Below are 57,671 nucleotides of genomic sequence, written 5' to 3' on the forward strand. Positions count from 1 at the left end.
TAAAGACGTTAGGAGCGGAAACACCGATCAAAACGTCAGCGCCTTTGGCGATATCCGCCAAAGTGCCTTTTTTATGTTCTTTATTAGTGACTGTCGCTAGATAAGACTGGATGCGGTCAAGATTAGCGTCAATGCCTTCATACAAAGCGCCGAAACGATCAACCATGGTTACATTTTCAGCACCCATGCTGATAAGCAGACGGCCGATAGCAGAGCCTGCTGCGCCGCAGCCGTTAACAACAAATTTAGCTGTTTTCATATCTTTTTTCACGAAGCGCAAAGCACCGATAACTGCTGCCAGACAGGCAATTGCAGTACCGTGCTGATCGTCATGGAAAACAGGGATATCGCAGATTTTCTTCAATTCGCATTCGATATCATAGCATTTAGGAGAGGAAATATCTTCCAAATTGATACCGGCAAAGCTGGGCTGCAGGAAACGTACAGTTTCAATAATTTTAGCAGGATCTTTAGTATCGATACAGATAGGTACAGCATCTACATCGCCAAAGGTTTTAAATAGTGCTGCCTTGCCTTCCATTACCGGCATTGCTGCTTCCGGTCCGATATCTCCCAGGCCGAGTACACGGGTACCGTCGCTGACTATAGCGACCATGTTGCCGCGGCAGGTATATTCAAAGGACAAGTCTTTATTTTCTTTGATTTCTTTACATGGTTCAGCAACACCAGGGGTGTATGCCAAGGCCAAATCTTCGCGGGTTTTAATGGGAACCTTGCTCACAACAGCAAGCTTGCCATGGTTTTCTAAGTGGAGTTTCAAAGCATCGTCACGTAATGTCATACATTATTACCCCCGTAATTTCAATTTAGTATATACTAAATATTGTAAATGAATTATACTGCTTTTTCAAGTAGCAAGCGTCAGAATTTTAAGTTTTTTTACAAATTAAAAGCTTACCTGACACGACGGCACTATAATTTGTAAAGCTCAGCTTCCGGGCGTTCTCCTTCTTTAACAGTTAATACAGCAAACGTAGCTCCCATTTCGCTGCGCGGTAAAACAGGGCTGCCGGGATTAACAAGCAGTACATCACCGAACCATTTTACCAAAGGTACGTGTGTATGTCCGAAAACCACAATATCAGCTTCCAGCTTACGTGCCCACCAGGCCAGTTCGGATACCTGATACCCATGCAGATAACGATGTCCATGCGTCAGCCAGATACGCTGCCCCGCCAACGTAATAAATTCGTCTACATTTGCTTTCCCTTCGCCGGGATCTGTATTGCCGCATACTGCCAGTAACGGCAGCTTGGTTTCGGCAACTAAAAAACGTCCATCCTGACTGTAATCTCCGGTATGAAACCAATATTCAACAGGCGGCACAGCATGCAGAACCTGCCTGATGGCTTGTTTGCTGCCGTGAGTATCGCCGGTAATACCGATTTTCACTTCATTTTCCCCCAATTCGCAACAAGTTTTTTAATAGCTTTGCCGCGATGGCTGATTTTATTTTTCTCCTGCATCGTAGCTTCGCCCATACCCTTATGCAGTTCTGTTGACCAAAACAGAGGATCATAACCAAATCCCTCTGTCCCTAACGGCTCATGCAGCAGCATACCGTCACAAATGCCGTCGCTTTCCAATAAAATTTTTCCGTTAGGAGCTGCCACGGCTAATGCACAACGGAAACGGCAAGTACGTTTTACCTGAAATTTCATCGTCTGCAGCAGCAGTTTGTTGTTTTCTTCGTCCGTAGCTTCCTCGCCGGCATAACGCGCACTGCGCACGCCTGGAGCCCCCTCCAGCGCCAGTACTTCTAATCCTGAATCATCGGCGATACATGGCAGCCCTGTTTCTTTAGCATAATAAACAGCCTTCAGTCGGGCATTGGCCATAAAAGTTTTCCCTGTTTCTTCTGGTTCAGGTACATTCGGCCATTCTTCCAATGAACGTAATTCCACCTCCAAATCTTTCATCAATACTTTGAATTCTTCAAGTTTACCGGGATTACGTGTTGCAATAACAATTTCTTTCATTAGTTTTCTTTACTCCGTTTCCTAATCTTTGAAGGCATCAGCCTATTTTAATTACAAACTTTCTATTTCACCATCAGCTATGTGCTGCACTAAAACATACTGCCATTTGCCATTACGTTTTTCCAGCTGTGCTTCGTCATAAGCAGTTTGCCGGCATTCACTGCAGGTATCGCGTTTCAACGAAATGATAAACGCGCTCTGATCTCCGAAGCGTGTTCCCGCAGCCGCAGTCCTGATCGTAAGATAACCGCTGCATTGCCTGCAATAATGAGCGGTCTCGATCTGTTCTTCTCTGATCCCTTCTTCATCATAATAAATGCTTTTCTTCCTGCTCCAGCTATTACCGCATTTTGCCAGCAGCTCTTTTCTGGTGCTAAACCGACTGCGCCACAATTCACCTGTTTCAGCAATCAGCTGATCGACACGTTTATTACAGCGCTCATCCTGCTGCCGCAAATCGCTTTGGTCAGGCTCTACCACTTTGCTGTAGTCCATATCCGCCATTGCCAAAATGATACCTGTATTAACATAGGGCAGCGCAGCCTCTACAGAATAGCCGCCCTCCAGTACTGCAATATCAGCCTGCAATTTATCGGCTAATTTGGCATATCCCTGCGCTGTTACAGCCATTGAAGCCAGAGGATCACTGAAATGATTATCCTGACCTGCTGAATTAATGATCAGCTCCGGCTCAAAATCATCAAGAATATGCTGGATCAGACCATCATATAATCTGTGCAGTCCCTCATCACCTGTGCCCGGCAGCAACGGCAGGTTGATATTTGTACCCCAGGCTGCCGGACTGCCGGCTTCATCAGGAAAACCCGTACCGGGATACAAGGTCCTGCCGTCCTGATGAAAAGAAATATATAAAGTATCAGGATCATGATAAAAAATATCCTGCGAACCATCACCATGATGTACGTCAGTATCGACAACAGCGATTTTTTTGATTCCATAAACACTGCGCAGATACTCCACCATCACCGCTTCGATATTAACAGTGCAAAAACCGCGGATTCCGTGAACTACGCGCATTGCATGATGCCCAGGCGGCCTGACTAAAGCAAAAGCCCGCTTTACTTCACCTGACATTACTGCATCAGCTGCGGCTAAACAACCGCCTGCAGAAGTAAGGTGCGCCGGTGTGATAAGACGTGCAATGGACGGCACACCGATATGTGCACGCTGCAAATCATTGATTTCTGCCAAACGGGGGCGGTATTCTCTGATCTGCGGCAAATCAAAAAGCCCCTCTTCCAGCAGTTGATCACGCGTATATAACAAACGCTCCTGCCGCTCCGGGTGTGTAGGCGATATCATCCAGTCAAAAGCCGGAAAAAATATCAAGCCAAGCTTCGATTTCAAAATGCCACCTCCCTGCCAATGACAGTTTGCAGGATACCAGGCTTCAACTGCATCCTCAGTGAAATAATTTCACCACTGTCGTAATAGCCATGGATAGTTCTGAAAAACTCTTTACTGATCACTTCAGCTTCCTGCCCCGGCAGCTGCCAGGCTTTAGCCTGCTCATGCAGCCATGCTGCCAAAAGTTCTTCCGCCATTTTCATACTGAAGCCACTGGGCAGCCGTTCACGCTGTCCGCTCTCCGGGATCAGATAATATCCTTCCGTAGTATCGGCCCGCAGACTGGCAGCTAAAGTCGGCCGGGCCAGTGCCGCTCCGACTGCATTAGCAACAGTTGCGCCAGCCGGTATTTCCACAGGCAGTCCCATCCGTTCTCCCAAAGCCATAATCAAACCTGCTGCGCCACCGCCGACGCCTACAAGCAGCTCCGGCTCAAATTCAGTCCCTTTAATAACATCGTTGACAGTGTAAACAGGCTGAATACTCCATTCATGCAGCATTTCGTTAATCGTAGCTTCAATAACAGACACTGCCGCTTCGACAACCTGCCTGGCAACCTCAGCCGCTGTCTCACCCATCAGGCACAGCTGCTGCATCCCCCTATGAGCCGCCGCCTTATCACCAAAACCAACCCGCCCAGCTACTATCAAAGCATCTGACAAAGTCGGTTCACAGCCTCCCACTGCCATCGCCGGACCAATACGTTCAGGGCCAACCTCAAAACCGGTTTCTGTCCGACGGATACGGCTATCACCGCCAATGCCAACGCTTCGCATATGGAACGAACGTACAGCTGTCGGATAGCCGGCAACTTTAGCTCCATGTCTGGCTAGCAAAGGCAGTCCATTTTCCCAAAAAGCAATATCAGTAGTCGTCCCACCTACATCCAGCGAAATACTTTTCACCTGCGGTGCGCCCAGGGCCTCTATACCCAAAACGCTGGCTGCCGGTCCTGTAAAAATAGTTTCCACAGGCTGTTTCAGCGCTATATCTAACGGCAAAGTTCCCCCGTCAGCCTTTAACACATGTACCGGTGCAGTAATATTGCGTTCCTTCAGGCTGTCTTGTACCTGACGGCAAAAATTTTTAAAAGTTTTATAAACAGCAGCTGCAAAATAAGCAGAATTAGTACGCCGCACAAAATTCAATTCGCCTGATAACTCCGAACCGAGAAAAATTTTCTCATAACCGCAATCTTTCAGTTCTCCTGCAAGTGCATATTCATTTTCAGGATTACGTACCGAAAATTTTCCGGACACAGCCGCCATTTTGTTTTTTGCCTTAGACAGTAAGCCCTGATGCTTCTGCCAGTCAATACGAGCTGTTATTTTACCGCGATGATCGACATAGCCGCTCACATAATAAGGCTCTACAGGAAAGCTCTTACTAACATTCATTCCCGGTCCTGTCATCACAGCCAAAAATACCGGATCAGTTCGGCCTTCTGTTAAAGCGTTAGTTACGATTGTGCTGGAAATCACTACCCGTTCAATATTATAAACTTCCTGCTCCTGCAAAACCTCATCCAGAGCTTCTAAAATACCTTGCAATACTGCTTCATGTGTTGTTCTGCGTTTAGCCTGCGCTATTATTGTACCTCTCCCTATCAGCACGGCATCTGTAAATGTCCCGCCGACGTCAATTCCCAGTAGCATATCCTCACCCCGCTTTTCCGTACATTCATTAACATTTTATAATTCCATATCCATACTGAAAAAACCTGCCAAAAAGAAAAATTATTCCAAAAAGAAAAACCGCCTTCCGGCGGTTTTAATTGAATTTTTATATTATGCCAGCAAAGCCTGCAGCTCATCTTTATGCAAAGTAATAATTTTTTTGACAGTGTAGAGCGCAGTTCGTCCACGGCAATCAAGAAACAGCGCAATGTCCACATCCGGCATGCCTTCGACAGCCTGCTTCAAAGTAACGCCATGTTCCGGCACCAGCTCAAATTTTACAACCATCGTCTTCTTTACACCAGGTCCAAGCAGCATTGCTTCGAAATAGTCATCTTCACGCGGCGCTTCTTTTAAATTGACGCGTCCGCGCAGCTGGGCATCAGCATATTGTTCCTGCGGCAGATACACACGGATAAATGCATCCAAGATAATGCCTTCTTCTTTGCCATCGTTATGCATCGGCAGCTCAACTTCAAACTCCAGCTTATTTTCGCTGCGTTTAATCAGTCTGGCTTTAGTACGCTGAGTAACTTCAAAAAACATTTTTTCCTTGCCCTGAAGCAAGATATATATTCCGATTACAACAACTGCCAATAAAATCAGTGCTGCAATAACTTTTAAAATGAAAAGCATTTTTTAGCCTCCTTAGCGTGCCCTGCGATAGTTTTTTATAACAACGACCGGTGTTTTCTGACTGCCATTACCAAAAGGATTATCAATCAAAATCTGTGCTACTTCATCAGCATTAACACCCTTGGAAACCCCCAGAACACAGGAACGCTTCAAATCGTTAACATCCGCTACTGCCGCTCCAAAAGCACCTGTGCCGCTGGTAATTTCCTCGGCTACTTTACTGGGGTTATGCGGTCCGTAAACAATATGCTTGTCATATGGAGGCATCGTACCCGTAACGTCATCGATCAAACGTGCCTGTTCTCCTGCCATACGATAAAATACACCGGAAACACCCACGCATTTTGCCGCAAAGCCACAGATAACAGCAATCAAAACCCTCATTCCGCCTTCAGCATCGATCAGAGCCTGCATACTATGCCAGCCAGAGATACTGCCCTTGGACGGAAATAAACGGCACAAAACCTTTGCCAGCAAACCTGGCTTAAAATCCTCACTGCGTTTGGCCCCGCCCTGTGTAATAGCCACAACGCTTTCAGCAACACAAACTACATCATCAGGTCCAATCTTGTCTCCGCCATATTCAACAATGGCTTCTACGATATCGTCGTGATGGGTCAGGATACGTGTCGGAACCGGCACGATTTCAAATTTTGTTTCCATCTTCTCACTCCTTGGCTGTTTCCTGCTGAAACAGCGCATTGATTTTATCAAAATAACAGGCATCTAAACGAATAATCTTTCCCTGTTGGTTGGTAAATAAATTACGGGTCCTGCCTTCAACCAGCACCACGCCATCAGCAAGCCGTATCACCTTGTAAGCAAAATCCATTTTAGCCCGGCTGAATTCAGTCATTATCGTCTGTACTTCAAACTCATCATCAAAAGTACAGGAATTTTTATATTTCACATGCACTTCTGTAATCGGAAAAATAACACCGTGTGCCATTAAATCCAGTAATTCAACACCTGCGGCACGCAGATAAGCCACACGACCCATTTCAAACCAGCGCAGATAATTGGCATGATGCACCACGCCCATCATATCTGTTTCTACAAAACGCACCCGGTCACGGATAGCAATCATTTCGGCTTTCTCCTTTACTTACTTTCTTCAAACAAAACTAATTTATATTATACCACTTTTTACCATCAGGCTTCAACCAAAGTCAAAATTCTGCTTACAGCCTCTTTCACTAACGAAGCCAGTGACTTAGGCTCCACGCCAACTATTTCAAAATGATTTTGGCTCACGGGCAAAAGAACTTTTTTAGCAGCAGCGCTGCCGACTGCTTCCGCAATACGTGGAGTGATCTCACCCATCATAGCATTGGGTATGATGATGCCGATAGGGCCGACGATCAAATCTGCTGCTGCCGCTGAAATACAAATCGCATTTTCTCCTGTGGCTCCGCGCTTGACTCCTGCTTTGAGCATTGCTGCCGTTGCCAAAGCATTAGTGCCCAACCCGATAAGCTCAACCTGTTCCGGAAGCTTGCCGGTCAGTTGGCTTACGACCTGTGCGGCAAGTCCGCCGCCCATTCCATCTATCACAGCGATACGCATAATCTTCTCCTCACTTACGTCTTATATTTGCTTAATATTATAACAAAATATCTCTTTAATGAAAAATTTTCATAAATTTTACTTTGAAACACGAATTTCATCAGCTGAAAACATTGAAATTATTGCTTTAATAGTCGATAATTATAATATAAGATTAAATTTTTCATTATTAAGGAAGTGAACATCATAGATACTTTACAGGAACTTTATGCTAAAAAGGGCTTTATCTGCGATATGGACGGCGTCATCTATCACGGGAACCGTTTACTGCCCGGAGTAAAAGAATTTGTCGACTGGCTTTATAAAGAAGAAAAAGAATTCCTATTCCTGACGAACTCCAGTGAGCGTTCTCCAAAAGAACTGCAGCAAAAATTAGCGCGAATGGGACTTGACGTTGATGAAAGCCATTTTTATACCAGCGCTTTGGCTACTGCTAAATTTCTGGCAAGCCAGTCTCCAAAATGCAGTGTTTATGTTATTGGCGCACCAGGACTTGTCAATGCTCTTTATGATGCCGGTATCACGATGAACGATACTAATCCTGACTACGTAGTTGTCGGCGAAACCCGCGCTTATAATTATGATATGATTTTAAAAGCTGTAAGCCTCCTACAAAAAGGTGCACGTTTAGTAGCTACAAACTCTGATCTGACGGGTCCCACTGAGACCGGTATCATTCCCGCCTGCCGTGCTTTGGTTGCTCCTATCGAACTTGCTACAGGAAAACAGGCGTACTTTGTAGGCAAGCCCAATCCTCTGATGATGCGTACCGGTCTGAGAATGCTTGGCGTCCATTCAGACGAAGCTGCCATGATAGGCGATCGTATGGACACAGATATAGTTGCAGGAATGGAAAGCGGCCTGACTACGGTCCTGGTACTTTCAGGTGTTACTGATCTTGAAAATATGCAGGTTTTTGCTTATCGTCCCCGTTATATTTTAAATGGTGTTGGTGATATCGTCCCCAAATAATATAGTAAAAGAAAAAGCTCCTGCAAAGCAGGAGCTTTTTTTATTGATTGACACGCTTTTGAAAATTACCAACAACAAAAACATTTTCTTCTATAATTATAAAAACTTCAGGATCGGCAGCCAAAAGCAGACGCCGCAGCTGCAGAAATTCACTTTTGGAAACTACGGTCATCAGAATTTCTCTTTCTTCATTTCTATATGCACCATAAGCATTCCATTTTGTAACGCCACGATTGACTTTTTCGAAGATTATCTTTTCCAATCCTTGCTTTTTCGTAATGATCAGCATCGTCAGCATTATATTCTGGAAATGTACCTTATCCAGCACATAATAAACGATACCCGTAAACAAAACTGAATAAATTGCCTGGGAAATACTGAAAATTACCGCACATGTCCCAAAAATAAAAATATTCAGCATCGCTGAAACCTTACCGACACTCAAATTTGAATGCTTCTGCATCAGTAAAAGTCCCAAAATTTCTTCACCGCCGCCGCTGCCACCAGAAAGCAAAGTCATCCCGGCACCAATACCGCAGATCACACCGCCTGCTACACAGGCCGTCAAATGTTCGTCGACCAGTAAATGATCTGCAATCGGCACTACAGTCAAAAACAAGCTGTACCAGCAAACACAGTAAATGGTTTTAGCAAGAAATTCCTTCCCAAAACGTTTCACGGAAACCGCCAGCAACGGTATATTCAAAATAAAATATAAAATACCGGCGATATTGGTATTGCCAAAACTGATACCGAACCAGCTTTCCATGAAGTGTCGTATGAGCTGGGCAATACCTAAAAATCCCCCATTATACAGACCAACAGGCACTATAAACTGGTTCAAACCCACAGAATAGATCAAAGAACCGATAACAATCAATAACGTCATTCGCGGCGTCAATAACAATCTGCAGTAGCTCATAAAGCTTTCCTCCGCCAATATTATCTAATGATTTGATTATATATAAAACGCAGAACTAAGTAAATCCCTTAGAAAAAATTTAATATTTATTTTACTGCACTTCCTGCTTCTTTATTATATTTTTTATTTCATCAACCCAGTATAAAACTTGCAAGAAGCTTGCCGTTATGCTATAATTCGCTATGGTGCATTGTGCACCAAACACTATGCGCCCGTAGCTCAGTGGATAGAGCATCGGCCTCCGGAGCCGTGTGCGGTGGTTCGATTCCACTCGGGCGTACCAATGGAAAAGACAGACGCAGACTTGTTCTGCGTCTTTTTTATTTTGCATAAATCATAAAGAACGAAATATAATACTTCGTTTATTCTGGTCATATAAAACCCTGCTGCAAATTACAGCAGGGTTTATTTTCAAACGTTATATTCATATTTTTGAATCGAACCGACAGAAAAATGCACCAAATAATCAGGATAACCATCGACAGGGATCCAAAAAGAAACTACGTCACCTAATTTACCGACTTTTTTACGATAACTGGCTTCACCATTCTTCCACGCTTCTTCTGCCCTGCAGCCCTTGTGCTGTTCTAACGGCTCAACTAAAGCACACTTGTTGCCCTCTATGCGTCCTGTACTGGGTGCGACTTTATTGGCAGCAATAATATTACGCTTTTTATCAATAAGCATTGCCGACTCCGGATAATTATCCCACATCAAATGAAACGCTTTAATTACCTCTGCCTTTTCCATACCTCCAGCTCCTTTACCTTGTCTTTCTCTGCTTTCATATTACCACAAAAAAATGACTTCTGCCAGAAGTCAAAAAATATCCCACAGCTTAAGCTGCGGGATATTTTTTATTCACTATATTCAGGTTCACCAATAATATCAATTCTTTTTTTCCGGGAACGCACTTTTTCCCAATATGTGAAATAAGCTTTTGTTTCTGCCACAACTACTCCACTCAATCCCAGCAAAGCAATCAGATTCGGAATCGCCATTAAACCGTTAACGATATCAGCCAAAACCCAAATCGTTTCCAGCTTTAAAAAAGCACCGGACGCCACGAGACCAATGAAGACTAAACGATAAGGCATGATACTTTTCGTGCCAAAAAGGTATTCAATGCAGCGTTCACCGTAATAATTCCAACCCAAAATAGTAGTAAAAGCAAATAACACTAAACCTATCATCAATAAATATTTTGCCATTGCAGGGAAAGCCATTGCAAAAGCAGATTGAGTCATAGCCGCACCATTCAAATCGCCTGTCCAAACTCCGGAAACCACCAGAACCAAACCTGTCATTGTGCAAATAATGATCGTATCGATAAAAGTTCCCGTCATTGATACCAGCCCCTGCTCAGCAGGCCATTTTGTTTTCGCCGCCGCTGCCACGATCGGAGCACTGCCTAAACCGGCTTCGTTAGAAAAAATACCGCGCGCAATACCACTGCGCATCGCCAGCATAACAGTAGCACCCAAAAATCCACCAGCTGCCGCCGTAGGATTAAAAGCACTTTCAATGATAAGAGCAAATGCTGCAGGTACCTGATCTGCAAATACGATCAGTACTGCCGCTGTAGTAAGCATATAAACTAAAGCCATAAATGGCACTATTTTTCCTGCTACCATCGCGATAGATTTCAAGCCGCCGATAGTTACGATTGCCACCAAAACAGTCAGAATAGCTGCCGTATACATGACCGGGATCCCTATGGAAAGATTAGTGATCTCAACGATAGCATTGACCTGTGTAAAAGTACCGCTGCCTAAACAGGCAACCATCACCCCGAATACCGAAAACATAACTGCCAGAGGTTTATATTTTTTACCAAGTCCCTGTTCAATATAATGCATCGGTCCGCCGGAAATATTGCCGTTGGCATCAACCGTTCTGTATTTCACTGCTAAAACACCTTCGGCATATTTAGTTGCCATACCGAAAAAAGCCGCCATCCACATCCAGAACAACGCTCCGGGACCACCTGCCTTGATCGCTGTAGCAACACCTACGATATTACCTGTACCAACAGTAGCTGCCAACGCCGTACACAAGGCTTTAAAGCTATTGATATCGCCGTTGCCTGTATTTCTTGCAGTAAAAATCAATTTCAATGCGGTTGGCAGCTTTATGACCTGTAATAAACCTAATCTTACAGTCAGTAAAATACCTGTGCCAATAAGCAAAACCATTAACGGCGGTCCCCACACAAAACTATTGATAGTGTTTAAAATATCCATCATTATCCTAGCTCAACCCCTCAAATAAATTAATTTTATTTCGTTGGTATTCCACGAAAATATTAACTAACAATATCCAACAACGTTTTCTATTGTAACACAATCGGAACTTTTTTCAAGCATTTAGGCAATTGTATACAAGTATTCTTCTTATTTCACCCGCATTTGTGTATACAGTATGCAATTAGTATTAAAAATAAAGAACAAAAAAGCGCACTTTTAGTGCGCTTTTTTGTTCTTTAGGAGTTATTTGAAAAATGTAAAGCAAAACTCACTTTTCCAATCAGTGGAAGCCAATATACAAAGCATCTGAGTTGCATCTTAAAAGCTTCACTTCAATCTAGATTTTAAATAACCTGTTTTTTCAGTACTTTCAGAATATCCAATAATTCTTCTGCGGTATATTTGTCTTCTACCTCTTGAGGTTTAACCTCAGTATTCAAAGTTAAGCCTAAAAGTGCATCAACGCCACAGCTGAAATAATGTGAAAGTCTTAACAAAACTTTCAAATTAACACTCACACGCCCATGTTCCAGATTACTCATATGTGTTTGAGAAATACCAAGTTTTTTCGCAAGCTCTGATTGGGTAACACCTTTACGGATACGCATGATCTTGATGTTTTGTCCGATTTTTACAAAATTGGGTTCTACGCTCATAACTGCCATCTCCTCCCTGAACTGTATAAAATATAATCCCAGAAAATTTTAGAACTATATTTTTATAAAAGCTAAACATCAGGATAAAACCATTTGTTTGCTAGCTTTTCAAAATTAAACCGGTATGCAGATAAACATACCAGAAAATTATTCTGATCTTACTTAAATATCCTTATCTGTCAGCAAAATACCTGCATCAACATTCAGGACTTGCGCAATCTGCAGCAAAACTGGTACGCTGCACTGCGCTTTCCCTGTTTCTATTTTCGACAGATACGAGCGTGAGATTCCTGCCTCATCAGCTAATTCTACCTGACTTATATTTTTCATTTGTCTGTAATATTGAATTTTTAACCCTAATTGTTTAAATTTTGTCGAAAACATTTAAATCTCCATTTCCATACTAATCCAAGATGTTAATTATTTATCCCTTCTTTGCTATTCTTTATACTTTATTAATATTATTATCACATTTTATTAATATTTAGGTGTTCAGAAATAGTTAACATATGTGTTCTTTAGTGCACAGAAATAAATAAATTATATCTTTTTTATTTTATGTGTTAATTTTTTCAACTTCCATTAATTTATATCAATAAACATTTTACATTATTTAAATGCTATTCAAAAAATTACTTCATATTATGTCTTCAATATTGCATTTATAATTATCAGAATAATCTGCAATAATTTTTTTGATATTTTACATACACTATACAATTCATTATATTTAAATTTATTTCTAACAAAAGTATTCTTGTTGCATTGGTTATATATTATCATAATGGATATGTTTTTGTCTTAAGTTTAAGTTTCAAAATTACTTTTTATATTATTTTTATTTCTTTTTATTATTTATTTTATTTTTACATTCAATACTATCTTTTGAAATATTATATCTTTATTTACATAAAAAAGAAAAACCTCCATTTTTTTATGGAGGTTCAGTAATATATACATATTATATAGACAATAAGTCAAAAGTTTTTATTCTACTGCTTTTACTGAGCATTTAACTTTTACCACTGTTTTTAAGTATCTTAAACGGTTAGCAAATCATCTAAACTACACTTAAAAAAACCGGTAAGCTTATACAACATTTTCAGGCTTATTTTAACTTTACCATTTTCTATATTACACAAATGAGCTGCGGATACTCCTAAAAGCTTAGCCAATTTAGCCTGACTGATACCTTGACGTATCCTTTTAATTTTTATATTAATACCTATCGTTTTATAATCAGGTTCTTCCACTTTCTTACACCTCTTTACTTTTTCTTAACTTAATAACTGCTCCCATCTGTCAACAGTTCCCCTGGATCAATATCGAGTACTTTTGCGATCTGTATCAAAACAGCCAGACTGTAACGCACTTTTCCTGTTTCAATTTTAGAAAGATATGAACAGGAGATACCAGCCTTTTCCGCTACTTCCATCTGTTTCAATGCCTTTCTTTTTCTGTAATAGGCTATTTTCAATCCTATTTTTTTGAATTTCTTGCTAAACATAATTTCACCAACCACACTTTTATTCTTCTGTAATATTAATTACATCAATTTTATTATATCCAGCTATTCATTTTTATGTTTTCAATAATAGTTCAAATATGTGCACTATAATACATAATCGCGTTAACATTATTTGAAAAATCCCTGTCATTTATGTCATAAAAGTATTTCGCTTGATCAGACAATAAAAAAAGCCCTGCTTCAGCAGGGCTAAAATATCAGTCTTTTATTCTAATTTAAAATTAAAAATATCTGCAACCTGGCTAACAGGAATGATAAACTCGATCGTTCCGGCAGCATACGGAGCAACAGCATAAGGCGGATATACTATAACAAGATCAGCATTATCCGTAATATAAAAATTTTCTGTTCCGTTCACTTCTACTTTTTTATCAAAAAATCCCTTTAACTGCTGTTCGTCTGCCACCTGTTTTGCAACAATGGCATTCAAACGCGGCAGATAATTGCTGCCAGCTTTAAACATATCGCCTAAACTCAGTAATTTACCGTTTTTTAAATTTACGTTGATCGTATCCAAATATGTATTCGGATGGGCACCACCCAAATAATCCATATAAGTTTGTTCTAAAGAAAGTAACTCTTCACTGTTAAAACGCACTTGATATCTGCCGTCAAACGTATACTGTTTGACATGAGAACCGGCTTTATGAGCTGCCTGCGCCTGATTTTGCAGTTGACGATTGATAAAGCCTGCTATATCAGTCACAAACTCACGGCTCGCCTTCGCACCACCGTAACCGTCAAACTCAGGATAGTAATTTTCCTGTAAACTCAGTCCATTACTTCCTCCGGGCAAATAAGCATACAACTTTTTCACAATATTAAAATCAATTGCCATATTCACTTTGTCATCAACTTCTGCACCGCCTACGGCTCCTTTCACAACAGGGATATTAACTGTTACTCCGCCAGAACGTATTTTTTGATCAGTAATCTGAGGTTCTGCAGCCCATGCTGAAACAGCTATCCCCAAAGCCATGACTCCTGCCACACCAGCAGTTATAAATTTCCGCGACATCTTCATCTGTTGCACCTCCAAGAATAGTTATATTATTAGTATAACATTATTAAATGTCAAAAGAATGTCTTTTCAAAAAAATCCCCCGTTTAATCGGGGGCTTTTCATCTTTTATTCTAAGATACGCATTCTATCCGAACCGGATATAACTTCTTTTTCATCAGGCTCAGCTGTTTTAGCGCCAAACGGCATTTGCGCAATCAAACGATACTGATCTGGGATATTGAATACTTCTTTTACTTCCGCATCAATAATTGGGTTATAATGCTGCAGATTGGCACCTAACCCCTCCTCTTCTAAAGCTGTCCAGATAGCAAACTGCAGCATGCCGTTAGCCTGATCTGCCCAAGTTTTAAAATTTGCCGCATAAGTAGGAAAATTACTGGCAAAAGTTTCTGTAATGCCTTCATCATCAAAATACAAAATAGTACCATACCCTGTTGCAAAACTATTGATTTTAGCTTCAGTAGGCGCAAATTTTTCAGCCGGTACACGTTCACGCAAAGTTCTCATAACAATATCCCAAAAATTTTTATGAGCCTGCTCAAACAATACTACAACACGGGCGCTCTGACAATTAAAGGCCGAAGGAACATCCTCCAACAGCATTTCTATCAGTGCTACAATTTTATTTTTGGGAATCGGAGAAGTGTTGGTAATACTGTAAACGCTGCGGCGTTCATGAATACTGGAAAGAAAAGTTTTTTTCATAATTATGCCTCCTTACTATAAATACTCTTTTATTGCTAATTTGACTTTACTACAAAGCCAGGAGAAATGCAAATTATCAAAAAACCCTCTTTAAGGGCTTCCCTGCTGGTTTGTTACTTTTGTAAAACATTATGAAAGCAATTATTCCTAAAAATCAAATAAAAAAAGCATATCCAAGTTTCTTGGATATGCCTGATTTCTGGTGGGCGCTGACGGGATCGAACCGCCGACATTCTGCTTGTAAGGCAGACGCTCTCCCAGCTGAGCTAAGCGCCCGAATGGTGACCGGTGGGGGAATCGAACCCCCGATACCGCCGTGAAAGGGCGGTGTCTTAACCGCTTGACCAACCGGCCAGTTGGCTCCCCGAGTAGGACTCGAACCTACAACAACTCGGTTAACAGCCGAGTGCTCTACCGATTGAGCTATCGGGGAAGGTCACTGACGTTTCTCAACGTCACAAGTGGTATTATATGGCAATTTTGTAATCTTGTCAACACTTTTTTTGAAATTTTTACTGATTTTTATGTTTAATCTTAACAACTATTTTTTGCACTTCTTGCATTCCATTCTTGGTACTGCAGCCAGGCCGATGTAATTCCCACGGAAAAAATACAGCAAAATCACCAGTCTGCAAAACTACGTGATCCTTCTCCTCTATTTCTTCGTAAAAAAGCAGATCACTTTCATCTGCATGATCTTCCACAACAATATGTTCAGCTCTTCTGGGTGTAAAATAAATTATTTCCTCCCCTGCACCTAAATACTGGACATCAATATACTGATTATGAGCTTCGGGCTTTTTATTTATTTTATCTTCTGTCGCATAGGTATTAATTCTTACAAATACATCCCTGCCATCTATTTCATATTCACCGTTCTTTACTTCGGCAAAGTTTGTTTCTTTTATATATTGTAAAGCTTTCTGTAAACCCTCTGATACATATGGCAGTATTTTTTCTATATCTTGCTTATTTCCGCAGATCATTATAAAAGCCTCCTTATTAAATTCAGTATTGCTTTATTCGACATTTCCATGTAAAATCCTGTTTTCTGCTTTGACAAACTACTATTAGTTACGTTAAAATTGTAACATATATTTTGATGAAAGAGGTTTAGTATGAGCTATTTGAATGTTACTAATGTTTCCCATACTTTTGGCGGCCGCCAGATCTTGGAAAATGTTTCTTTTAAATTACTGCGCGGCGAGCATGTCGGTCTCGTCGGTGCCAACGGCGAAGGTAAATCGACCTTCCTTAATATCGTTACCGGCCATTTACTGCCGGATGAAGGCAAGGTAGAATGGCCCGGACGCGTTACTGTTGGTTACTTAGACCAGCAAAGTACACTAGAGGCTGGTAAAACTATCCGCGAGGTCCTGCGCACTGCTTTCAATTATATGTACGAAGCAGAAAAACAGATGCTGGAACTTTACGACAAGATGGCTGAAGCTGCACCTGAAGAAATAGATAAAATGATGAATACTGTAGGCGAGATACAGACAGAACTCGAACACAGTGGTTTCTATTCATTAGATACTAAAATCGAAGAAGTGGCTAACGGTCTCGGCTTAGGCAGTATCGGGCTTGACAGAGATGTCAGCGAACTTTCCGGCGGTCAGCGCAGTAAGGTTTTGCTTACCAAGCTGCTTTTGCAGAACTCTTCCATTTTGTTATTAGATGAACCTACCAACTATTTAGACGTTGAGCATATCGAATGGCTGACAAGGTTTTTACAAAACTATGAGCATGCCTTCATTCTTATTTCTCACGACATAGTCTTCCTCAATCAGGTAGTCAACGTTATCTACCATTTGGAAAACTGTGAACTGACCCGCTATACCGGCAACTATGACAAATTCCAGGAAATGTACGCTATTTATAAAGCCCAGCGTGAAAGTGCTTATGAACGTCAGCAGCAGGAAATTGCCAAACTGGAAGATTTTGTCGCCCGCAATAAAGCACGCGTCGCTACTACTAATATGGCTAAAAGCCGGCAGCGCAAGCTTGATAAAATGGAAATCATTGAAAAACCACGTGAAAAACTTAAACCAACCTTTAAATTTACAGAAGCAAGGACTCCAAGCCGTTTCATAGTTGAAGCTAAAAACTTAGTTTTAGGCTATGATACACCGCTTACTCGTCCTGTAAGCTTCAATCTTGAACGCGGTCAGAAAATAGCTCTCCGCGGTGTAAACGGACTAGGCAAAACGACCCTTTTAAAAACTATTTTAGGACTGATACCGCCAGTGTCAGGCTCTGTAGAACTGGGTGAATTTTTAGAACCTGGTTATTTTGAGCAGGAAGAACGCACTAAAAACGAAAATACAGCTTTAGAAGACGTATGGAACGAATATCCCGGTCTTACCAATTATGAAGTCCGAGCCGCTTTAGCGGGCTGTGGTTTAACTAACGAACATATTACCAGCAAAGTTTTTGTTTTGAGCGGCGGCGAAGCAGCTAAGGTCCGTTTATGCAAGCTGATGCTTCGTGATATCAATTGGCTTGTTTTAGACGAACCAACAAACCATCTGGACGTTGACGCAAAGGAAGAACTTAAACGCGCGCTGATCTCATTTAAAGGAAGTATCCTTCTGGTTTCGCATGAACCTGAATTTTATGAAGATTGGGTAACTTCAGTTTGGAACATCGAAGATTGGACTACAAAAATAATTTAAAAACAAAAAATCCTCAACCAAAATTGGTTGAGGATTTTTATTTTTGATTAACCAAGCAGTGACGCCACATCTTTTTCAAGCTGCATCGGCGCCGCTACTAACGGCATATTTTCATTATGCCACTTCAAGCTTGCCATCGCAGAGACATTTTTGCCGCGTTTACATAAAATACGTTTACCACGTTTTTTACCCTCATGATAAAGAAACCGCACTTCAGGCGAATCCTTAAAAAGATTTTCTTTTATCCAGCGTTCACCTTCATAAGCTCCACCGAACGGTGCAGCAAAAAACAGTATCCAGGGACGATCGCCGCTGTTCCAGTTATGAGGTGTTAACGCCAGGTTATAGTTTGTTAAATACTCCGCTTCAGCAGCATCATCAAAATTGGCCCATGCCATATAAAACAACGGGCTGCCTTTTTCTGACATTCCCAGTACATACTGCTTATTAGCGATCGCCGGAAAGATTTGCGAAGCCATCATATGCAGCGGCATCGTCTCATGTTGTTTAGAATGCATCATCAGCCAGGTAATATTACCTAAAATATATGCTGTGCTATAATGTTCATCCTGTAAAGACGGTGCTATAAATTTAATTTTTCCTTGAATTTTATCCATGATCCGAGTTCTCCTTTGGTCGTCTTTCCTCCACCAAATCCCCTATACAATATTCTGCATCATCTAAACAGTTTTAGAATTCCCATCTAATACCTGTATTTACCTGCCATTCCTTTTTCGTGTCGCCACCAAAGCTGCGTTCAATATCACCATAGAAATGGGTATTACGGCTTAACTGAACCTGCGCGCCCATACCGAATTCATACCAGGTATCGCCATTGTCATAGCGTTTACGCAGATTTTCGCCGTTAGCAGCAACCATCGATACATCACGGTCACCGTCAAATTCATGGAACGCTCCCAGTTTAAAATAATAGCTGCTTTCCGGGCTAATCTTCCGTCCAACTTCAAAACCGATACGGCCAATAGCACTGGTTAAACCATCTACATCGATCTTGGTTCCGCGTTCGGTCGTAAAATCAACACTATTCATTCTGCCTAAAGTAATTTGTGCCTGCGGTGTAAAGAACCAGCCTTTTTCGTAATTCTTCTGCCTGCCATACTCAAAGCTGATACTGTAAGCAGCATTGTCATAATCACTGCGTTCAGCATATTCGCCATAAGTATTCATCTTGTGATCCAAGTGTCCAGCACGCAGCACTATATCTGTATAATGGCCTTTATTGCCAAACCATGTCGTATATAAACCGAGAGCAGTCAGGCCTGTTTCACCCTTGCCTGCCGTATAGCTTAATTTACCTTCGCTGCGTTCCAATACGATACCATTAGTACGCTGACCATTTTTCTCGTCATATCTGGTCTTATCATAACCCAACTGATAGGTATGGTATTTATCGGTGTAGCTCTGACCTTTCAATTTACCATGATACATACGAGCCCAAACACCGTCTGTTACATGTTCACCACTGCGAATATCGCCTAAACGTTTACGTAAAGTGTCATTAGTAGCTCTCCACAAGCTGTAATCACTGGCAAAACCATCGTTGATGGTTTCAGTATTGCCATTTTCCTTCTTTTCAATTTTTGTCAGATACCACTCATTCGCACTTTCACCTAAAGTATCCCCGCGCTCAACAGTCGGCAGTACATCCCATAATCCACCGGTATCCATATATTCTCCAACGAAAGAAGCATTACTGCTGTTATCTGTGATCAAATGCAGTTTCTTTTCACCTGAAACCTCGCCATTGATCAAACTCAGGTCATTAACATGCACATAATGTGTGCTGCCGGTTTCCGAAGAATTGATTACCAGTTTATCGCCATTGGCTTCACTGTCCAGTTCAGTATTGAATTTGAACACACCGCCGCTGCCGCTCAGATCATCAACAGTCACAACGGTATTCATACCAGCTTCATGACTGAGATTAACCATACTGCCGCCGCTGACATGTAAACTGCTCACTTCAGAACTGCTGGTAACATGCCAGTAACTGTTATTTTTCAAATTCAAATTAATCGTTCCGCTGTTTGCAAGTGCGGTACTGCCAGTAAACACAGAATTATTATCCATGTCCAAATCAATGGAACCGCTGTTATCAGCATACATATTGCCGGTAATATTAAAAGTAGAATTACCAGCCGTACCTGTTATAGTTCCCTTATCGGCATAAATAGCGTAGCCATCATTGTCATTATTATCTATAGTAGCGCCGCCTAAAAATTCTATGCTGCCGGTTGCAGCATTTACATATGCACCATGAGATCCGCTGCCTTCAACAGAAATATTCAAACCGTCGCCTGCTTCAATAATACCTCTTTGTGCCAGTAAGCCATGTGAAGCATCACCTTCAGTTGTAATACCAACATTATCATCTAAAGATAAAACCGAACCTGTCATGTTTGCAAATACACCATGGGAGCCATCACCAGCTGTAGCAATAGTAGAACCGGCGCCAATTTCAACAGCACCGTTTGCGACACTTCCTTTTGCCGAAGTATCAGCATAAGCAGCAACACCATGAGAACCATCACCCAGCGTAGTCATCTCCGCGCCTTCTTCAATAACGATCTTGCCATTATTGGAAGCCATCATTACGGTATGCGAACCATCACCTGCCGTAGACAAAACCGCGCCTTTACCAATATTGATTTTAGACCCGCCTGTCGGATTAGTTGTAGACCTGCCCTGTGCCGCATAAACCGCATGCGAACTTTCACCCAGGGTTCCGGCCGTTAACCCATCACCAATATTTATTGTAGCATGGAAATTTGCACGCACAGCATGGGCTCCGTCAGAAGTATCACCATTGGAATACTTCAATTCCCCATTATACAAAGTATTGATCGTAGCATTATCCCCAATGTTGAGGACTGTAGAACCGTTGATGTTCAAACCATCGGCACTGTTACCGCTGACAGTTATTGTCAAATCGTTACCAATATTAATCGTACCAGTAGCATTCTGCCAGTCAGAATTACCGCTCGGATTTGAACGGATTCCGTCACCAGCTTCACCTGTAGTAGTAATTGTCAAACGATTTCCCGCCGAAGTAACTGTTGCTGAATTGGTAACATTCGTATAAATACCAAAAGCATGTCCTACTAAACTCGGATACGCATTAGCAGAAGCTTCAATCGTAACATCATCACCGACAGATTCTCCACCATACATCGAACCTCTAGCTGCCTCTGCAACACCGAATAAAGGCATTGAACTTATAGCTAAAGCTATAGCCAAATGCAAAGTCTTCTTATTTTTCATTGCAACCCTCTCCTTTATTGAGTTTTAAAATTTATAATTTTTATATATTAAAATCGCTCCCCAACGACTTTAAATATATTAAAAATCACTTTACTAAAATTTATTTATTTCCTTTTAAAGCATCTGCCTTCTTTAAGTTTATAAAATTATATTCCAGCAATGTAATATTAATTGTTAAAAACTGATTTGTCAATATTTTTAGGAATATTTTTGCATTTTAGTTACATTTTATTCACATTATAATGATTTTCTCTTATTATTATTTTTTAACTTTTAGTTATTTCATCTGGTATTTATTTAATAATAATCAATCTTTTACAGATAATGCAACTATCGTTAACTACCCGCTTAACAAGCCGCATTTCCTTAAACAGCCAATTTAATTCACCATTTAAATCTTATTTTAAATAAAAAAAGCAGCCTATTTTACAGAACAAAATATTTATCTTGTAAAATAAGCTGCCGAAGTATATTAATCTTTAAAATTATTAATTTTTATTCACTATTGTCCGTTTTTATATTTTTGTATAATTTTACATTTTTCTTTCTTTAACAGGCTCTATTCTTTATCGAATGATTATTTAGTATTATTTTTTATCCAGTTAATAACTATGTATTTTTATTATAACAAAGCATCTTCCCATAAAATGCTTAATCATTATAATTTCCCAGATATCTATCAACAGAAAAATAACTGCTGTTACTACAAATGCTCTCCCGTGTATTCATACAAACATCTACTATCCAAATATATATATATTTGGATTTCTAAAACACCAAATAAAAACCGCAGTTCATAAAAATGGACTGCGGTTTTATTTAGTATCTTTTTATTCCCACTCAATCGTTGCAGGCGGTTTAGATGTAATATCGTAAACAATGCGGTTAACGCCTTGCACTTCATTGACAATACGTCTGGAAATAATATCCAGAACACTGAAAGGAATATGCGCCCAATCAGAGGTCATACCATCACTGCTGGTTACAGCACGCAGTGCAACGGTATGCGAATATGTCCGTCCATCCCCCATAACGCCTACAGAACGGATATTGGGCAGACACGCAAAATACTGCCATATTTTGCGCTCTAAACCAGCTTTAGCAATTTCTGCTCGAAAGATAGCATCAGCTTCACGAGTTATTTCTAATTTCTCCTGAGTAACTTCCCCTAGCACACGGATAGCTAAACCAGGTCCAGGAAATGGCTGACGCCAGACTAAGGCAGAAGGTATTCCCAATTCTTCTCCGACAGCACGAACTTCGTCTTTAAACAGTTCGCGCAGCGGTTCAATCAAAGCCAACCGCATATCCTCCGGCAAGCCGCCAACATTATGGTGGCTTTTGATTGTCGCTGAAGTACTGGTACCGCTTTCGACAACATCAGGATAAATAGTTCCCTGCACCAGAAAATCTACCTTGCCCAGTTTATTAGATTCTTCTTCAAAAACACGAATAAATTCTTCACCGATAATCTTGCGCTTCGTTTCAGGATCAGACACACCTGCCAACCGGCCAAGAAAGCGCTCCGCTGCATTGACGCGGATCAGATTCATATCAAATTGTTCTTTAAAAACCGTTTCGACCTGATCGCCTTCATCTTTACGCAGCAGGCCGTGATCTACAAAAACACAGGTCAGCTGCTTACCCACTGCTTTATGTACTAATACTGCCGCAACGGAAGAATCAACCCCGCCGGACAATGCACAGAGAACTTTTTTATCGCCAACGGCCTCTTTAATCTCGGCAATTTTACGCTGTGCAAAACTGCTCATAGTCCAGTCACCTTTAACTCCGCAGACGTCAAACAGGAAATTAGAAATCATCTTACGTCCAAATGGTGTATGCTCCACTTCAGGATGGAACTGCACTCCATATAATTTACGCAAATCATTAGCCATTCCGGCTACAGGGCATTCACTTGTATCAGCAGTTACTACAAATCCCTCCGGGACCTCTGACACATAATCAGTGTGGCTCATCCAGGAAATATTGTGCTCTTCGATATCCTTAAAAAGAATATTATTTTTATTGAGTTTTACAGCCGTTTTCCCGTACTCACGCACATCAGCGCTTTCAACTCTGCCTCCTAGCGTCTGAGTCATCAGCTGATGTCCATAGCAAATACCAAGTACAGGTACGCCTAGTTCAAATACGCCAGGATCGATCTTAGGAGTATCATCACCATAAACACTATTAGGCCCGCCTGTAAAGATGATCCCTTTAGGGTTTTTAGCTTTGATTTGTTCTAAAGTGTAGGTATAGGGAACTATTTCACAGTAAACGCCGCATTCCCTTACACGCCTGGCGATCAATTGGTTATACTGACCGCCGAAATCGATAACTAAGATCATTTCATGGTTACCTGTTTGCATATTGCTGTAAGCCTCCTCAAAATAATTTAACTAATAATGTATAATATAATATCATACAATAATCACGCTGAAATTGCAATGCAAAAGGCCCCGTACAATAAGTACGGGGCCTTGGACTTTCAATGTACAGATGTAAATTTATTACATCATACCCGGCATTCCGCCACCCATCGGCATACCACCCATAGGAGCAGCGCCTTCTTTTGCAGGCTTATCAGCAACAACAGATTCAGTAGTCAAAACCATAGCTGCGATGCTGGCTGCATTTTGCAGAGCACTGCGGGTAACCTTAGTAGGATCAACGATACCAGCTTCGATCATATCAACGTATTCCTCGGTCAAAGCGTTAAAACCAAAACCTCTGCGGGAACGTTTAATCGTATCAACGATAACTGCGCCTTCCAATCCGGCATTATAAGCTATTTGACGTACCGGTTCTTCAATAGCGCGTTTAACGATTTCTACGCCGGTTTTTTCGTCGCCTGTTACTTTGATTTTGCTTAAAGCAGTTTGCACCTGCAGCAGAGCAGTACCGCCGCCTGCAACAATACCCTCAGCAACTGCTGCACGAGTAGCGTTCAAAGCATCTTCAATACGCAGTTTTTTATCTTTAAGCTCAACTTCAGTAGCAGCACCAACTTTAATAACAGCTACGCCGCCTGCAAGTTTAGCCAAACGCTCTTGTAATTTTTCTTTGTCAAATTCAGAAGTAGTTTCAGGGATCTGAGCACGGATTTGAGCAACGCGTGCTGCAATTTCTTCTTTGTTACCGCCGCCATCAACGATAGTAGTCAATTCCTTGGTTACGCGGACCTGGCTGGCGCTACCCAAATCTTCCATGCTGGCGCTGTCAAGCTTACGTCCAACTTCTTCGCTGATAACTGTTGCTCCGGTAAGAATAGCAATATCCTGCAGCATAGCTTTACGGCGATCACCGAAACCAGGAGCTTTAACAGCTACAGCCTTGAAGGTACCGCGAAGTTTATTCACAACCAAAGTTGCCAAAGCTTCGCCTTCAATATCTTCAGCGATAATAAGTAATTCCCGGCCGCCTTGGACGACTTTTTCAAGTACAGGCATAATATCCTGAATCATAGTAATTTTACGGTCTGTGATGAGTACGAGCGGGTTGTTAAGAACTGCTTCCATTTTATCAGGATCTGTTGCCATATAAGGAGAAATATAACCGCGGTCAAATTGCATACCTTCAACAGTCTCCAGACAGGTTTCCATAGTTTTGGATTCTTCAACAGTAATAACACCGTCGTCGCCGACCTTTTCCATAGCGTCAGCAATCAGACCGCCGATTTCTTCATCAGCTGCAGAAATAGATGCAACCTGAGCTTTAGCTTCTTTAGTCTCAACCTTTTTAGAAACAGCCTGCAGTTCTTCTACCAAAACGTCAACAGCTTTTTGAATACCTTTTTTCAGCACCATTGGATTAGCGCCGGCAGCAACATTGCGCATGCCCTCACGAACCATAGCCTGTGCCAAAACAGTAGCAGTGGTAGTACCGTCACCGGCAACATCGTTAGTTTTTGTAGCAACTTCTTTTACAAGCTGCGCACCCATATTTTCAAACGGATCTTCAAGTTCAATATCACGGGCAATAGTTACGCCATCGTTAGTAATAGTTGGCGCGCCAAATTTCTTTTCGAGCACTACATTACGTCCTTTAGGACCAAGGGTTACCTTTACTGCATCTGCTAATGCATTGACACCGCGTTCTAAACTACGGCGAGCTTCTTCGTTAAATTTTATTTCCTTTGCCATTTCAAATACACTCCTTTATATTTCACTTTTTTAGTAAAAATCATTACTTAGAGAACAGCAAGCACATCGCGTTCGCTGAGGATCAAATAATCTTTACCGTCATATTTAAATTCAGTTCCGGAATATTTTGCAAATACAACCTCATCGCCAGCTTTAACTTCAGGAGCGACACGAGTACCGTTATCCAGCACTTTACCTGCGCCTACGGCAACGACCTTACCAGTTTGCGGTTTCTCTTTAGACGCCGTATCCGGCAAATAAATACCGCTGGAAGTTTTTTCCTCTTTTACTGTAAGTTCTACAACGATGTGATCTGCTAATGGTTTCAACATTTTCAAGTCCCCTTTCAGATGCCTATATAAATTTTTTATTTTTCTTTTGTTAGCACTCATTATTGTCGAGTGCTAATTACATTTATTATTATATCCGTTTCCTAAAAAAATGCAAGACAATTCCTGTAAAAATTTTTGACAAAAAAGTGAAAAATTCACGCAGCCTTTAAATTCCTCCTGCGTGAATTTTTTATATTTATTTATTTTTTAATGCTGATGCAATTACCGCTTCAGCCAACTCCTTAATGGAAATACGCCTGTTCATACTGTACTGCTGCATTTTTCGATATGCTTCCTGTTCCGTAAATCCATGTGCTGACATTAAAATTCCTTTAGCCCGATCAAGCAGTTTTCTTGTTTCCAAACTTTCTTTTAATAATCCCAGCTCAGCACCCAGGGCTTTGATTTCTTCAAAACGAGAAATTGCTATCTCCATTGCCGGAAATAACTGTTCTTCACGAACCGGCTTCACTAAATATCCCAATACACCCGAACTTTTTGCCTGCGATACAATCTCCTGTTGACTGTAGGCTGTCAGCAAAAGTACTGGAGCCAGATGCTCGTCGGTAATGATTTTAGAAGCTGTAAGTCCATCCATTTGCGGCATTTTCACATCCATGATCACAAGGTCAGGCTGCAGAGCTCTCGTCATGGCAACTGCATCTTCACCGTTATTGGCTTCACCTGCAACTTCATGTCCTGCCTCTGTCAGCATTTCTCTGATATCAAGACGAATAAGCGCCTCATCATCAGCTAAAACAACTTTCAAAGTATTTTTCATTCTGACCCCTCCAACTCTGACGGTATGGTAACTACAGCACAAGTCCCCTGTTTCAGGGCTTCTATTGTAAAAGTACCGCGAAGATCTGCTTCCACCATAGTTTTTATTATTTTCAAGCCTAAACTGGTTTGCTCATCTAAAACAAAACCCGGCGGCAAACCATTACCGTCATCACAGATTTTTAAGCAATAACTTCCGGGGATTTTATAAAACTCAACATCAATCCGGCCGCAGCAGCGGCCTGCAAAAGCATGGTCCAGTGAATTTTGCAGAAGCTCGTTCAGAACCAAAGCAATGCTTGTTGCTTTATCGGAAGGCAGCAAAACATTATCCGCTTTAAAGCTTGTCTGCAATTTAAGATTAGGGTCTGCCATACTGGCAATAATGGCTTCATAAATTCCCTGCGCTGCCACAGCTACATCAATTTTACCGCTATCCTGCTGTGAAAGAAATTCATGTACAACAGCGATACTGGTAACCCTGTTAATACAGTCACGCAATACCAGTTTTGTTTCGTCTGTATGAGCCCTGCGTGCCTGCAGCCTCAGCAGGCTGGCGATAGTCTGCAAATTGTTTTTAACGCGATGATGTATTTCCCGAATAACTACAGATTTGATAAGCAGCTCTGTATCTTTCTTTTTCAGCTCTGTTATATCCTGTAGAATAACAATAGCGGCCGCTGTATCAGGCCTGTTCGTAACAGGGATCACCCTCATTGCAAGCAGCAGTCCCTGCATGTCTATTTCCTTTCCTTCAGCGACACCCGTCTTCAGCACCATACCAACCAAAGGCCAGTTGATCTGCAAACTGTTTGTCCTTCGTCCAACTAAATTAGATAAGCCCTGCACTTTAAAAAGATGTCTGGCCGTCCTGTTCGCGGCTATAATGACCTTGTCCTTATCAACAATCATCAACCCGTCGCCAGGCAGCAATCTGCCGTAATAATTACTGCTCAAAATCTGTCGGCCGGTATTTTTTAAAAACTCCACTGCCGTCATAATGAAAAGTTCTTCCGGTTCATTGGTATCAAAAGCAACTACGGCAAAACATTTTCCTTTACTATCTTGAATAGGATAAACACGCAAATCGACGAAAAGCCCCAGCGACAGCTCACGTTTCCCTGACAAAGGCACACCTCTCTGCAGTGCCCGCTGCACTAAAGGCTCCTCATTACCGCGCAGTTCGCGACCTGTTTTATCAGGCAGTTCACCAAAAAATTGCGTTCTTGGCAGTTCCTGATGATAAATATACAGAAATTTGGGGTTATCATCCCAAACATACATCGTTATGCATGCATGAGCAACATCGGCAGCAAAAGCTGCGCCGACTTTCATAGAGGATAAAATATTTTTTTGTTCTACAGTCAAATTCTTGGGCATATCATTCATTCCCCTGTTTCTTATTACCTTGTTTATCCCCATCAATCCACAGTTTTTTCCACATTATCCACAGACTTATGCACAGCAAGAACTGTTTTTTAGCTATATTTCAGCATTTTATCCACAAAATCCACAAGTTCTTTTACTTCAGTGGACACTGTTCAACCTAATTTTAACGATGGAACAGCGTTCAAATCCAGAGGACTATATTCACCGTTCTGATACATAAAATAACCACGGCAAGCTATCATTACAGCATTATCAGTGCATAAAATCGGAGTTGGATGTACCAAACTTGCTCCAATCCCGCCTACAGCATCAGCTAACGCTGTTTGTAAATGTTTATTAGCCGAAACACCACCGGCCAGAACTATTTTTTTCAAACCGGTTTCCTGCAGCGCATGCACACTTTTCTGCACCAGCACATCTACAATCGCTTCCTGAAATGAAGCGGCCACATCGGCTTTATTTAATTCACGGCCTGCCTGCTGTTCGTTATGCAGATAATTGATTACAGCTGACTTTAAGCCGCTGAAACTAAACTGATAATCTTCCTTCAAAAGTGCCCGCGGAAAATCGATCGCCTGCGGATTCCCCGCTGCCGCCAATTTTTCTATTTCCGGTCCTCCTGGATATTGCAGACCCATCACACGTGCAATTTTATCAAAAGCTTCACCTGCAGCATCGTCACGAGTTTGTCCCAGTAATTCAAAGCTGTTATAATCAGTTACCTTTAGCAGCGCCGTATGCCCGCCGCTTACTACTAAAGCCATAAAAGGAGGTTCCAGATCTTTATCATTCAAAAAATTGGCAAAAACATGTCCCTCCAAATGATTGACACCAATCAGCGGCTTGTCATTAGCCCAAGCCAGCGCTTTGGCAGCCGATACACCAACTAGAAGCGCCCCTACAAGCCCTGGTCCATAAGTTACTGCGACAGCGTCTATTTCTTCCAGCTTCACATTAGCCTGACGCAGTGCTTCGTCAATAACCGGCAAAATATTTTCAATATGTTTACGCGAAGCTATCTCCGGTACAACACCGCCAAATTTTCGATGGATAACAATCTGTGAGGAAATAATATTCGAAAGCACTTCACGTCCATTTTTGACTACGGCAGCCGCAGTTTCATCACAACTGCTTTCAATGCCCAAAATATACACGTCTTTAGACATCAGGCTTACCCTCCTTATATAACCACATGATTATTGCATTTTCATGATTATCTTCATAATAATTTGGTCTTATCCCCTCGCTGGCAAAACCGCAGGTCAAATAAACCTTTTGCGCTGCAATATTGCTCTCACGCACTTCCAAAGTCACCGCCACAGCGCCAAGTTCCCATGCCTTATTGATCAGGGCTGCTGTCAAGCGTGTTCCCAAGCCGTGTTCACGTTCTTCAGCAGCAACCGCGACTCTGGTTATCTGCGCTTCCCCTGCCACCAGCCAAAACCCGGCATAACCAAGAATACGCCCAGCATCTTCTAAAACAAGATATGTTGTTAAGCTGTTATTCAACTCATCCAGCCACATACTTGGGCTCCAAACATCAAAAAAAGACTTTTCATCTATGCTGCTGACAGCAGTCAAATCTGCCGCTGTCAAAGTCCTTATCATTATTCCTGCTGGCGTTTTTCCCATAATTCTTCAGCCTCTGATCTTCTAATGTAATAAGGTTCTAAACCAAAAATATCACCGGTATTATCAGGATCATACTCGGCTCCCGCCAAAAGCGCTACTGAGGCAGCCTGCGGCCAACATAAATGTGCTGGAGCCTTTCGGCACCACGAAGGCAAATCGGCAAGGTCAATTTTCTGGCATTCTCCCAATAATAAAGCAGGCATACCCAAAACAGCTATATTTTCCAAAAGCTGCTTGCGATCTACAACTTTGATCTCCTGATGCTCTATGAGTGTCCCCTGCTGCCATTCATAAATCGCCTGATAAAAATTGCCTTTTTGTGCGTCTAAAACAGGTGATAATACATAACCGTCTATCGGCAGATTATAGGCAAGCGCTTTCAGCGTATTGACCCCGCAGATAGGTTTATGCCAGCTATAAGCCATTGCTTCTGCCGATGCCAGGCCAATCCTCAAACCGGTAAAAGACCCCGGCCCCATACTGACTGCTAAAAGATCAATCTCATTTTTAGTGATCTTAGTCCGTGTTAAAAGCTGCTCAAGCTGCGGCATAAGCCCCTCAGAGTGAGTCATGCCCATATTGATCCTATATTCTGCCAAAATTTGTCCATCACGACACAAACCCACGGCACAGACTTTAGTTGCCGTATCAATGGCTAAAGTCAGCATTTTTTTCCACTTCCTCACATAATTCCAGATACCTTTCACCATTAGGGAGCAATTGTATCAAACGGCCTTCCGGAACAATTTTTATGTAGATATCAAGACTTTCTTCAGGCATTTCCTCTAAAAAATTATCCGCCCATTCGATAAGAGTCAGCCCTTCGCCGCCAACATATTCCCCATAGCCGATATTTTCCAATTCTTCAACAGTATTCAGCCTGTATAAATCAAAATGCCTGATCTCCATTTTACCATGATACACATTCATAATCGAAAACGTTGGACTGTTTATTTCACTGGCATCAACCCCCTGTGCCATAGCTATTTCACGACACAACAAAGTTTTACCGGCACCTAACTCCCCACAAAGACAAAAAACATCCCCGTTTTTAGCAAGCCTTCCCAAAAGTTTTCCTAACGCTTCCATCGTTTCAATATTACCACAAAAATACTCCATCAACAGCACTCCCATTTCAAAAAAGCAGTACCGACTTTTGCCGATACTGCTCCCGTTTATTTTTTCAATAAAGTAGTATTACGTTCCAAAGGATCTAAAATATCAGTATGTCCTTTCAAGGACGCAATTTTTTTACCATCAACTAAAATCTGTACTTTTTTTATCTCCGGAAACTCTGTCAGAGTGTTGACAATAGCAGTTGTCAGCATCAGCTCAGTATAGGATCCCTGCGGTACATTGGTTATTTCCTTGGAAAAATCAACATAAGCAGTCCCATCTTCTATCTTCATTGTTCTGATTTTTGTCCCTTTAGGAAACAGACTGACCATTTTCGCAGTATCCTGCGGACTGCTGTTTACCAAAATATCCAACGCAATCTCCGGAGCAGTCATCGCGCCGGCTTTGCGGGTTACCTTTTCCGGCAACAGATATTCCTCTCCGTTGACAGGTGCACGATACACCGTTACCGTAATTTCTTGATTCTTATTATTCTGCGTTTGTTTAGTTTCAGGCTGCGGGATAACCGTAGCAGTTTGATCATCACTGCAGCCTGCAACTAACACGCAGAGCATCAAAGTGCAGATTACTGCAAATTTCTTTAACATATTGGCCTCCCACATCATTTAAAATAGTCCTCGATACCATCAGCAATCGCCTTAGCCAGCTTACTTTGAAACCAGTTGCTGTTCAGCAGTTTTTCTTCTTTGGCATTAGTTATAAATGCCATTTCGATTAATGCCGACGGCATACTACTGCGTTTATTGACGTAGAAGTTTGCCTGACGTATACCTAAATCATCCAAACCAAAATTATTAGTCATCCGTTTTTGAATGGCCGTAGCTACACGTGCATCATGGCTTGTTTTAGGATAATAATAGGACGAGAAGCCGCCTACGTTTTTATTGACAGAAGCATTGATATGCAGACTGATAAAGAGATCAGCAGCACTGTTTTCAGCTACATCGACACGCGCCTGAAGCTCCTGCGCGTCCGTAGCATTTACGCCATAAACGTCAACATCTTTAACACGTGTCATTGTAACTTTAGCGCCTTTTTTCTTCAGCAGTTCTTCAACTTTCTGCGTTATTTTTAAAGTAATATCTTTTTCTTTAGTGCCTTTTGCCCCAACTGCTCCCGGATCACTGCCTCCATGTCCTGCGTCCAGCGTAATTCGTTTATCCTTCAGCCCGCCACTGGTACGATAGGCAGTTTTACTAACAGCAGGTGTCGGTGTTTTATCTGTAGTAGTTTTACCGCCTGCAGGTGTTGTTTTGGCAGGTTCAGATGCCTGACGTTTATTAGCCATAACATCAATAACGATTCTGTCCGGTCTTTTGGTAACAGGATCTTTTTTTAAGGTAAACCCCTTATAATCTTTACTGCCAATGGCCTTTTGCAGAGGCACCTTCAGCACGGTTTTACCTTCCGACGTATCTAAACGCATTTCATTGGCAATATCGCTCTTTATCTTATGAGCACGGCCAACTTTGCTATTTAAATCTGCATCCATAGTTATCAGCATCGTATTGCCGTCAAAAGTTATTTTATAACCTGTCGGTTTATCACAGTCCACCACAAAACGCAGCACATTGGTTTTATCTACTCCCCAACGAACATCTGTTATTTCTGAGGCAAAAGCCGTTAAACTAAACATCAAACAGCTTACAAGTGCAAAAACAAAAACTAATTTCTTCTGCAAACGGCATCTCCCTTTCTTTCATCTCTAATACTTAATTTTATCATTTAAGCGTAAGTATTGTAAACATACCCTAACTTTTATCTGCAAAATTTAAGTGAAATCTTTTATTCTCCCTGCTCAATAATTCTGCGGGCCTGTGGCAAGTACTGGCTGATTTCTCCTGCTGCCATACCAATAATCCCTTTACTGGCCAAATCGCCAGCCAGCCCGTGCATATATACACCAGCTAACGCCGCTTCCTGTACAGAAATCCCCTGCGCAGCCAACCCGGCAATAATTCCTGTGAGCACATCACCGCTGCCGCCTGTAGCCATAGCACTGTTGCCGGTAGTATTGATATAAACATTGCCGTCAGGACAGCCTATAACAGTAGGAGCGCCTTTCAAAACGAGGACAGCATCCCACTCAGCAGCATATTTGCCTGCCAATTCCAGGCGTCTTGCGTCAACTTCAGCCGCTTCCAAATCCAACAGCCTTCCCAACTCTCCCGGATGCGGCGTTAAAACTTTCGGAGCCCTCATGGTATTTAAAATACCAACATGTCCCTGCAATGCAGTCAACGCATCGGCATCGATAATCACCGGCACTTCCACCGACTGCAGAATTTCCCGAATAACTTCCACCGTACTTCCAGACGTACCAAGACCAGGACCTATAGCCAAAACATCAGCTCTGCCGGCTTTGTCCAGCACTGCACCAGTGGCTCCTCCACCTAAAGCTCCCGGCATCCGCTCGATCAAACCTTCGACCATAATTTCTGTCAGTTTCACCGCTAATACTTCACGACTGCAAAGCGGCGTCAGCAAACTTACCAGACCAGCACCTGCCTTAACAGCCGCTTCCGAGCATAACGCAGCCGCACCTGTAAAACCCGGTGATCCAGCGGTGATAACTACCCTTCCCGCTTCACCCTTATGGCAGTTTCCATTTCTCTGCGGCAGTAAATCACAAGCAATATTCTCAGTTAACAAAAACTTTTTACTATCCATACGTTCTAAAAGTATTTTAGGCATACCAATATCGGCAACTATAATTTCTCCGCTTAATTCAGCTGCCGGATACAAAAACAAACCTGGTTTGGCAAGTGCCATAGTAACTGTAATATCTGCCTGCACAGCATTTTTATCTGCACTGCCTGTATCAGCACTGACACCGCTTGGTACATCAATGGACACAACCGGCACAGCAATACTGTTCATCAAACCACAGACACGTTGCTGTACCCCCTGTAAAACGCCATTAAACCCTGTTCCTAAAACAGCATCTATCACCAAATCAGCCTGGCGGCAACTAACTTCCGCTACATCCCAGCTGCCTCTGTCTTCCTTAAGTGCAAATAGTTCAATACCACACTTCCGGCAAATACGCAACTGCGCCGCAGCATCTCCTGTAAGTTCCTGCCACGGTGATACAAGAAAAACCTTTACCCGCGCTCCCTGATTGGACAGCCACCGTGCAGCAGCAAAACCATCACCGCCATTATTGCCCTTACCTGTAAAAACAACAATATTTTTCCCAAAACAATCTTCTAAAAAATCCGCAGCCGTTTCCGCTACAGCTTTACCAGCATTTTCCATCAGCACCATTGTCGGCAAGCCGATCTGTTCTGCAGACTGCTGATCTAAACTCTGCATTTCCTTAGCAAAAACCAGTTTCATCCTTATCCCTCCAATACAACCTGGGCCATAGCAAGTTCTTTAGTATGGCTCAACGAAAGATATATTTCTTTGACACCGCGTTCTTCAGCCAGAGTAGCAAAATAACCGCTCAAACGCAAACTCGGCTTTCCCATACAGTCATTATAAACTTCAATATCTATAAGCTTGCCGCCCCTCAAGCCTGTTCCCAAAGCTTTCAGCAAAGCTTCTTTAGCCGCAAACCTTGCCGCGTAACTTGCAAATTTCTGCATGCCACGGGCTTCACAATATTCTTGTTCAGCAGGAGAAAAAACTCTTGCCGCAAACTTTTCTATTGTCAGAGCTTTTTTCACTCTATAAATTTCTGTTAGATCACAACCGATTCCAACAATCACCAGCTACGCCCCCTCATAACCTTTTCCAATAAATACTGCTTGGCAAACAGCATAATATGTTTATATTATACATCCAGGTTACGTTTTCCTGCTATTTTATTTAATAAAATAGCTCAGCACCCCTAACCGGTACTGAGCTAAATCCTTTATTATACTGTAAGCAAACCTTTTTCTTCTAAAAACTTTGCTAAAAATTTACCAATACGATTTGTAAGTTTCAAACAGTTTTTCAGATGGTCACGAGTATTGAATTCGTACGGCATCAGATCTTTACACATTGTTGATCCAAATTCTTTTTCAAAACGATCGTGAAATTCTTTGGTAACAGGATAAATTTCTTTCAATGGTTTTTCTTCAGGAGTATTCCGTCCGATCAATGTACTGATAACCATTGTGCAACCGACTAAAGCGCCGCAAATATTACGGGCATGGCCAATACCGCCGCCAAATCCTGAGGCCAGGCGAAAAGCGTTATCATCAATATTTACGCCAGCATATTTGCGAAAAGCTTCAACTATCGCTTCGCTGCAATTATAACCACTCTTAAAAGCATTACCGACTTCTATGCCCATTTTTTCACTGAATTCACTCATTCTCGTCCCTCCTTTAATATCACTTATATGACTTAATTCTATCAGTTCTATAAAAAGTCCTGCTATATAAAGCTCCGTCTACTATATTATTTAAAAATAAAAACAGGACGGCAAAATCCGTCCTGTTTTTATTACAAACTTCTATTCAACTTTTGTAAGCCATAAGCCGTGTAAATTGCAGTATTCATAAACACCTACTACCTTGTCTCCGCCAGCCAATGCAAACTCAGCTTCCGGTTTAGAACCAACAGCCAGTTTCTTCCGTTGTCCGCCCTGTTCCGTCTCCAGATAGATCCAGGCAATATGATGTTCCTCTGTCATAGGATGCTCAACACTGCCAACTTTTACTTTTACAATATTACCTTCAATAGTAACTACCGGCAGATGTTTTTCCTGCGAAGCCTCCACTGTATTAGGTTTCAGTTCTGTCATAGGATCGCCGCAGCAAACGACATTTACGCCGCTGCTTTTGATCATACCAATCATATTACCACAATGTTTACAGATGTAGAACTTCTTTTCGCCCATTTGTACTCACTCCTTAATAAAATTTTATCACTTAATTATAAATGCGGCTTCAGCCGCGCTTAACCTAAAGCTACGTCTAAAATCATCATAATCGCAAAACCAATAATAAACCCAATCGTCGAAAGGTCCGCACTTTCATGTTCTCCACCACTTTGAGACTCCGGTATCAGCTCTTCGACAACGACATACAGCATAGCACCGGCAGCAAAGGCTAAGGCATAAGGCAAAATAGCCTCCATGGAAGTAACCATCGCCGCACCAATAACACCAGCTATCGGTTCTACCAGCCCGGAAGCCTGGCCATACATAAAACTTTTCATCCGAGAAACACCTTCGCGCCGAAGTGGGATAGAAACTGCAGCACCTTCTGGGAAATTTTGAATACCAATTCCCAAAGCAACAGCTACAGCTGCCAGCAATCCTGTTTCGCTCATACTATTCGCCGCTGCTCCAAAAGCAACGCCAACCGCCAAACCTTCAGGTATATTATGCAGCGTAATTGAGAATACAAGTAAAATGCTACGACGCCAATTAGTTGAAATCCCCTCTACTTCCCCTTCTTTTGCAAAGAAATGCGCATGCGGCAGTATTCTATCCGCCAGCCACAAAAAAGCAGCACCACTCAAAAAACCAATAGCAGCAACAAGCCAGGCAGGCAAACTGCTTTTTTCCGCCATTTCTATGGCAGGAGCCAAAAGCGACCAAAAAGAAGCGGCAACCATAATACCTGCAGCAAAGCCCAGCATCATATTTAAAACCCTTTTGTTAATCTCTTTAAAGAAAAATACCATCGCCGCACCAAGCGCAGTCATGAACCAGGTAAAACCTGTTGCTATCAGAGCTAACAAAATCGGATCGTTGATCTTCATCAATGATTCCATTTAAACAACTCCTTACCTTTATCCTTATTATAAGCTACTTGTGATACGCTTTCAAGTAAGCTCTTTATTATATAAATTTTGTATTCGTTTATGACGTTTATTAAACATCCACTTACAATAAAATGCAGATAACCGGAATCCCCGAAAGGACCCGGTTATCTGCATTTGGAGAAATGGAATATTAAAGGACATAACCACAGTCTGCTCTTACCGTAGTTATGACGGAGAAGTAAAGTTATGCTTTAGCTAAAGCCGCACCTAACTCGCGGCAGCTTTCAGCCATCGCTTCATCTGGGGCACCCAATACCAAAAGCCCCGGGGCAATCAATTCGGCACCAGCTGCTTTTATACGCTGTTCCCAATCACTCATATAACTTCCGCCCCAGCCATAAGAACCAAAAATCACAACCTTTTTCCCCTGCAAAAACGGTTCTAATGCAGTAAAGAACGGTTCAAACTCATATTCTTCCAGAACTTCAGCACCCATAGCACTGCATCCCAGTGCCAATGCTGAATATTCAGCCGCCTGTTCAGGAGTGATATCGCTAACGCTTTTGAGCTCTGCAGCAGTTCCAATACCTTCGGCCACAGCCTCGGCCATCAGTTTCGTATTACCGGTACCAGACCAATAAATAACAGGAATCTTTTCCATAATAAAACCTCCTTAAAAAGAAGCCGCTGCCAGATGTAAAGGTACGCCTTCAGCTACAGCCTTCAACAACCTGTCCCGGCATTTATTATATGCGTCAAACAAACGCTTGGCATACTCGACATCATCATATACTTTCCAATAACCGCTGCATTTGCAATTCTTGCCTTTATTTTTAATAAAGCCTTGGATATCCGCTAATGGATAACCTAAAAATATACCAATTTCATGCGGAAAATCCTGGCTGCAGGATATCTTTGCCCCTAACTGTCGGAGCAATGAATGCACCGAACCAGACTTATAACCAAGTTCTTGTAAATAACAGCTTATCGCTTGTTTCTGCAGCAAATCTTCAAGCTGCTGCGGCTGGTAAACCAAAATCAAAGTTCGTGCCGCACAATGACATAAAACTTCAAAAGCAATCCCCTTATCGGCAAACTGTTCCGTATAATCAGCCAAAAGCGGCGCGACTACAGGCATAGATGCAGTAGGGCAGCTGACAAGATTGGCCGGTTTGATTCCAGTCAACGCCGGTGCGCAATGGAAAGCCAGCAATTCATCAAAACTTTTAAAGCCATGTAATTCAAACTGCATGATAACTCCTTTGGGAAAAGTTAGTTTAGCTAACCAAACGTAGCTACCGGCAAGGCTCCGGTTATTATTCATAAGTGATAAAAGAAAGAAGGGTCGAAATCACACCGTCTGGTTAGCCCTGTCTAACTTGATTTTGAGTATAACACAAAAATTCCAAGTTAGCAATACCTAACTTGGAATTTTTATATAATTTTTTCTTTTTATTCCGCAGCTTCTGAAAATTTATTTACGTCGTTGAAACAATTTAAAAAGGTCGGTTTTCTCTTCAGACATCAAATTATAATCAGGCACTGCCGCCAACGCTTTATCCCTTGCTGCCTCCAAATCATGAAAAACGTCCCATTTGGCTGCATTAAGCGCTTTAATATTACTGATGCGCAGTAAATACGCAGGATGAAAAGTCGCTATACAATCAAAACCATGTTTTGTTTTAAACCATTTACCACGGTCTCTGGTGATGCGCATATCCTGATTGCCAAGATAATGTAAAGCAACACTGCCCAAAGCAACCACAACTTTAGGCTGTAATATCGCCAACTCCTTGTCAAGCCAACGCTGTGCACAGAAATCTGCTTCTGCAATATTCGGCGTGCGGTTACCCTTAGGACGGCATTTGATAACATTGGTCGTTAAAATACGGTCACGCGTCATCTTGGCAGCCCACAAAGCCTTATCCAACAACTGTCCAGACGGACCAATCAAGGGGCAGCCGTAGTCATCCTCCACGCCGCCAGGTCCTTCGCCCACAAAAACAATCGGACTGTCATAATTACCAAACCAGCCTACAGGAGCCTGTGCTGCTTCCCGCAGAGGGCATTCTCTGCAAGCCACTAATTCCTGAGCTAAACTTTCCAGCTTTTCTTGTTTCATACTTTTCTCACACCTATTTATAAAATTTTGATCATAGCCGGCGAGGCGAAGCGTGCTGATCTAACCTGACAAATGTCAGATGCTTTTTTAGCTCCTCACGGCTTTGCTCTAAAACAAAAGTTGTTGCCTGAATATTCCCGGAAACCGGTGAAACAAAACGTGCAAAACTATTCATCGTTATCAGTCTGCCATCAACTGTGAATACGCTTTGATTCATATTGATATACCATTTTTCCCTGTCATTGAGCACCCGTCCATCAATCTCAGCGATCAAAATATAATCTGCGCCCAGCTCCCGCGCTTTCTGATAAAATTTTTCCATTGCATAGACGCTGTCGTCATAAAGTTTTGTTTCCGTATCTACGATCACATACCGCGGCAGCATCATTTGATACTCGTTCATAATAAACCTTTTAATATCAGGCACATAGTCCCTTTTATCTACCTCAAGACTGCTGCCGATCCAAACAGCTACTAACGGTTCCGTTCCTTCAAGTTTTTGCATGGGTAGTTTTTCACGTACACCGGCAGCCTCTGCTTTGTCCAAAGCTGCATAATATTCTCGCATGCTATAATCAAAATACATTCCCATATCATGCTGAAAATCACTCAGCTTACGGGAAAGATTGTATTTATGATGCTTTCCAAACTGCTTGTAGCCTCCAAAAAATGTCTGCAGGCTTCCCGGCACAGGATCAGCATTATTAGTTATTCTGCGCAGATCTATCTTATCACCGTAGACTTCGGCAAAAGCAGCGTTGCCTATGGCAGGCGCGCCAAAAGTTATAACCGGCACACGATCTTTATCTATCCCCATACTTACAAGGCGTTCTGCCAGCAATGTAGCGACAGCTCCCCCCAGGCTATGCCCGGTAAGCAATACACGTGTATCTGTATTAGCCAAAATCTCATTAAACAAAACCTCATCAATACCGTCATCATTAGTATCGACCATTGTTTCTAAAACAGTATTGACGTAATCATTAAAGCCTTTATGTACCATTGGTACAGTTTTATCCTTTTCAGAATGTCCTGCATATTCAATAAATTCCTCAAGGCTGCGGCCGCCGTACGGCACCTTATCGGTGTTCAGGTTGACAGTCCAGTCACTCTTGCTGGCACTGCCGCGAAAAGCAACTATATAAACATCCCTGCCGCGTCGGGTTTTATTTTTTGCCACAATAAAATTGGCTTCCAATTTTCCTTTTTTTACTTTATGCGGTACTATCTTCCAGCCATAATCGCGCAAATAACCAAATTCCGGAGCATTTTCCGGGGAATATGCTCCTATACAGGCTGCTGCTGCAACTGTAGTCCAATGTGCATCACGATACGCCGCATCAATCATTTTCTTTTCCGCAGGCGTATACTCATGCGCCCAGCTTGTTCTAACCGGCACAAACACAACCAGCGCCAGCAGAACGCAAGTTAAAACCTTTATTATTGAGCGCATACTGCACCTCCGCTCCTAAAATTAATTAACATCATTTACAATAATTATAAATGAATGCTGCGAAAAACACAAAAAGAAAAACGCATTTCTCAATTGAAATGCGTTTAATACGACTTCTTTTGATTATCTTACCTAAAGTATCTAGTCCTTTTCTAATTTTGCCCTGAAAGAAATACTGCGCGGCGTATCAATATTGTCAAATTTCACAAGATGCGCGGCCTTGATCAAATCTACATCAACAACAGTACCAGAACCGAAAATACTATGCTTTACACGCTGCCCGACAGCCAGCGACGACTGATTTTCTTCATCAGCAAGATAACGCTCGTTGATAACAAGATAATCTTTTGTTTCTCTTATCAAACCTTCCTGCGGCTTTTGTGTATAATCAAGCAATGCCGGCTCTATATCCAGCAGAAAACGCGACGGATAGCGCGGAGAGCCATCAAAATTTCTACCTTCAGCTTCAGAAAGATACAGCCCTTTCTGTGCACGGGTCATTGCAACAAAAGCGAGTCTGCGCTCTTCCTCCATCTTTTGTATAGTATCTGTTTTCTTAGACGGGAAAACACCCTCATTCATCGCACATAAAAATACATAGGGAAATTCCAGACCTTTGGCCGAATGTACCGTCATTAATTTTACTTTATCACTATTATCAGCCGCATCGCTGTTAGTAAACAAAGCAATATGTGACAAGTAATGTTCTAAAGTACTTTCTTCCCCGCAGGAAGTTTCATATTCATAAACCGACTGTTTAAGTTCCGCCAGATTATCCAGACGTTCCTGACTTCCTTCTGTCCGCAGCATTTTTTCATAACCACTCTCATTTAAAATTGCAGCCAGCAATTCCGAAATTTGTCTTTCTGCATAATTAGCGGCAAAATTTTCGATCAATGCTACAAACTGTGCGGCTTTTGTCCCTTTAAAAATTTCATTATCCAAATTTGTCTCTAAAGAAATATACAGCGAGCATTGGTGCTTGACTGCATATTCCTGCAAAAATTTTATGCGCCGCTCCCCAAGATTTCTTTTAGGAACATTAACTACTCTTAAAAACGCCAGATCATCTTTATATGCAATCAACCGTAAATATGCCAAAGCGTCCTTTATTTCCATTCTGTTGAAAAACTGCACCCCGCTGTAAATAGCGTAAGGTATTTTTTCACGTAAAAAAACTTCCTCTACGATTCTGGTAATATAATGCGCACGATATAAAACAGTGATTTCCCTGTAAGAAGTCCTCTCGCCATGCAATGCCTGGATCTGCTCTGCTATCCACATCGCTTCACGCTCAGAAGTATCTGCATGATGGCATATAACCTTCCTTCCGTCTGCAATAGTTGGCATAAGATTTTTCTTGATCCTAAACTTATTTTTATCAATCAAATCATTAACGACCGAAACTATCTGCGGTGTAGAGCGATAATTCTGCATCATCATTATAGTTTTTACACTTGGAAAAATCTTATCAAAATCCAGTAAATAGCGCACATTAGCACCGCGCCAGGTATAAATCGTCTGGTCTGGATCCCCGACGATAAACAGATTTTTATGGTAACCACACAATACTGACATCAATTTGTACTGCAGTTCATCAATATCCTGAAATTCATCAATCATGATATATTCCAAACGTTGCTGCCATTTTATTTTAACAGCTTCATTTTGTTCGAAAATATATAAGGTAAATTTAATTAAATCATTATAATCTAGTCCGAAGCATTTTTTCTCCTGATATAAATAACCATAAAAAATTATATCAGACGGCTCTGTTGCAGTAAGATATTTCTGTCTCAATGTATCTAATGACATATTGAGCATATCCAGATAATATTCCGGTTCTTTAATTAGTTTTCTGATTTCAATCATATCCCGTGCTTTACTGAAAGTCATATTTCTAAGCGTCAATCCACGTTCCTCGTAAATAATTTTCAGCATAGAATCGATATCAGAATTGTCTAAAACAAGAAAGCTTTTTGGATATTGCAGAGCATGGCTGTCCTCCTGTAAAACAGATACGCAGAAACTATGGAAAGTACTGATATAACCAGTATCATTATCACCAGTCAGGTTATGGATTCGCTGACGCATTTCATTCGCCGATTTATTAGTAAAAGTTACACATAGAATATTCCCCGGCAAAATTCCGATTTCATTGACCAGATAGGCAAAACGCCGAGCCAGAGCCCTTGTTTTACCTGACCCTGCTCCGGCTATAACACGTATAAATCCTTCCGTAGAAGTAACAGCTTCAAGCTGAGACGCATTAAGTCCCTGCAGTATATTTTCCAATGCTTTACACTTCCTTTCCTAAAAATAATTTCACGTTTCTTGTTAACTCTCATTATAGCAATAAAGTTCATAACACTACAACACAACTGCTGCGTAATTAAAATTTTACGCCTGTCATTAAACTCAAAATTTTATAAAAAGGAAAAAAGGCGCTACCTTAAAGGTAGCGCCTTACTTTTCTGTTCATATGCTGCTATATATTAAAAAAAATTTTAATCTATATCAATTACAGACGAACAACGTTGGCAGCTTGTTCACCGCGGTTGCCTTGAACAACGTCAAATTCAACTGCTTGACCTTCTTCAAGAGTTTTGAAACCTTCGGATTGAATAGCGGAGAAATGTACGAATACGTCGCCACCATCTTCGCGTTCGATGAAACCATAACCTTTTTCTGCGTTAAACCATTTTACTTTGCCAGTCATTTTCTGGGCCTCCTAAAAATTACTTTAATGAGGAGCTAGAACATCTCACTCACCAGCCCATTATAGCCTATTATTTACAATAAAGCAACTCTCTTTTGCTATTTTTTGTAATTTTTTTAATATTTTTGCTTCTATTCCTTCATATTTTGCTTAATTAAGGCTAATTTAGCAGTTTTAGTCATTTTTTTGATTTCACATTCGCGATGCAGCGCTTCTTCCTTAGTTGACAGCGTTTCACTATAGACCAAAGTTACAGGACAGCGCCCACGGGTATATTTTGCTCCTTTACCGCTGTTATGCGCTTCAAGCCGCTTTTCCAAATCATTTGTCCAGCCGGTATAAAGTGATTCATCACGACAGCGTAATATGTAAACATACGCAGGCAAATTATTTTATAACCTCTACAGTTTCCATAATTACAGGATCTTTAGGGCGATCGCGAAAATCCGTAGGTACTACACCAATCAACCGTACAATATCCATCCCTTCAACAACTTTGCCGAAAATAGCATGATGCCCGTTAAGCCATGGTGTAGGTGCTAAAGTGATAAAGAACTGACTGCCGCCAGTGTTGGGCCCGGCATTAGCCATTGAAAGAATACCTTCGTCATCATGCTGCAGCCCCTCACCAAATTCGTCATCAATTTTATACCCTGGTCCACCCATACCAGTACCAGTAGGGTCACCGCCCTGAATCATAAAGCCGTCGATAACACGATGAAATACTACGCCATTATAAAAGCCTTTTTCTGTCAATTCAATAAAATTTTTAGTCGTTTTGGGCGCTTTATCTTCGAACATTTCGACGATAAATTCTCCTTTATTAGTTGTAAATCTGATTTTTCTGTTTTCACTCATTAAAAAAACCTCCTGAATTTATTGTTTATTTTTTTCAAACATAGCTTTTTGAATAGCATCAACAAGCAGAAAAACGCCTACACCTATTCCGGCCATCCAGGCTGGTGTCAGCGCAGCAGCCTGTGCGTCGCCATGTACCCACGGCACTGAAAATCCTATCATCAGAAAAGCTCCTTGTGCCACCTGTAGTCTCTGCGGACTGATACGTTTTCCGTCAATATCACCTTTGGCTTCTGTTACTGCAGCCATTCTTATTTCAGGTAAAAACAAAATAAAACAAAGCGCCATCAGATAGACATAAATCATCGAAAGACTGTGCGCTTTCATAGAAGTGTCGGCCATTGCTGTAACAGCAAACGCCAAACCGCCTAAATACAGGCTCCTGTAATATCCGCCCCTGATCTGGCTTTCAATAATATACGCCGTGCCCGTAAGTACTGGATAAAGCCAATATCCATCTTTCCCAAGCCAATAGGCAATAAAAATCAAGAAAACATTATCCCCGATCTTGTGCCGCGAACCGGAAGTACGGTTTAGCATCCGCAGGATAAACAGCAGCCACAGCAGAACAAGAACATTACCTTCTCCCAGAGTCAAAGCAGCGACAATACTCAGCCCTCCGCCAATAATACCACCCAGCTTGCGATCCGGATCAAGCTCCTGGGCAATCAGCCAGGAAAAGAAAAACGCAGCAGCCGTATTGAGCCCAAAATACATGGCAGTTTCTGTATCGGCACCGCCCATAGTTTTCCAAAAAGTTGCCGCTACCGACGTTAAAATAGTACAGATAAGTGCTATTCTTGTTATCCCATCAGTAAAATCAATAGGACGTCCTAACCCAAAAATACCACCTTCACTCAATGATGTCGCTGCGTTAGAATATTTATTGTCTTTTTTTCCCATGCTTTCATCCCTTACCTTACAGATTTATCATATCTTTATTAGTTTAACATAACTGCAGGCAGTCTGCGACTGCCTGCAACAAAAAAATTAAAATATTTTTGTTAGCTCTGCTAAAGTCAGAGCGAAAGCTGTAGTTCTGGGAACAGCTGTTTTTAAATCAACGGATTCATGATCAGTATGCTCATCGTAGTTTTCTACTCCCAATGCATCTAGAGTAGGAATATATTTTGCAGTTCTGTTACCGTCAGTCAATCCACCGGCGACCCATTCAGTAACATTACCACCAAATTCATCCCTGACGATCCTGCTGTAAACATCAACCATCTTCTGGACCTGCGGCGTTTTCTCCATCGGTCCTGTAACAATACCGCCCGTAATTTCAACTTTAGTTCCGGCAACAACTGCTTTATCTGCTAAAGCCTTGATCTCTCTGTCCAACCGTTCCTGCTCCGCTACAGAAAAACAACGAACATTGACTTCACAATAAGCATCGCCGGGAATGACACTGATCTTGTCATTGGTCGATCCAATAACGCCGACATTGACAGTATTCTGAGGAATAAACTGTCCAGAATCAACAATGCCGCGATCAGCTAACGCTTTTGCTGTAAAATCTTCCGGATCTCCAGGCATAGGGCTTGCTAATTTATGCAGCTCTGTAATTGTATAAGCAAGCTGATGAATAGCATTGGCGCAATGCTGTGAAGCATTGCCATGATGTCCGCCAATTCCTGTTACCTGAACCTTATACTTTGCATTACCCTTACGCTGTGTAACGATGCCCCAGTTAGGACGGGCTACGTCCATAATAACGGCAAAATCTGCCTGCTGAGAAAGCTCTGCCACAATCGCTTCGGCAGTCGGGGAGCCGCCTTCTTCTTCGCCGTTGGTATAATAAATAATTTCTTTAAAATCAGAAAATCCTGCTTTCAGCAAAGCTTTTAACCCGTAAATAACTTCCACTACAGTAGCCTTGTCATCACCGACGCCAGGCCCCCAGGCAAATCCATTCTCATCAACCTTAAAAGGACGTTTAGCCGCTTCACCGCGGTTGAATACCGTGTCAACATGTGCAACAAGCAGAATACTCAATTTTCCGCTTCCCTTCAGGCGAGAAATCAGATGGCACGCCCTGTCATTATAACGGAATTCAGTAACAGCTCCGAGCTCCTGCATTTTTTCCGCGACAAACTTATTAGCAGCTTCCGTTCCCTGCAAATCTCCATTCCCTGAATCGATATTAGTCAGCGTCTCCAAATCTTTTACATAAGCGTCATGCTGACCTGCCAAATATTCTTTTATCGTATCTTTCATTTTTAAAACTCCTTTCACGAATTCAGCTAGCGTATATATTCGCCGCCTGAAATGTTTATTCCTGCCGTACAGCAAATTAAAAAGGAGCTGCAGCAGCAGCTCCTTTTACTTATATTTTATACTATTTTTTCACCATGATAAGTTTCGCCGTCAATATCCGGCATGATATTGTGGCGTTTGCTCCACAAATCTTTATATTTAACAGCCTGTGCATGAATATTATCCAGATTACTTTCGTCAAGAGTTTTGATCACTTTGGCGGGAATGCCGGCAACCAGTGAAAACGGCGGTACTTTAGTTCCCTTTGTCACCACTGCGCCAGCTGCTACAATGGAGCCATGTCCTATAACGCTGCCATCAAGTACGGTAGCATGCATCCCTATCAGGCAATGATCTTCCACAGTACAGGCGTGCAGGATAGCACCATGACCGACAGTAACAAAATCACCAACAATGCAGGCATAATCATCGGCAACATGCAGGCAACAGTTATCCTGTATATTGCTGTAGCGGCCTACTTCTATACGATTAACATCGCCGCGAATAGTAACATTGAACCATGCACTGCTGTATTCTTTCATTTCTACTTTACCGATCAGGTCGGCACTTTCAAAAGCATGTGCTTTTTTGTCGATTTTAGGCATTTGCCCTTCAAATTCTTTTAACATATAAATCACTCACTTTCATGTGATAATCAGTATCCGTTACTATCTTAATTATTCACTCAAATTAAATTTTAGTCAAGAGCACAGGCCTTGTAATTCACTAAAGTTTCATAATGTAAGTTTTTAAACCGTTCCTTAAACTTCCGCAGTCTTTTTCACTTTCGTAAAATACGTATAACTGCCTGCCAGCAGTAAAATAATTCCCGTAATGACCAGAATATGACGTGTAAGCATATAACCGCCCAAAAAACCTCCCAGCAAAGGACCTATAACACCGCCGAACTGCTGCGCTGAAGTAACCAGACCAAAAGCCTTACCGCGCATTGACGGATCTGTGACCTCTACCAGGCGGGCGTTAACATTAGGTACAGCTCCTGCCAGGAATAAACCGTATACGAACTGGATCCCTGCAAACTGCCAGATATCCTGCACAAAAATCTGACACAGGTTGATAGCGCCGGCACAAAATAAAACAAAACAGAGCACCTTAGTGTAACCAAGCTGTTGACCACGTTTGCCCCAAAACGGAGCTGCAATGATACCGGCTATACCTGCCAGCGAAAAAATAATACCGGCAGCTTTAACGACCGATTCATCCATTCTACCCATCAAATGCGAAACATACATAGTTACCAAAGGCTGAATGATCATCGTGCAGACCTGGATCAGAAAGAACATCGTCATTACATACAGCAGCCCTTTATTATGCAAAGACTCCTGCAGATCCTGCCACAAATTGATTTTTGTTTTCTGTTCTTCCTGGCTGTGCGGCACATCTCGAACAAAAAGCACAACCATTACTGTCGCCAATCCTAAACAACAGCTGGCAACAAAAAAAGATAGTCTCATACCAAACCAGGAACTAAAATAACCGCCCATCATCGGTCCTAAAATACTGCCGCTGGCAACCGCAGTCTGCATCAGGCCCATTCCCCAGCCCATGCGGCTTTCAGGCAGTGTCGAAGACACCAGCGACATAGATGCAGGTACAAATCCGCTGATTAAACCAGTCAAAATACGCACACCTAAAAGCTGTTCCGGCGATTGCGAAATTCCTGCCAGCCAGTAGGTAAATGCGAGACCAAATCCTGCACGTATCGCCATACGCCGCTGACCAACCCTGTCAGCTCTTGCCCCCCAATACGGGGCCATAATCGAAGCGCCTAAAAAAGTTACCGAATAGACAAGACCGCTCCAAAAATTTACTTCACTACTTTCAACATGCAGCTCTTGTAGTAAATAAACAGGTAAAAACGGAACTACCATCGTATAACTGGCGCATGCAAAAAACACGCCACACCATAATACGGCTAAATTACGCTGCCAGCTGATAGCCCCTGTGCCTCTCTCATCCAACAAGGACATAGACTCATCTCCAAACCAACTATTATTAATTTGATTATATCATAGCATTTATATAAAAAAAACTCATAAAACTGTTTTTCAACCGCCGCAGCAACAAAATAACTACTGCCTATAATTTTTTCTTAACAAATTGGGCAAATGACTTTTTACAGTTTTTCTTGTATAATATCTATAATATTATTTACAATATCATTTAATTTAGCTAAGAAAAGGAGCACACCAGTGAACGGATTTGAAAAGCAGGAATTAGAGACCCAGGGAATGATGAGCAGGCTCTTTGGCAGTAAGCCCGGTCATAACGCCTTAGTTGAAATAAATAATTTTTTGGCAGAAAGTACTGCTGCTACTGAATTAACCGAAGAGATCGTCAGCAATTTTATCAAAAACTGGGGAGCAAAATTTGACAGCAGCAATATCGAATACCGCAGCAGTATGTACCGTAAGGTAGCCGACCATGTATATATTAGCGCAGTAAGCAAAGATGACCCCGTTTTCGAAGAAACAAAACATCTCGCTCAAGTTTTAGAACTTCCAGAAAAATTACAGCGTTTAGCTGATAACGGAGCTAAAAAAGTAGCTTACTTCTCTCGCTGTCGAAAAATAATCAGTGGAGAAGAACCTCTAACAATCAGCGAAATCAATAATGTTTTTGGTTATGATTACGAAGATGGCTATGATATACGAGTTCAGGTATTTCACGACTACTTGAATAAAAAATTTGACGAAATAGCTGAGCAGCAGCGGTTCAGTCCTGATGAAGAAACCGCTTTGAGGGAAATTTGTACAAAACTCGATATACCTTATGAATTCAAACCCAATATTCAAAATGCTTTAGATAAATACCGTTATTTATGGTCAGCCGAAAATGCTCCTTTAGGAGATATCAAAGTCGACTTTCCGCTGAACGAAGGAGAAATATGTCATGCCGCAGCTCAGCAGGCAGGTTTCTGCGAACATAAAACAATAGAGAAAGAAGATAACTATTTTGAATTGACCCGCCGCTTGGAAATAGACGAAACAATTTCTTTTAAAGGCGAAAAAATCGAACATCCCCATTTTACTGAAGAAGTAACCGCTGTTGTCGATATCGGCTATCTTTTCTTTACGAACCAGCGCATCATTTATTTAAGCAACAAAATGGCAAAGGTTGTAGAACTCAACGATTTGGATAATGCCAATCTTTCAGTAAATATCATTTATTTTACAAAAAAAGACGGTGAATCCATAGCAATCAAATTTAATGATGACGTAGCAGAAGTCATGTTTGCAATCTTTAAACGCATTTTGAACGAACGTCAATAGACCATGGAGGCTTGAAAATGCAGGAAAAGATCCGTTTTGTTGAATTAAAAGACAGCACCGGAATTTTAAATATTTACACGCCTTATATTCTGGATACAACTATTTCTTTTGAATATGAACCTCCATCCCTGTCAGAATTTACTGAACGTATTTCAAACATCAGCAGTAAATACCCTTATCTAGTTTATGAACGAAACAGCAAAATCTTAGGTTTTGCCTACGGCTCTCCTTATCAGGAACGCATCGCCTATCTTTACGACGCTGATCTTTCAATATATCTGGCTCCAGAAGCCCAAAACAGCGGTATTGGCAAAAAACTTTACAGCTGCCTTTTGGACCTGCTTCAAAAACAGGGTTTTTATAATGTTTATGCATGCATTACTGCTAATAACCAACGCAGTATCGATTTTCATGCTGCCTTTGGCTTCAGAAATCTTGGTCCGCATCCTAAAGCCGGCTATAAATTTGACCAGTGGCTGGATATTATCTGGATGGACAAACAGCTGCAGCAGCCTGACGGTTCTCCGCGTCCTTTAAAACCGATCAGCGCTTTTAACAACAATGATATTTTAAAACTTTTCTAAAAAAATAAAAGGAGTACATCAATTGATGTACTCCTTTTATTTTTCGCTTAGAAGTATTCCAGTTCACGTTCACAGATAGCACCGGTAACAGGATCTAACTTTAATTCTCCATCAAATTTATCAGTCAAAAAGTCGGCAATATAGTAAATATTATTTCCATCCTGCCCTTGAGTAATAACGATTTCATAGGCATTAGGATAATTTTTCAAAACAATTTTTTCTATATCATCCGGAGTTTTAGTAACCATAGTACTGCCCATAACAAATGTAGCACCTTTTACTTCGATTTCCTGCACCTTGGCCGTAGCTGTATTAACATCTACAACATAACGTTCCAAAGTATTAGGGTCTTTAAAAGTTATGATACTGGTATCACCGTCCACATTATAACCAACCAGTTCGCATACAGCAGGTATTTCTGCTTTTGCTGCATTAATAGCTGTCATACTGCGGTTTACCTGACTATGCGCGGCAGCAGCCATAGAAGTAAAGGCCAGCATCATTAATACACCTAATGTTAATACAAGATTTTTGAATTTCATAAAGTCCACTTCCTTAAATATTTTTTGCATTACTGCTTACGAATCTAATTATAGGACTTTATGAAAAAACATGACGTTATATAATCTTACTTAATCGTCAAAGATAATTTTTAAAGATTTTAAAAATAGCAGCTTCCATACTTTTTATTCAACTGTTATTTTGCCAGGCTTTTAAAATAATAATTAATTTCCTGCCACAGCTCTTTTTTGTCATCTAATACCGTACGCAGGCGCTGCGGATAAATACCGTTTGTCTTATATATATCCAAAACATATCTTATCGCATCTGCCACCATCTCTTCCTTTAGAGGTACTGGGATATGCTTTCCCTGGACAGGTCTGTTCCCTAACAATCCACCAATATATATTTCAAATTTTCCTGGTTCTGTAAAAGAGGGCACAACCCCAATATCCTGTGCCATAGCCTTACCAAGGCTATTAAGACAGCCAAAGACACCGATTTTAAATTTTTTAGGTACATCAATACCATAAAATTCTTTATCTAGTCTGCAGGCAAAAGCATGCACATCAAACATACCTTTACGGCAGTCAGTACCTTTGCATGCCACAATAGCCCGAACTGTCGCACCTGTTCCACCTAACCGAAGTTTTGCTGCCTGTACTGCCTCAATCGCAGGCTCCAACTCACTCTCACTGACACCATTCAATTCAAAAGTTCCTCTGCTGGTGGCTGTAATCTTACCATTGCCAAACTTTGCTGTTAATTCTGACAGCCGCAAAAGCTCCTCAGAAGTAAATTCACCGCAATTTCCTAAAATACGCAATGCATACTGATTCTTTTTCTGTGGCAATACACCAAAAATCATTTTATCTCACTCCATTCTTAATCATATTCATATCATACTACGAATATGATTATAAGCAATAAATAAAACAAAAAAATTCTGCAGCTCTGACAAATAAAAAACGCTTCACGAAAATTCGTGAAGCGTTTATCTTCTCATTTGGTGCGGTTGGTGGGATTTGAACCCACACGGGTCTCCCCGCCACCCCCTCAAGATGGTGCGTCTGCCGTTCCGCCACAACCGCATTGTGGTTAAAAATTACCGTTATAGACAAAAATGGTGCGGTAGAGAGGATTTGAACCTCCACGGGGTTGCCCCCACTAGCTCCTGAGGCTAGCGCGTCTGCCGTTCCGCCACTACCGCATTACAATTGCCTAAATCAGCAACAGTGATATAATAGCACACTATTACAACTCCGTCAATACTTTTTTAACCTGTTTTTATATAATTTGTAATACTCATCCCGATCATACAAAACTTTCCTCACATATTCACGTGTATCACTGTAGGGAATATCCTCGATTCTATTAAAATCGTAATCCCAATTATTTTCCTGCATCCACGCTTTTGTATTGCCACGACCGGCATTATAAGCAATCATCATCAAGACCCAGTTCCGCTGAAATTCATATTCCAGTTCTCCAAGATACCAACATCCTAAACGGATATTAGCGTCTGTACGATATAAATCCAGTGGGTCAAAATTTTTGATTCCCATCTGTTCGGCGATCCATGCCCCGGTATCCGGCATAATCTGCATTAGTCCGATTGCTCCAACCTTAGATACAGCCTTACGATCAAAATTACTTTCATTTTTTATGACTGCCGCCACTAAAAAAGGATCAATCTTGTTTTTCCCGCTGTATTCCAAAATCTCGCCTTGATAAGGCCACATATAAACAAACCGCATTTGTACTTCGTCAGACGTCCAAATTTTCCAGCCCAACAACGAAACTGCACACAGCAAAATCAGTACAAACCAAATTTTGCGGCTGTTGTTTTTCTTTTTTCGACGTCTGGCCAAACTCAATCCTCCATCTGTAATACTTTTTCCCATTCTTTTTTTACTGTCAGCTCAGTTTGCTTCAGGCTGCCACTGTTGTCAATGATCAAATCCGCATACTGACACTTTGCAGCCAAAGTCATTTGTGCCGCAATACGAACCTCTACTTCCTGCTGCGACATTCCGCTGCGTGCTATAGCACGCTCAATCTGAGTCTGTTCGTCAACTGCAACCAGCCACACTAAATCAACTTCTTTATACCAGCCGCATTCGATCAACAGCGGCACGTCAAGCACCGCTGCTGATAAATTCTGCAGCCTGCACTGTTCTAAAAATTTTTTTGCTTCACTGCGCACATAAGTATGAACTATGCTTTCCAACTGCCCCAACGCTGCTTTATTTTCAAAAACCAGCTGTGCAATCTTCTGCCGGTCCAACTCCCCGTCAATTGTCAGGTAATCTCTGCCAAAAACATCTACAACCTGTTGCAGCCCCTGTGATCCACGCGCAACTGCCTGCCGGCTTGCAATATCCGCATCAAAAATATGAGCTCCCAGTTTCTGTAAAATCGAAGCGACAGTACTTTTTCCAGAAGCAATACCACCTGTTAACCCAATAGTTTTCATAACTTCACTCAGTGCTGGCATTTGGCACAGTAAGTAGTGCCTCTGCCGCCAACCTTTGTCGTGGCTAAAGGCTCACCGCAGGTTTTACACGGTTCGCCGCCACGTCCATAAACAAGCAGATGATTTTGATTGTCACCTTTATTACCTTCGCCATCCTTATAATCACGAAAAGTGGTTCCTCGATTGGCAATTCCCTGTGCAATCACTTTGTTCGCCGCTTCATGCACAGCTTCGATTTCCGCACGCGTCAAAGTATTAGCTATACGTGTAGGCAAAATTCCAGCCAAAGCCAAGCACTCATCAGCATAAATATTTCCCAGTCCGGCAATAACAGTTTGATCAAGAATCAACGTTTTGATTGGCTTGCGGCTTTTAGCAGCTATCGGGGCCAGATATTCAGGATTAAACCCTACTGTCAGCGGTTCAGGCCCCAAGGTTTCATAACCTGCAATGTAACAATCATCATCCGTAACTAAATACAGTGTTCCAAAAGTTCTTATATCACAGAACCACATAGTAACACCGTCAGTCAATTCAAATTTTATCTTGGCATAAGGCGGTGCTTCTAAATCACTAGCCTGTGCCACCAAAGACCCGGTCATACGTAAATGCACGATAAGTTTTTGATTGACACCTGTTTTCAGCACCAGATACTTTCCGCGACGGCAAACGTCTTCAATCGTACGACCGGTCAGATTTTTGATAAATTGCTCAGACGATGGATGTTTGACCAGCCTATCCAAATATACTTCAACTTTAGTAATGGTTTTTCCCTTAATATGCGGCAGCAAAGTCTTTCTGACCTGCTCCACTTCTGGCAACTCCGGCATGGATATCCCTCCTATTTGGTCTGTGCCCAGTTTTTCCCCCAGGCAACATCGGCAGTTAGCGGCACACTAAGAGAAGCAGCGCTTTCCATTGCTTTTTTTACAAGCTGTGCCACCAGCTCTTTTTCCGTTTCCATAACTTCTAATACTAATTCATCATGTACCTGCAGCAAAATGCGGCTCTTGACTTTAGCATCAGAAAGTGCCTGTTCAACTTTAAGCATCGCTATTTTGATTATATCCGCCGCAGTCCCCTGAATTGGCGTATTGATGGCAGTGCGCTCAGCAAAACTGCGTAAGTTAAAATTACTGTGCCTGATATCAGGCAGATAACGGCGACGTCCAAACATTGTAGCTACATAACCCTGTTCCCGAGCATGATTGACCGTATCATCCATATATTTCTTTACCCCTGTATAGCGGGCAAAATAATTTTTTATATACTCAGCTGCTTCACCGCGGCTGATATCCAGCTGTTTAGCAAGTCCAAAATCACTTATACCATAAACAATGCCAAAATTAACTGCTTTCGCACGAGTACGCATCATTGAATCGACCTGTTCCAACGGCACCCCAAACACCTCTGCCGCTGTACGTGCGTGTACATCCTGACCATTCAGGAAAGATTCCAAAAGCAGCTTATCCTGTGCCATATGTGCAAGTACGCGCAGTTCTACCTGAGAATAATCGCAAGACATCAACCAGTCATAACCAGTCCCCGGTATAAATATTTCACGGATCCTTTTACCGATCTCAGTTCGTACAGGAATATTCTGCAAATTCGGGTCAGTACTTGATAACCTTCCTGTTGCCGTTACCGTCTGTTGAAAATGCGTATGAATTCTCTCTGTCGCATGATTGATCAGTGGGCGCAGCCCTTCCAGATATGTTGAATGCAGTTTTGTCAGCTTGCGATGTTCCAGGATCGTCGTGATCAGAGGATGCGAACCTTCCAGTTGTTCCAAAACAGAAACATCTGTCGAATAACCGGTCTTTGTCTTTTTTATAATAGGAAGCCCCAACTTTTCGAACAGCAGTACACCTAATTGTTTAGGAGATTTCAGGTTAAATTTTTCACCGGCCTGTTCTTCTGCCAAAATCTCTAAAGCAGTTATCTGTACTGCCATTTCTTTTGTAATACTCTCTAGCAGCTTCACATCCGGCTTAATTCCAGCTAATTCCATTTTTGCCAGCAAATAGGCCAGCGGCAGTTCCATTTCCGTATATAGTTTATACAATTCATAATCCCGCAGTTTTTGTTCAATAAGCGGAAGTAACGCCTGCAAATCAGCGGCATTCCCACCGTTATTTGCAGCCAGATAACGTTCTGCAACTGCCTTCAAACTATAGGAGCTGCGACCTGGTTCAATCAAATAAGCAGCTATACCTATATCATCAACTATACCGTCGGCTTTTTTATTCAGGCACATACAAGCCTTATAAATCTCTTTGCTGTCGCATGTAACTTTCAATTGTTTGTAATCAGACAGCCATTCATAAAAAAAGTTCCAGGCCCCGCTGCCTTCCTGCAATTTATAAATTTTCCCATCATTAAAAATTTCCACTGCAGTAAAATGGATTTTAGGTAACTCGCCGCCGCAAACAGCAGTAAATGCAACCTTTTCCTGCTTTTGCTGCAATAACGCAAAGAATTCTTTGCCCTGTTCTGCTGTTTCTAAAAGCGCAATTTCTATATTGGCGTTTTCCTGACCGATACTTTCTCCAAAAAGATCAAAGGTACCGTCACTGCCGCCCAAAATAGTCTGGAATCTCTCATGCAAATTTCGGAACTCCAATTCCTGCATTAAAGGCCTTGCCTCATCCGACATAGCTTTCAGTTCATATTTATCAAGATCAAGATCGACTGGAACTTCTGTAAAAATGGTTGCCAGCTTTTTTGAAAGCAGCGCAGCATCCTTATTATTTTCTAATTTCTCTTTTAAACTTTTTCCGCTGATTTGCGCAATATTTTCTAAAACCTTCTCTACTGTTCCATATTCACAAATCAACTTCAAAGCAGTTTTAGGGCCTACACCGGGAACGCCAGGAATATTATCTGAACTGTCACCCATCAGTCCTTTTAAATCAATCAGCTGTTTTGGCGACAACCCTTCATAATCAGCGGCAAATGCTGCAACATCATACGCCTTGATATCAGAAATCCCTCGCTTGGTAAAATAAACCTTTACCCTGTCATCCAAAAGCTGCAATTCATCTTTGTCGCCGGTTACGATAATAATTTCTGCGTTCTGCGGCGCATGTACGGCAAAAGTACCGATAATATCATCAGCCTCGTAGCCATCAGTTTCAAGAACAGTGATGTTCATAGCTTCCAGCAAACGCCGGGCCAGTGGAAATTGTTCGCTCAGTTCACTGGGCGTAGGTTTACGCTGCCCCTTATAATCTGCAAACATTTCCGTTCGGAAAGTTTTACGTGATTTATCAAATGCAACTGCCAGCCATTTAGGTTTTACATCACCCAAAAGCTTCACCAGCATATTACAAAAGCCATATACTGCGCCAGTATGAACTCCCTGCTTGGTCATCAACGGTGGCAAAGCAAAAAATGCCCTGTGTATCAAACTGCTGCCATCAATAACTAAAAATTTATCAGCCATTTCTTCACCACTTTCCTTAACGCTCAAATTATCCTGTTCATATTTAAATATTATACCACAAGGGTAGTGTTCTCACTAGACTCGAAAATATGTGAAACTACTGTAAAATACCCTTGCCGGAAAATAATAAAACAGCTTTCGCTGTAAGCAAAAGCTGCCTGCCGTCATTTCATTAATTTAGGATAATCACGCTGTAATTCTGTAATATGATAAATATATACAGTATTTTCAACCTTGCGGTAAATACAGGCATACTTATCTATCATCAGCATCAAATATTTTTTCTCATTCAAACTGCTCAAGGGTGTTTTGTTCCCCAGCATTGCAAAATCCTGTAGTTCCTTTAGTTTACTAACAATACTACATGTCACAGCACTTGCTTCAAGTCTCTTACCCTGTCTGCTGTAGACAAACCCAATTTCCAAAAGATCGTGCCATGCCTGCGGTAATATCTTCAATCCTGTACGTATTGCATAATCAGTCAATAAATTTCGCCTTCAATCTGGCGATAGCGTCATCTCCGTCAAAAAGCTCTTCGGCACTTTTTTGTCTGTCTAAATCTGCCTGCATAACAGTATGATAGAACTTAAACTTTTCTTCACGCTGTTCAAAAGTTTTGATGCTCATCACAACCAAATCACCTTTACCATACTTCGTTAAATATACAATTTCGCCGCTTTGATGCGCATATTCAGAAATCAAATTATAATCATTTCGCATAATTGTAGCTGGTCTGATAATCATTGCAAGGCCTCTTTCTTAATAACATTGCTCTAATATACACCCTAACAAACATTTTTTCAACAAATTATTTATAAAACATAAAAAACAGTTTTTATACCCTGGAACATTTGCAAAATAAAAAAGCTTCACTTTTCAGTGAAGCTTTTTTATTTTATTCAGATGATTATCGGAATAATTCATTAACGTTCTTTTGATCAAAGTTTACTTTAACACCGTAAACAGGGCAGGAAGCACACTCATAATATTATACCTTAAGACAGATTAATATCAAACAAATCTACTCCAATATTATTATCATTGTTTTTCACTGCTAAGCGGCATAAAGTAATATCTGCAGCTTCATTTTTAACTGTAGTTTTTATTGTTTGTACAAAATTAAAGAATTGTTTCAGCAATACTCATACCAACCTGCAATGCCTGTTTATTTTTCTCTTCAGTGCCTTTCGGTACGCGGTTCAAAACAGCTTTGACCAGCGATTCTTCACTGACGATGCCGGTCAGCTTCACCAAAGCTCCCAGCGCGATGATGTTGGCAAAAAGCGCTTTGCCAAGCACTTCTTTGGCGCTGTGGGTGATCGGCAGCTCGTAGACCTTGCCGCCGAAGTCAGGCACGTCGCTGACGAAAAGACTGTCGGTGATCATAACGCTGCCTGCCGTCAGGTCGTGTGAATATTTGGTAGCCGCTTCCTGGCTCATTGCCAGCAGCAGGTTCGGGTCGGTCACTTTCGGGAAGTGGATCGCTTCGTCAGAGATAATGACCTCTGCTTTAGAGGCGCCGCCTCTGGCTTCCGGGCCATAAGACTGGGACTGGATCGCCAGCTTGCCGTCTAAAAGCGCCGCCTC

62 protein-coding genes and 6 tRNA genes (2 of these 68 only partly in view) are annotated in these 57,671 nt (G+C 41.6%); 5 read left to right on the forward strand and 63 right to left on the reverse strand.

Annotated elements, in window-relative coordinates; all coding sequences use genetic code 11:
• The 9 genes from PFJ30894_RS11020 to PFJ30894_RS11060 form a co-directional block, all read right to left on the reverse strand.
• A protein-coding gene (locus tag PFJ30894_RS11020) for an NAD(P)-dependent malic enzyme (RefSeq protein ID WP_046430354.1) crosses the window boundary here: on the reverse strand, positions 1-802 show its 5' portion. The gene continues 425 nt to the left of window position 1, outside the view; 802 of the gene's 1,227 nt are visible here — the first part of the coding sequence; its start codon is at positions 800-802; the stop codon falls past the left edge of the window.
• A gap of 131 nt (positions 803-933) precedes the next feature.
• A complete protein-coding gene (locus PFJ30894_RS11025; protein WP_021717048.1) occupies positions 934-1,413 on the reverse strand; it encodes a metallophosphoesterase in 480 nt (159 codons plus the stop codon).
• A complete protein-coding gene (locus PFJ30894_RS11030) occupies positions 1,410-2,000 on the reverse strand; it encodes an XTP/dITP diphosphatase (RefSeq protein ID WP_021717047.1) in 591 nt (196 codons plus the stop codon). Before PFJ30894_RS11030 ends, PFJ30894_RS11025 begins: the two co-directional genes overlap by 4 nt.
• A gap of 51 nt (positions 2,001-2,051) precedes the next feature.
• Positions 2,052-3,323, reverse strand: coding sequence for a histone deacetylase family protein (locus PFJ30894_RS11035; RefSeq protein WP_044491504.1), 1,272 nt, complete (start codon positions 3,321-3,323; stop codon positions 2,052-2,054).
• Positions 3,324-3,364: 41 nt separating this feature from the next.
• Positions 3,365-5,023, reverse strand: coding sequence for a hydantoinase/oxoprolinase family protein (locus PFJ30894_RS11040; protein WP_046430351.1), 1,659 nt, complete (start codon positions 5,021-5,023; stop codon positions 3,365-3,367).
• 132 nt (positions 5,024-5,155) lie between these two features.
• Entirely contained in the window at positions 5,156-5,680 is a 525-nt protein-coding gene (locus PFJ30894_RS11045; protein WP_125669843.1) for a hypothetical protein, read from the reverse strand.
• 12 nt (positions 5,681-5,692) lie between these two features.
• Positions 5,693-6,343: a coenzyme F420-0:L-glutamate ligase gene (locus tag PFJ30894_RS11050; RefSeq protein ID WP_021717043.1), complete on the reverse strand. Its 651-nt coding sequence runs from the start codon at positions 6,341-6,343 to the stop codon at positions 5,693-5,695.
• A gap of 4 nt (positions 6,344-6,347) precedes the next feature.
• Positions 6,348-6,767: an acyl-CoA thioesterase gene (locus tag PFJ30894_RS11055; protein WP_125669844.1), complete on the reverse strand. Its 420-nt coding sequence runs from the start codon at positions 6,765-6,767 to the stop codon at positions 6,348-6,350.
• Between the two features lie 65 nt (positions 6,768-6,832).
• On the reverse strand, positions 6,833-7,246 hold the full coding sequence (locus PFJ30894_RS11060; protein WP_021717041.1) for a DUF3842 family protein: 414 nt from the start codon (positions 7,244-7,246) through the stop codon (positions 6,833-6,835).
• Between the two features lie 234 nt (positions 7,247-7,480).
• Between PFJ30894_RS11060 and PFJ30894_RS11065 the strand changes: the two genes are divergently transcribed.
• Positions 7,481-8,218, forward strand: coding sequence for an HAD-IIA family hydrolase (locus tag PFJ30894_RS11065; protein ID WP_155164240.1), 738 nt, complete (start codon positions 7,481-7,483; stop codon positions 8,216-8,218).
• Between the two features lie 40 nt (positions 8,219-8,258).
• Here the strand turns inward: PFJ30894_RS11065 and PFJ30894_RS11070 are convergent, their stop codons facing one another.
• Positions 8,259-9,140 (reverse strand): YitT family protein, encoded by an 882-nt coding sequence (locus PFJ30894_RS11070; RefSeq protein ID WP_021717039.1) that lies wholly within the window; start codon positions 9,138-9,140, stop codon positions 8,259-8,261.
• Positions 9,141-9,348: 208 nt separating this feature from the next.
• Here PFJ30894_RS11070 and PFJ30894_RS11075 point away from each other — a divergent pair.
• A tRNA-Arg gene (locus PFJ30894_RS11075) sits at positions 9,349-9,423 on the forward strand.
• 128 nt (positions 9,424-9,551) lie between these two features.
• On the opposite strand, the gene PFJ30894_RS11080 is transcribed toward PFJ30894_RS11075, so the two are convergent.
• From PFJ30894_RS11080 to PFJ30894_RS11135, 12 genes are all read right to left on the reverse strand, one after another.
• The gene (locus tag PFJ30894_RS11080) at positions 9,552-9,890 is read right to left on the reverse strand and encodes a hypothetical protein (protein WP_021717038.1); all 339 of its coding nucleotides are present in this window, start codon (positions 9,888-9,890) and stop codon (positions 9,552-9,554) included.
• Positions 9,891-9,997: 107 nt separating this feature from the next.
• Positions 9,998-11,386 carry an alanine/glycine:cation symporter family protein gene (locus PFJ30894_RS11085; protein ID WP_044491490.1) on the reverse strand — a complete coding sequence of 463 codons (1,389 nt, stop codon included), beginning with the start codon at positions 11,384-11,386 and terminating at the stop codon, positions 9,998-10,000.
• Positions 11,387-11,730: 344 nt separating this feature from the next.
• A complete protein-coding gene (locus PFJ30894_RS11090; RefSeq protein ID WP_167457070.1) occupies positions 11,731-12,042 on the reverse strand; it encodes a helix-turn-helix domain-containing protein in 312 nt (103 codons plus the stop codon).
• A 162-nt stretch (positions 12,043-12,204) separates the two neighbouring features.
• A complete protein-coding gene (locus PFJ30894_RS11095; RefSeq protein ID WP_021717035.1) occupies positions 12,205-12,426 on the reverse strand; it encodes a helix-turn-helix domain-containing protein in 222 nt (73 codons plus the stop codon).
• Between the two features lie 656 nt (positions 12,427-13,082).
• Positions 13,083-13,295 carry a helix-turn-helix domain-containing protein gene (locus PFJ30894_RS11100; protein ID WP_021717034.1) on the reverse strand — a complete coding sequence of 71 codons (213 nt, stop codon included), beginning with the start codon at positions 13,293-13,295 and terminating at the stop codon, positions 13,083-13,085.
• A gap of 29 nt (positions 13,296-13,324) precedes the next feature.
• Complete coding sequence (locus PFJ30894_RS11105; protein WP_021717033.1) at positions 13,325-13,564, reverse strand: helix-turn-helix domain-containing protein; 240 nt, start codon at positions 13,562-13,564, stop codon at positions 13,325-13,327.
• A gap of 211 nt (positions 13,565-13,775) precedes the next feature.
• The gene (locus PFJ30894_RS11110; RefSeq protein ID WP_021717032.1) at positions 13,776-14,594 is read right to left on the reverse strand and encodes a DUF3298 and DUF4163 domain-containing protein; all 819 of its coding nucleotides are present in this window, start codon (positions 14,592-14,594) and stop codon (positions 13,776-13,778) included.
• A 105-nt stretch (positions 14,595-14,699) separates the two neighbouring features.
• Positions 14,700-15,299 carry a nitroreductase family protein gene (locus tag PFJ30894_RS11115; RefSeq protein ID WP_125669845.1) on the reverse strand — a complete coding sequence of 200 codons (600 nt, stop codon included), beginning with the start codon at positions 15,297-15,299 and terminating at the stop codon, positions 14,700-14,702.
• A gap of 200 nt (positions 15,300-15,499) precedes the next feature.
• Positions 15,500-15,575 (reverse strand) — tRNA-Val (locus PFJ30894_RS11120).
• Positions 15,576-15,578: 3 nt separating this feature from the next.
• Positions 15,579-15,653: transfer RNA gene (locus tag PFJ30894_RS11125), tRNA-Glu, on the reverse strand.
• 3 nt (positions 15,654-15,656) lie between these two features.
• Positions 15,657-15,732, reverse strand: a tRNA-Asn gene (locus PFJ30894_RS11130).
• Positions 15,733-15,811: 79 nt separating this feature from the next.
• The gene (locus PFJ30894_RS11135; RefSeq protein WP_021717030.1) at positions 15,812-16,285 is read right to left on the reverse strand and encodes a YhcH/YjgK/YiaL family protein; all 474 of its coding nucleotides are present in this window, start codon (positions 16,283-16,285) and stop codon (positions 15,812-15,814) included.
• A gap of 132 nt (positions 16,286-16,417) precedes the next feature.
• On the opposite strand from PFJ30894_RS11135, the gene PFJ30894_RS11140 reads away from it, so the two are divergent.
• The gene (locus PFJ30894_RS11140) at positions 16,418-17,974 is read left to right on the forward strand and encodes an ABC-F family ATP-binding cassette domain-containing protein (protein ID WP_125669846.1); all 1,557 of its coding nucleotides are present in this window, start codon (positions 16,418-16,420) and stop codon (positions 17,972-17,974) included.
• A gap of 47 nt (positions 17,975-18,021) precedes the next feature.
• Here the strand turns inward: PFJ30894_RS11140 and PFJ30894_RS11145 are convergent, their stop codons facing one another.
• The 30 genes from PFJ30894_RS11145 to PFJ30894_RS11290 form a co-directional block, all read right to left on the reverse strand.
• The gene (locus PFJ30894_RS11145; RefSeq protein WP_125669847.1) at positions 18,022-18,591 is read right to left on the reverse strand and encodes a toxin-activating lysine-acyltransferase; all 570 of its coding nucleotides are present in this window, start codon (positions 18,589-18,591) and stop codon (positions 18,022-18,024) included.
• A 73-nt stretch (positions 18,592-18,664) separates the two neighbouring features.
• The gene (locus PFJ30894_RS11150) at positions 18,665-21,256 is read right to left on the reverse strand and encodes an autotransporter family protein (protein ID WP_125669848.1); all 2,592 of its coding nucleotides are present in this window, start codon (positions 21,254-21,256) and stop codon (positions 18,665-18,667) included.
• Between the two features lie 830 nt (positions 21,257-22,086).
• The gene (gene guaA / locus PFJ30894_RS11155; protein WP_125669849.1) at positions 22,087-23,628 is read right to left on the reverse strand and encodes a glutamine-hydrolyzing GMP synthase; all 1,542 of its coding nucleotides are present in this window, start codon (positions 23,626-23,628) and stop codon (positions 22,087-22,089) included.
• 141 nt (positions 23,629-23,769) lie between these two features.
• Positions 23,770-25,401, reverse strand: a complete 1,632-nt coding sequence (groL, locus tag PFJ30894_RS11160) for a chaperonin GroEL (RefSeq protein WP_021717025.1) — start codon at positions 25,399-25,401, stop codon at positions 23,770-23,772.
• Positions 25,402-25,448: 47 nt separating this feature from the next.
• The gene (gene groES / locus PFJ30894_RS11165; RefSeq protein ID WP_113077999.1) at positions 25,449-25,733 is read right to left on the reverse strand and encodes a co-chaperone GroES; all 285 of its coding nucleotides are present in this window, start codon (positions 25,731-25,733) and stop codon (positions 25,449-25,451) included.
• Positions 25,734-25,929: 196 nt separating this feature from the next.
• Positions 25,930-26,514 carry an ANTAR domain-containing response regulator gene (locus PFJ30894_RS11170; RefSeq protein ID WP_125669850.1) on the reverse strand — a complete coding sequence of 195 codons (585 nt, stop codon included), beginning with the start codon at positions 26,512-26,514 and terminating at the stop codon, positions 25,930-25,932.
• On the reverse strand, positions 26,511-27,893 hold the full coding sequence (locus tag PFJ30894_RS11175) for a histidine kinase N-terminal domain-containing protein (protein WP_167457071.1): 1,383 nt from the start codon (positions 27,891-27,893) through the stop codon (positions 26,511-26,513). The genes PFJ30894_RS11170 and PFJ30894_RS11175 overlap by 4 nt, the downstream gene beginning before the upstream one ends.
• Before the next feature lie 161 nt (positions 27,894-28,054).
• Positions 28,055-29,068: a tRNA (adenosine(37)-N6)-threonylcarbamoyltransferase complex transferase subunit TsaD gene (tsaD, locus tag PFJ30894_RS11180; protein ID WP_125669852.1), complete on the reverse strand. Its 1,014-nt coding sequence runs from the start codon at positions 29,066-29,068 to the stop codon at positions 28,055-28,057.
• Positions 29,061-29,510, reverse strand: coding sequence for a ribosomal protein S18-alanine N-acetyltransferase (rimI, locus tag PFJ30894_RS11185; RefSeq protein WP_049896720.1), 450 nt, complete (start codon positions 29,508-29,510; stop codon positions 29,061-29,063). The genes tsaD and rimI overlap by 8 nt, the downstream gene beginning before the upstream one ends.
• On the reverse strand, positions 29,510-30,202 hold the full coding sequence (gene tsaB, locus PFJ30894_RS11190; RefSeq protein WP_021717019.1) for a tRNA (adenosine(37)-N6)-threonylcarbamoyltransferase complex dimerization subunit type 1 TsaB: 693 nt from the start codon (positions 30,200-30,202) through the stop codon (positions 29,510-29,512). The genes rimI and tsaB overlap by 1 nt, the downstream gene beginning before the upstream one ends.
• On the reverse strand, positions 30,183-30,653 hold the full coding sequence (tsaE, locus tag PFJ30894_RS11195; RefSeq protein ID WP_021717018.1) for a tRNA (adenosine(37)-N6)-threonylcarbamoyltransferase complex ATPase subunit type 1 TsaE: 471 nt from the start codon (positions 30,651-30,653) through the stop codon (positions 30,183-30,185). The genes tsaB and tsaE overlap by 20 nt, the downstream gene beginning before the upstream one ends.
• A 56-nt stretch (positions 30,654-30,709) precedes the next feature.
• A complete protein-coding gene (locus PFJ30894_RS11200; protein ID WP_167457072.1) occupies positions 30,710-31,258 on the reverse strand; it encodes a GerMN domain-containing protein in 549 nt (182 codons plus the stop codon).
• Positions 31,259-31,272: 14 nt separating this feature from the next.
• On the reverse strand, positions 31,273-32,352 hold the full coding sequence (locus tag PFJ30894_RS11205) for an N-acetylmuramoyl-L-alanine amidase family protein (RefSeq protein ID WP_231997907.1): 1,080 nt from the start codon (positions 32,350-32,352) through the stop codon (positions 31,273-31,275).
• Between the two features lie 104 nt (positions 32,353-32,456).
• Positions 32,457-34,010, reverse strand: a complete 1,554-nt coding sequence (locus tag PFJ30894_RS11210; RefSeq protein ID WP_125669853.1) for an NAD(P)H-hydrate dehydratase — start codon at positions 34,008-34,010, stop codon at positions 32,457-32,459.
• Between the two features lie 2 nt (positions 34,011-34,012).
• Complete coding sequence (gene acpS / locus PFJ30894_RS11215) at positions 34,013-34,384, reverse strand: holo-ACP synthase (protein WP_021717014.1); 372 nt, start codon at positions 34,382-34,384, stop codon at positions 34,013-34,015.
• Positions 34,385-34,533: 149 nt separating this feature from the next.
• A complete protein-coding gene (locus tag PFJ30894_RS11220) occupies positions 34,534-34,977 on the reverse strand; it encodes a C-GCAxxG-C-C family protein (protein WP_125669854.1) in 444 nt (147 codons plus the stop codon).
• 141 nt (positions 34,978-35,118) lie between these two features.
• Entirely contained in the window at positions 35,119-35,505 is a 387-nt protein-coding gene (locus tag PFJ30894_RS11225) for a desulfoferrodoxin family protein (RefSeq protein WP_021717012.1), read from the reverse strand.
• A gap of 59 nt (positions 35,506-35,564) precedes the next feature.
• Positions 35,565-36,386, reverse strand: coding sequence for a ZIP family metal transporter (locus PFJ30894_RS11230; protein ID WP_231997909.1), 822 nt, complete (start codon positions 36,384-36,386; stop codon positions 35,565-35,567).
• A 235-nt stretch (positions 36,387-36,621) separates the two neighbouring features.
• Complete coding sequence (locus PFJ30894_RS11235; RefSeq protein ID WP_021717010.1) at positions 36,622-37,038, reverse strand: flavodoxin; 417 nt, start codon at positions 37,036-37,038, stop codon at positions 36,622-36,624.
• Between the two features lie 12 nt (positions 37,039-37,050).
• Entirely contained in the window at positions 37,051-37,629 is a 579-nt protein-coding gene (locus PFJ30894_RS11240; RefSeq protein ID WP_167457073.1) for a DUF3793 family protein, read from the reverse strand.
• Positions 37,630-37,851: 222 nt separating this feature from the next.
• On the reverse strand, positions 37,852-38,499 hold the full coding sequence (locus PFJ30894_RS11245; RefSeq protein ID WP_113077990.1) for a uracil-DNA glycosylase: 648 nt from the start codon (positions 38,497-38,499) through the stop codon (positions 37,852-37,854).
• Between the two features lie 31 nt (positions 38,500-38,530).
• Positions 38,531-39,952: a lipase family protein gene (locus PFJ30894_RS11250; protein ID WP_021717007.1), complete on the reverse strand. Its 1,422-nt coding sequence runs from the start codon at positions 39,950-39,952 to the stop codon at positions 38,531-38,533.
• A gap of 141 nt (positions 39,953-40,093) precedes the next feature.
• Positions 40,094-42,247 carry an ATP-dependent helicase gene (locus PFJ30894_RS11255; protein WP_125669856.1) on the reverse strand — a complete coding sequence of 718 codons (2,154 nt, stop codon included), beginning with the start codon at positions 42,245-42,247 and terminating at the stop codon, positions 40,094-40,096.
• A 226-nt stretch (positions 42,248-42,473) separates the two neighbouring features.
• A complete protein-coding gene (locus tag PFJ30894_RS11260) occupies positions 42,474-42,671 on the reverse strand; it encodes a cold shock domain-containing protein (RefSeq protein ID WP_021717005.1) in 198 nt (65 codons plus the stop codon).
• A 131-nt stretch (positions 42,672-42,802) separates the two neighbouring features.
• Positions 42,803-43,057, reverse strand: coding sequence for a GIY-YIG nuclease family protein (locus PFJ30894_RS11265; RefSeq protein ID WP_113077988.1), 255 nt, complete (start codon positions 43,055-43,057; stop codon positions 42,803-42,805).
• A 1-nt stretch (position 43,058) separates the two neighbouring features.
• A complete protein-coding gene (locus tag PFJ30894_RS11270) occupies positions 43,059-43,529 on the reverse strand; it encodes a peptidylprolyl isomerase (RefSeq protein ID WP_021717003.1) in 471 nt (156 codons plus the stop codon).
• Positions 43,530-43,547: 18 nt separating this feature from the next.
• Positions 43,548-44,432: a hypothetical protein gene (locus PFJ30894_RS11275; RefSeq protein ID WP_021717002.1), complete on the reverse strand. Its 885-nt coding sequence runs from the start codon at positions 44,430-44,432 to the stop codon at positions 43,548-43,550.
• Between the two features lie 87 nt (positions 44,433-44,519).
• Positions 44,520-45,746: a M20/M25/M40 family metallo-hydrolase gene (locus PFJ30894_RS11280; RefSeq protein ID WP_125669857.1), complete on the reverse strand. Its 1,227-nt coding sequence runs from the start codon at positions 45,744-45,746 to the stop codon at positions 44,520-44,522.
• 116 nt (positions 45,747-45,862) lie between these two features.
• The gene (locus PFJ30894_RS11285; RefSeq protein WP_021717000.1) at positions 45,863-46,414 is read right to left on the reverse strand and encodes a gamma carbonic anhydrase family protein; all 552 of its coding nucleotides are present in this window, start codon (positions 46,412-46,414) and stop codon (positions 45,863-45,865) included.
• A gap of 132 nt (positions 46,415-46,546) precedes the next feature.
• Positions 46,547-47,776 (reverse strand): MFS transporter, encoded by a 1,230-nt coding sequence (locus PFJ30894_RS11290; protein ID WP_021716999.1) that lies wholly within the window; start codon positions 47,774-47,776, stop codon positions 46,547-46,549.
• A gap of 222 nt (positions 47,777-47,998) precedes the next feature.
• On the opposite strand from PFJ30894_RS11290, the gene PFJ30894_RS11295 reads away from it, so the two are divergent.
• Both PFJ30894_RS11295 and PFJ30894_RS11300 read left to right on the forward strand, forming a co-directional pair.
• Entirely contained in the window at positions 47,999-49,078 is a 1,080-nt protein-coding gene (locus PFJ30894_RS11295; protein ID WP_113077986.1) for a hypothetical protein, read from the forward strand.
• 17 nt (positions 49,079-49,095) lie between these two features.
• Positions 49,096-49,662 (forward strand): GNAT family N-acetyltransferase, encoded by a 567-nt coding sequence (locus tag PFJ30894_RS11300; RefSeq protein ID WP_113077985.1) that lies wholly within the window; start codon positions 49,096-49,098, stop codon positions 49,660-49,662.
• Between the two features lie 47 nt (positions 49,663-49,709).
• On the opposite strand, the gene PFJ30894_RS11305 is transcribed toward PFJ30894_RS11300, so the two are convergent.
• The 11 genes from PFJ30894_RS11305 to PFJ30894_RS11355 all read right to left on the reverse strand — a co-directional run.
• A complete protein-coding gene (locus tag PFJ30894_RS11305) occupies positions 49,710-50,204 on the reverse strand; it encodes a hypothetical protein (RefSeq protein WP_125669858.1) in 495 nt (164 codons plus the stop codon).
• Positions 50,205-50,359: 155 nt separating this feature from the next.
• On the reverse strand, positions 50,360-51,031 hold the full coding sequence (locus PFJ30894_RS11310) for a sulfite reductase (RefSeq protein ID WP_125669859.1): 672 nt from the start codon (positions 51,029-51,031) through the stop codon (positions 50,360-50,362).
• 139 nt (positions 51,032-51,170) lie between these two features.
• A tRNA-Leu gene (locus PFJ30894_RS11315) sits at positions 51,171-51,254 on the reverse strand.
• 33 nt (positions 51,255-51,287) lie between these two features.
• A tRNA-Leu gene (locus PFJ30894_RS11320) sits at positions 51,288-51,373 on the reverse strand.
• 55 nt (positions 51,374-51,428) lie between these two features.
• The gene (locus tag PFJ30894_RS11325) at positions 51,429-52,034 is read right to left on the reverse strand and encodes a lytic transglycosylase domain-containing protein (RefSeq protein WP_231997910.1); all 606 of its coding nucleotides are present in this window, start codon (positions 52,032-52,034) and stop codon (positions 51,429-51,431) included.
• Between the two features lie 2 nt (positions 52,035-52,036).
• Positions 52,037-52,639, reverse strand: a complete 603-nt coding sequence (coaE, locus tag PFJ30894_RS11330; RefSeq protein WP_167457074.1) for a dephospho-CoA kinase — start codon at positions 52,637-52,639, stop codon at positions 52,037-52,039.
• Positions 52,640-52,647: 8 nt separating this feature from the next.
• Entirely contained in the window at positions 52,648-53,469 is an 822-nt protein-coding gene (mutM, locus tag PFJ30894_RS11335) for a DNA-formamidopyrimidine glycosylase (protein ID WP_046430335.1), read from the reverse strand.
• An 11-nt stretch (positions 53,470-53,480) separates the two neighbouring features.
• A complete protein-coding gene (polA, locus tag PFJ30894_RS11340; RefSeq protein ID WP_125669984.1) occupies positions 53,481-56,084 on the reverse strand; it encodes a DNA polymerase I in 2,604 nt (867 codons plus the stop codon).
• A 164-nt stretch (positions 56,085-56,248) separates the two neighbouring features.
• Positions 56,249-56,569 (reverse strand): type II toxin-antitoxin system RelE/ParE family toxin, encoded by a 321-nt coding sequence (locus PFJ30894_RS11345; RefSeq protein ID WP_049896711.1) that lies wholly within the window; start codon positions 56,567-56,569, stop codon positions 56,249-56,251.
• Positions 56,562-56,828, reverse strand: coding sequence for a type II toxin-antitoxin system Phd/YefM family antitoxin (locus PFJ30894_RS11350; protein WP_021716989.1), 267 nt, complete (start codon positions 56,826-56,828; stop codon positions 56,562-56,564). The genes PFJ30894_RS11345 and PFJ30894_RS11350 overlap by 8 nt, the downstream gene beginning before the upstream one ends.
• A gap of 375 nt (positions 56,829-57,203) precedes the next feature.
• Positions 57,204-57,671: the 3' portion of a 2-oxoacid:acceptor oxidoreductase family protein gene (locus PFJ30894_RS11355; protein WP_125669862.1), read on the reverse strand. Its footprint extends 69 nt past the window's final position; the window shows 468 of its 537 coding nt (coding positions 70-537); its start codon lies off the right edge, out of view; its stop codon occupies positions 57,204-57,206.

The sequence above is a fragment of the Phascolarctobacterium faecium genome (assembly GCF_003945365.1).
Taxonomy (GTDB): domain Bacteria; phylum Bacillota; class Negativicutes; order Acidaminococcales; family Acidaminococcaceae; genus Phascolarctobacterium; species Phascolarctobacterium faecium.

What these genes read in the sequence shown, in the direction of transcription:
- PFJ30894_RS11030 (WP_021717047.1), bottom strand. Translation starts at nt 2,000, where the DNA reads ATGAAAGAAATTGTTATTGCAACACGTAATCCCGGTAAACTTGAAGAA.
- PFJ30894_RS11035 (WP_044491504.1), bottom strand. Translation starts at nt 3,323, where the DNA reads ATGATATCGCCTACACACCCGGAGCGGCAGGAGCGTTTGTTATATACG.
- PFJ30894_RS11040 (WP_046430351.1), bottom strand. Translation starts at nt 5,023, where the DNA reads ATGCTACTGGGAATTGACGTCGGCGGGACATTTACAGATGCCGTGCTG.
- PFJ30894_RS11045 (WP_125669843.1), bottom strand. Translation starts at nt 5,680, where the DNA reads ATGCTTTTCATTTTAAAAGTTATTGCAGCACTGATTTTATTGGCAGTT.
- PFJ30894_RS11050 (WP_021717043.1), bottom strand. Translation starts at nt 6,343, where the DNA reads ATGGAAACAAAATTTGAAATCGTGCCGGTTCCGACACGTATCCTGACC.
- PFJ30894_RS11055 (WP_125669844.1), bottom strand. Translation starts at nt 6,767, where the DNA reads ATGATTGCTATCCGTGACCGGGTGCGTTTTGTAGAAACAGATATGATG.
- PFJ30894_RS11060 (WP_021717041.1), bottom strand. Translation starts at nt 7,246, where the DNA reads ATGCGTATCGCTGTGATAGATGGAATGGGCGGCGGACTTGCCGCACAG.
- PFJ30894_RS11065 (WP_155164240.1), top strand. Translation starts at nt 7,481, where the DNA reads ATGGACGGCGTCATCTATCACGGGAACCGTTTACTGCCCGGAGTAAAA.
- PFJ30894_RS11070 (WP_021717039.1), bottom strand. Translation starts at nt 9,140, where the DNA reads ATGAGCTACTGCAGATTGTTATTGACGCCGCGAATGACGTTATTGATT.
- PFJ30894_RS11080 (WP_021717038.1), bottom strand. Translation starts at nt 9,890, where the DNA reads ATGGAAAAGGCAGAGGTAATTAAAGCGTTTCATTTGATGTGGGATAAT.
- PFJ30894_RS11085 (WP_044491490.1), bottom strand. Translation starts at nt 11,386, where the DNA reads ATGATGGATATTTTAAACACTATCAATAGTTTTGTGTGGGGACCGCCG.
- PFJ30894_RS11090 (WP_167457070.1), bottom strand. Translation starts at nt 12,042, where the DNA reads ATGAGCGTAGAACCCAATTTTGTAAAAATCGGACAAAACATCAAGATC.
- PFJ30894_RS11095 (WP_021717035.1), bottom strand. Translation starts at nt 12,426, where the DNA reads ATGTTTTCGACAAAATTTAAACAATTAGGGTTAAAAATTCAATATTAC.
- PFJ30894_RS11110 (WP_021717032.1), bottom strand. Translation starts at nt 14,594, where the DNA reads ATGAAGATGTCGCGGAAATTTATAACTGCTGGTGTGGCAGGAGTCATG.
- PFJ30894_RS11115 (WP_125669845.1), bottom strand. Translation starts at nt 15,299, where the DNA reads ATGAAAAAAACTTTTCTTTCCAGTATTCATGAACGCCGCAGCGTTTAC.
- PFJ30894_RS11135 (WP_021717030.1), bottom strand. Translation starts at nt 16,285, where the DNA reads ATGATCTGCGGAAATAAGCAAGATATAGAAAAAATACTGCCATATGTA.
- PFJ30894_RS11140 (WP_125669846.1), top strand. Translation starts at nt 16,418, where the DNA reads ATGAGCTATTTGAATGTTACTAATGTTTCCCATACTTTTGGCGGCCGC.
- PFJ30894_RS11145 (WP_125669847.1), bottom strand. Translation starts at nt 18,591, where the DNA reads ATGGATAAAATTCAAGGAAAAATTAAATTTATAGCACCGTCTTTACAG.
- PFJ30894_RS11150 (WP_125669848.1), bottom strand. Translation starts at nt 21,256, where the DNA reads ATGAAAAATAAGAAGACTTTGCATTTGGCTATAGCTTTAGCTATAAGT.
- guaA (WP_125669849.1), bottom strand. Translation starts at nt 23,628, where the DNA reads ATGCAAACAGGTAACCATGAAATGATCTTAGTTATCGATTTCGGCGGT.
- groL (WP_021717025.1), bottom strand. Translation starts at nt 25,401, where the DNA reads ATGGCAAAGGAAATAAAATTTAACGAAGAAGCTCGCCGTAGTTTAGAA.
- groES (WP_113077999.1), bottom strand. Translation starts at nt 25,733, where the DNA reads ATGTTGAAACCATTAGCAGATCACATCGTTGTAGAACTTACAGTAAAA.
- PFJ30894_RS11170 (WP_125669850.1), bottom strand. Translation starts at nt 26,514, where the DNA reads ATGAAAAATACTTTGAAAGTTGTTTTAGCTGATGATGAGGCGCTTATT.
- PFJ30894_RS11175 (WP_167457071.1), bottom strand. Translation starts at nt 27,893, where the DNA reads ATGCCCAAGAATTTGACTGTAGAACAAAAAAATATTTTATCCTCTATG.
- tsaD (WP_125669852.1), bottom strand. Translation starts at nt 29,068, where the DNA reads ATGTCTAAAGACGTGTATATTTTGGGCATTGAAAGCAGTTGTGATGAA.
- rimI (WP_049896720.1), bottom strand. Translation starts at nt 29,510, where the DNA reads ATGATAAGGACTTTGACAGCGGCAGATTTGACTGCTGTCAGCAGCATA.
- tsaB (WP_021717019.1), bottom strand. Translation starts at nt 30,202, where the DNA reads ATGCTGACTTTAGCCATTGATACGGCAACTAAAGTCTGTGCCGTGGGT.
- tsaE (WP_021717018.1), bottom strand. Translation starts at nt 30,653, where the DNA reads ATGGAGTATTTTTGTGGTAATATTGAAACGATGGAAGCGTTAGGAAAA.
- PFJ30894_RS11200 (WP_167457072.1), bottom strand. Translation starts at nt 31,258, where the DNA reads ATGTTAAAGAAATTTGCAGTAATCTGCACTTTGATGCTCTGCGTGTTA.
- PFJ30894_RS11210 (WP_125669853.1), bottom strand. Translation starts at nt 34,010, where the DNA reads ATGAAACTGGTTTTTGCTAAGGAAATGCAGAGTTTAGATCAGCAGTCT.
- PFJ30894_RS11220 (WP_125669854.1), bottom strand. Translation starts at nt 34,977, where the DNA reads ATGAGTGAATTCAGTGAAAAAATGGGCATAGAAGTCGGTAATGCTTTT.
- PFJ30894_RS11225 (WP_021717012.1), bottom strand. Translation starts at nt 35,505, where the DNA reads ATGGGCGAAAAGAAGTTCTACATCTGTAAACATTGTGGTAATATGATT.
- PFJ30894_RS11230 (WP_231997909.1), bottom strand. Translation starts at nt 36,386, where the DNA reads ATGGAATCATTGATGAAGATCAACGATCCGATTTTGTTAGCTCTGATA.
- PFJ30894_RS11235 (WP_021717010.1), bottom strand. Translation starts at nt 37,038, where the DNA reads ATGGAAAAGATTCCTGTTATTTATTGGTCTGGTACCGGTAATACGAAA.
- PFJ30894_RS11240 (WP_167457073.1), bottom strand. Translation starts at nt 37,629, where the DNA reads ATGCAGTTTGAATTACATGGCTTTAAAAGTTTTGATGAATTGCTGGCT.
- PFJ30894_RS11245 (WP_113077990.1), bottom strand. Translation starts at nt 38,499, where the DNA reads ATGAAACAAGAAAAGCTGGAAAGTTTAGCTCAGGAATTAGTGGCTTGC.
- PFJ30894_RS11250 (WP_021717007.1), bottom strand. Translation starts at nt 39,952, where the DNA reads ATGCGCTCAATAATAAAGGTTTTAACTTGCGTTCTGCTGGCGCTGGTT.
- PFJ30894_RS11260 (WP_021717005.1), bottom strand. Translation starts at nt 42,671, where the DNA reads ATGACTGGCAAAGTAAAATGGTTTAACGCAGAAAAAGGTTATGGTTTC.
- PFJ30894_RS11270 (WP_021717003.1), bottom strand. Translation starts at nt 43,529, where the DNA reads ATGAGTGAAAACAGAAAAATCAGATTTACAACTAATAAAGGAGAATTT.
- PFJ30894_RS11275 (WP_021717002.1), bottom strand. Translation starts at nt 44,432, where the DNA reads ATGGGAAAAAAAGACAATAAATATTCTAACGCAGCGACATCATTGAGT.
- PFJ30894_RS11280 (WP_125669857.1), bottom strand. Translation starts at nt 45,746, where the DNA reads ATGAAAGATACGATAAAAGAATATTTGGCAGGTCAGCATGACGCTTAT.
- PFJ30894_RS11285 (WP_021717000.1), bottom strand. Translation starts at nt 46,414, where the DNA reads ATGTTAAAAGAATTTGAAGGGCAAATGCCTAAAATCGACAAAAAAGCA.
- PFJ30894_RS11290 (WP_021716999.1), bottom strand. Translation starts at nt 47,776, where the DNA reads ATGTCCTTGTTGGATGAGAGAGGCACAGGGGCTATCAGCTGGCAGCGT.
- PFJ30894_RS11300 (WP_113077985.1), top strand. Translation starts at nt 49,096, where the DNA reads ATGCAGGAAAAGATCCGTTTTGTTGAATTAAAAGACAGCACCGGAATT.
- PFJ30894_RS11305 (WP_125669858.1), bottom strand. Translation starts at nt 50,204, where the DNA reads ATGAAATTCAAAAATCTTGTATTAACATTAGGTGTATTAATGATGCTG.
- PFJ30894_RS11310 (WP_125669859.1), bottom strand. Translation starts at nt 51,031, where the DNA reads ATGATTTTTGGTGTATTGCCACAGAAAAAGAATCAGTATGCATTGCGT.
- coaE (WP_167457074.1), bottom strand. Translation starts at nt 52,639, where the DNA reads ATGAAAACTATTGGGTTAACAGGTGGTATTGCTTCTGGAAAAAGTACT.
- mutM (WP_046430335.1), bottom strand. Translation starts at nt 53,469, where the DNA reads ATGCCGGAGTTGCCAGAAGTGGAGCAGGTCAGAAAGACTTTGCTGCCG.
- polA (WP_125669984.1), bottom strand. Translation starts at nt 56,084, where the DNA reads ATGGCTGATAAATTTTTAGTTATTGATGGCAGCAGTTTGATACACAGG.
- PFJ30894_RS11350 (WP_021716989.1), bottom strand. Translation starts at nt 56,828, where the DNA reads ATGATTATCAGACCAGCTACAATTATGCGAAATGATTATAATTTGATT.